The organism is Cupriavidus sp. GW822-FHT03E04 (assembly GCF_058801495.1).
This window is the reverse complement of sequence record NZ_JBXANI010000033.1, coordinates 1-57,671: the sequence shown is the minus strand read 5'-3', so window position 1 is coordinate 57,671 and position 57,671 is coordinate 1. Positions and strand designations below refer to the sequence as shown.

Annotated in this window: 47 protein-coding genes and 1 pseudogene (1 of these 48 running past the window's edge); 22 read left to right on the top strand and 26 right to left on the bottom strand. The window is 61.1% G+C overall.

All coding sequences use genetic code 11. From position 1 onward, the window contains the following. The 5 genes in view from cysD to AC1RQC_RS34565 are tightly spaced (at most 29 nt apart) and all read right to left on the bottom strand, a layout consistent with a single transcriptional unit that may run on beyond the window. Nucleotides 1-322, bottom strand: the 5' end (the start) of a protein-coding gene (gene cysD / locus AC1RQC_RS34585; protein WP_174427934.1) for a sulfate adenylyltransferase subunit CysD. Its footprint begins 641 nt before the window's first position; the window shows 322 of its 963 coding nt (coding positions 1-322); its start codon is at nucleotides 320-322; its stop codon lies off the left edge, out of view. An 11-nt stretch (nucleotides 323-333) separates the two neighbouring features. Then, the gene (locus AC1RQC_RS34580) at nucleotides 334-1,122 is read right to left on the bottom strand and encodes a phosphoadenylyl-sulfate reductase (RefSeq protein ID WP_492886025.1); all 789 of its coding nucleotides are present in this window, start codon (nucleotides 1,120-1,122) and stop codon (nucleotides 334-336) included. Further along, nucleotides 1,119-1,700: a DUF934 domain-containing protein gene (locus tag AC1RQC_RS34575; protein WP_492886023.1), complete on the bottom strand. Its 582-nt coding sequence runs from the start codon at nucleotides 1,698-1,700 to the stop codon at nucleotides 1,119-1,121. The genes AC1RQC_RS34580 and AC1RQC_RS34575 overlap by 4 nt, the downstream gene beginning before the upstream one ends. 17 nt (nucleotides 1,701-1,717) lie before the next feature. Then, complete coding sequence (locus tag AC1RQC_RS34570) at nucleotides 1,718-3,397, bottom strand: nitrite/sulfite reductase (RefSeq protein ID WP_309404690.1); 1,680 nt, start codon at nucleotides 3,395-3,397, stop codon at nucleotides 1,718-1,720. Nucleotides 3,398-3,426: 29 nt separating this feature from the next. Next, nucleotides 3,427-4,200: a sulfite exporter TauE/SafE family protein gene (locus AC1RQC_RS34565; protein ID WP_183036659.1), complete on the bottom strand. Its 774-nt coding sequence runs from the start codon at nucleotides 4,198-4,200 to the stop codon at nucleotides 3,427-3,429. A 156-nt stretch (nucleotides 4,201-4,356) separates the two neighbouring features. Here AC1RQC_RS34565 and AC1RQC_RS34560 point away from each other — a divergent pair, with 156 nt between their 5' ends. Next, complete coding sequence (locus tag AC1RQC_RS34560) at nucleotides 4,357-5,298, top strand: CysB family HTH-type transcriptional regulator (RefSeq protein ID WP_183036660.1); 942 nt, start codon at nucleotides 4,357-4,359, stop codon at nucleotides 5,296-5,298. Between the two features lie 193 nt (nucleotides 5,299-5,491). Further along, on the top strand, nucleotides 5,492-6,643 hold the full coding sequence (locus AC1RQC_RS34555; protein WP_183036661.1) for a 50S ribosomal protein L11 methyltransferase: 1,152 nt from the start codon (nucleotides 5,492-5,494) through the stop codon (nucleotides 6,641-6,643). A 484-nt stretch (nucleotides 6,644-7,127) separates the two neighbouring features. Here AC1RQC_RS34555 and AC1RQC_RS34550 read toward each other — a convergent pair whose 3' ends face one another. The 9 genes from AC1RQC_RS34550 to AC1RQC_RS34510 form a co-directional block, all read right to left on the bottom strand. After that, the gene (locus AC1RQC_RS34550; RefSeq protein WP_492886020.1) at nucleotides 7,128-7,970 is read right to left on the bottom strand and encodes a hypothetical protein; all 843 of its coding nucleotides are present in this window, start codon (nucleotides 7,968-7,970) and stop codon (nucleotides 7,128-7,130) included. Between the two features lie 61 nt (nucleotides 7,971-8,031). Further along, entirely contained in the window at nucleotides 8,032-8,313 is a 282-nt protein-coding gene (locus AC1RQC_RS34545; RefSeq protein WP_492886018.1) for a PAAR domain-containing protein, read from the bottom strand. 17 nt (nucleotides 8,314-8,330) lie between these two features. Continuing rightward, nucleotides 8,331-9,566: a type VI secretion system protein TssL, long form gene (gene tssL, locus AC1RQC_RS34540; RefSeq protein WP_492886016.1), complete on the bottom strand. Its 1,236-nt coding sequence runs from the start codon at nucleotides 9,564-9,566 to the stop codon at nucleotides 8,331-8,333. Between the two features lie 5 nt (nucleotides 9,567-9,571). After that, nucleotides 9,572-10,666, bottom strand: coding sequence for a hypothetical protein (locus AC1RQC_RS34535; protein WP_492886014.1), 1,095 nt, complete (start codon nucleotides 10,664-10,666; stop codon nucleotides 9,572-9,574). A 5-nt stretch (nucleotides 10,667-10,671) separates the two neighbouring features. Next, a complete protein-coding gene (locus tag AC1RQC_RS34530) occupies nucleotides 10,672-11,646 on the bottom strand; it encodes a HEAT repeat domain-containing protein (RefSeq protein WP_492886012.1) in 975 nt (324 codons plus the stop codon). Further along, complete coding sequence (locus AC1RQC_RS34525; protein WP_492886010.1) at nucleotides 11,601-13,607, bottom strand: zinc-dependent metalloprotease family protein; 2,007 nt, start codon at nucleotides 13,605-13,607, stop codon at nucleotides 11,601-11,603. The genes AC1RQC_RS34530 and AC1RQC_RS34525 overlap by 46 nt, the downstream gene beginning before the upstream one ends. A gap of 8 nt (nucleotides 13,608-13,615) precedes the next feature. Beyond that, nucleotides 13,616-16,195 (bottom strand): type VI secretion system Vgr family protein, encoded by a 2,580-nt coding sequence (locus tag AC1RQC_RS34520; protein ID WP_492886008.1) that lies wholly within the window; start codon nucleotides 16,193-16,195, stop codon nucleotides 13,616-13,618. 407 nt (nucleotides 16,196-16,602) lie between these two features. Continuing rightward, on the bottom strand, nucleotides 16,603-16,968 hold the full coding sequence (locus tag AC1RQC_RS34515; protein ID WP_492886006.1) for a hypothetical protein: 366 nt from the start codon (nucleotides 16,966-16,968) through the stop codon (nucleotides 16,603-16,605). A 1,124-nt stretch (nucleotides 16,969-18,092) separates the two neighbouring features. Then, a complete protein-coding gene (locus AC1RQC_RS34510) occupies nucleotides 18,093-18,461 on the bottom strand; it encodes a DUF1484 family protein (protein ID WP_492886004.1) in 369 nt (122 codons plus the stop codon). Nucleotides 18,462-18,989: 528 nt separating this feature from the next. Here AC1RQC_RS34510 and AC1RQC_RS34505 point away from each other — a divergent pair. From AC1RQC_RS34505 to AC1RQC_RS34480, 6 genes and pseudogenes are all read left to right on the top strand, one after another. Next, nucleotides 18,990-20,126 carry a PIN domain-containing protein gene (locus AC1RQC_RS34505; RefSeq protein WP_492886002.1) on the top strand — a complete coding sequence of 379 codons (1,137 nt, stop codon included), beginning with the start codon at nucleotides 18,990-18,992 and terminating at the stop codon, nucleotides 20,124-20,126. 387 nt (nucleotides 20,127-20,513) lie between these two features. Then, nucleotides 20,514-20,885: a hypothetical protein gene (locus AC1RQC_RS34500; RefSeq protein WP_492886000.1), complete on the top strand. Its 372-nt coding sequence runs from the start codon at nucleotides 20,514-20,516 to the stop codon at nucleotides 20,883-20,885. Between the two features lies 1 nt (nucleotide 20,886). Next, nucleotides 20,887-21,606: a hypothetical protein gene (locus AC1RQC_RS34495; RefSeq protein ID WP_492885999.1), complete on the top strand. Its 720-nt coding sequence runs from the start codon at nucleotides 20,887-20,889 to the stop codon at nucleotides 21,604-21,606. A gap of 1,096 nt (nucleotides 21,607-22,702) precedes the next feature. Further along, nucleotides 22,703-23,015, top strand: a pseudogene (locus AC1RQC_RS34490) (SgcJ/EcaC family oxidoreductase). A gap of 137 nt (nucleotides 23,016-23,152) precedes the next feature. Next, on the top strand, nucleotides 23,153-25,201 hold the full coding sequence (gene fusA / locus AC1RQC_RS34485) for an elongation factor G (RefSeq protein ID WP_492885997.1): 2,049 nt from the start codon (nucleotides 23,153-23,155) through the stop codon (nucleotides 25,199-25,201). A gap of 40 nt (nucleotides 25,202-25,241) precedes the next feature. Continuing rightward, a complete protein-coding gene (locus AC1RQC_RS34480) occupies nucleotides 25,242-26,033 on the top strand; it encodes an alpha/beta hydrolase (RefSeq protein WP_492886037.1) in 792 nt (263 codons plus the stop codon). On the opposite strand, the gene AC1RQC_RS34475 is transcribed toward AC1RQC_RS34480, so the two are convergent. The 3 genes from AC1RQC_RS34475 to AC1RQC_RS34465 all read right to left on the bottom strand — a co-directional run bounded on the left by AC1RQC_RS34475 (nucleotide 26,030) and on the right by AC1RQC_RS34465 (nucleotide 31,578). Beyond that, nucleotides 26,030-28,948: a bifunctional diguanylate cyclase/phosphodiesterase gene (locus tag AC1RQC_RS34475; protein ID WP_492885995.1), complete on the bottom strand. Its 2,919-nt coding sequence runs from the start codon at nucleotides 28,946-28,948 to the stop codon at nucleotides 26,030-26,032. The two genes, AC1RQC_RS34480 and AC1RQC_RS34475, sit on opposite strands and share 4 nt — an antisense overlap. Next, nucleotides 28,945-30,180, bottom strand: a complete 1,236-nt coding sequence (locus tag AC1RQC_RS34470; RefSeq protein WP_492373868.1) for an ABC transporter substrate-binding protein — start codon at nucleotides 30,178-30,180, stop codon at nucleotides 28,945-28,947. Before AC1RQC_RS34470 ends, AC1RQC_RS34475 begins: the two co-directional genes overlap by 4 nt. A gap of 477 nt (nucleotides 30,181-30,657) precedes the next feature. Further along, nucleotides 30,658-31,578 (bottom strand): LysR family transcriptional regulator, encoded by a 921-nt coding sequence (locus tag AC1RQC_RS34465; protein ID WP_492885993.1) that lies wholly within the window; start codon nucleotides 31,576-31,578, stop codon nucleotides 30,658-30,660. A 121-nt stretch (nucleotides 31,579-31,699) separates the two neighbouring features. Here AC1RQC_RS34465 and AC1RQC_RS34460 point away from each other — a divergent pair, with 121 nt between their 5' ends. After that, nucleotides 31,700-32,935: an MFS transporter gene (locus AC1RQC_RS34460; RefSeq protein ID WP_492885991.1), complete on the top strand. Its 1,236-nt coding sequence runs from the start codon at nucleotides 31,700-31,702 to the stop codon at nucleotides 32,933-32,935. Nucleotides 32,936-33,131: 196 nt separating this feature from the next. After that, nucleotides 33,132-33,515, top strand: a complete 384-nt coding sequence (locus AC1RQC_RS34455; RefSeq protein ID WP_492885989.1) for an META domain-containing protein — start codon at nucleotides 33,132-33,134, stop codon at nucleotides 33,513-33,515. A gap of 61 nt (nucleotides 33,516-33,576) precedes the next feature. Here AC1RQC_RS34455 and gcvA read toward each other — a convergent pair whose 3' ends face one another. Beyond that, nucleotides 33,577-34,539, bottom strand: coding sequence for a transcriptional regulator GcvA (gene gcvA / locus AC1RQC_RS34450; protein ID WP_492885987.1), 963 nt, complete (start codon nucleotides 34,537-34,539; stop codon nucleotides 33,577-33,579). A 152-nt stretch (nucleotides 34,540-34,691) separates the two neighbouring features. Between gcvA and AC1RQC_RS34445 the strand changes: the two genes are divergently transcribed. Continuing rightward, the gene (locus AC1RQC_RS34445) at nucleotides 34,692-35,513 is read left to right on the top strand and encodes an aminotransferase class IV family protein (RefSeq protein ID WP_492373812.1); all 822 of its coding nucleotides are present in this window, start codon (nucleotides 34,692-34,694) and stop codon (nucleotides 35,511-35,513) included. Nucleotides 35,514-35,624: 111 nt separating this feature from the next. Next, complete coding sequence (locus tag AC1RQC_RS34440) at nucleotides 35,625-36,317, top strand: cytochrome b/b6 domain-containing protein (protein WP_492373813.1); 693 nt, start codon at nucleotides 35,625-35,627, stop codon at nucleotides 36,315-36,317. 29 nt (nucleotides 36,318-36,346) lie between these two features. Here the strand turns inward: AC1RQC_RS34440 and AC1RQC_RS34435 are convergent, their stop codons facing one another. From AC1RQC_RS34435 to AC1RQC_RS34420, 4 genes are all read right to left on the bottom strand, one after another. Then, a complete protein-coding gene (locus tag AC1RQC_RS34435; RefSeq protein ID WP_492885985.1) occupies nucleotides 36,347-36,805 on the bottom strand; it encodes a CHRD domain-containing protein in 459 nt (152 codons plus the stop codon). Nucleotides 36,806-37,093: 288 nt separating this feature from the next. Then, a complete protein-coding gene (locus tag AC1RQC_RS34430; protein WP_492830579.1) occupies nucleotides 37,094-38,116 on the bottom strand; it encodes a class I fructose-bisphosphate aldolase in 1,023 nt (340 codons plus the stop codon). Nucleotides 38,117-38,271: 155 nt separating this feature from the next. Continuing rightward, nucleotides 38,272-39,969, bottom strand: coding sequence for an adenylate/guanylate cyclase domain-containing protein (locus tag AC1RQC_RS34425; protein WP_492885983.1), 1,698 nt, complete (start codon nucleotides 39,967-39,969; stop codon nucleotides 38,272-38,274). Nucleotides 39,970-40,289: 320 nt separating this feature from the next. Beyond that, a complete protein-coding gene (locus AC1RQC_RS34420) occupies nucleotides 40,290-40,508 on the bottom strand; it encodes a hypothetical protein (protein ID WP_492885981.1) in 219 nt (72 codons plus the stop codon). A 376-nt stretch (nucleotides 40,509-40,884) separates the two neighbouring features. Between AC1RQC_RS34420 and AC1RQC_RS34415 the strand changes: the two genes are divergently transcribed. The 6 genes from AC1RQC_RS34415 (at nucleotide 40,885) to AC1RQC_RS34390 (ending at nucleotide 47,006) form a co-directional block, all read left to right on the top strand. Next, nucleotides 40,885-41,229 carry a DUF4148 domain-containing protein gene (locus AC1RQC_RS34415; protein ID WP_492373818.1) on the top strand — a complete coding sequence of 115 codons (345 nt, stop codon included), beginning with the start codon at nucleotides 40,885-40,887 and terminating at the stop codon, nucleotides 41,227-41,229. A 550-nt stretch (nucleotides 41,230-41,779) separates the two neighbouring features. Beyond that, the gene (locus tag AC1RQC_RS34410; RefSeq protein WP_492373819.1) at nucleotides 41,780-42,319 is read left to right on the top strand and encodes a sigma-70 family RNA polymerase sigma factor; all 540 of its coding nucleotides are present in this window, start codon (nucleotides 41,780-41,782) and stop codon (nucleotides 42,317-42,319) included. Then, on the top strand, nucleotides 42,319-43,104 hold the full coding sequence (locus AC1RQC_RS34405) for an anti-sigma factor family protein (protein WP_492812772.1): 786 nt from the start codon (nucleotides 42,319-42,321) through the stop codon (nucleotides 43,102-43,104). Before AC1RQC_RS34410 ends, AC1RQC_RS34405 begins: the two co-directional genes overlap by 1 nt. Before the next feature lie 126 nt (nucleotides 43,105-43,230). Next, nucleotides 43,231-44,175 carry a metallophosphoesterase family protein gene (locus tag AC1RQC_RS34400; protein ID WP_492812774.1) on the top strand — a complete coding sequence of 315 codons (945 nt, stop codon included), beginning with the start codon at nucleotides 43,231-43,233 and terminating at the stop codon, nucleotides 44,173-44,175. Nucleotides 44,176-44,211: 36 nt separating this feature from the next. Then, the gene (locus tag AC1RQC_RS34395) at nucleotides 44,212-44,559 is read left to right on the top strand and encodes a cupredoxin domain-containing protein (protein WP_492373822.1); all 348 of its coding nucleotides are present in this window, start codon (nucleotides 44,212-44,214) and stop codon (nucleotides 44,557-44,559) included. Nucleotides 44,560-44,795: 236 nt separating this feature from the next. Then, nucleotides 44,796-47,006 (top strand): penicillin-binding protein 1A, encoded by a 2,211-nt coding sequence (locus AC1RQC_RS34390; protein WP_492885979.1) that lies wholly within the window; start codon nucleotides 44,796-44,798, stop codon nucleotides 47,004-47,006. 129 nt (nucleotides 47,007-47,135) lie between these two features. Here the strand turns inward: AC1RQC_RS34390 and AC1RQC_RS34385 are convergent, their stop codons facing one another. Continuing rightward, nucleotides 47,136-47,600, bottom strand: a complete 465-nt coding sequence (locus AC1RQC_RS34385) for an aminoacyl-tRNA deacylase (RefSeq protein WP_492812778.1) — start codon at nucleotides 47,598-47,600, stop codon at nucleotides 47,136-47,138. Nucleotides 47,601-47,883: 283 nt separating this feature from the next. Between AC1RQC_RS34385 and katG the strand changes: the two genes are divergently transcribed. Both katG and AC1RQC_RS34375 read left to right on the top strand, forming a co-directional pair. Beyond that, entirely contained in the window at nucleotides 47,884-50,139 is a 2,256-nt protein-coding gene (katG, locus tag AC1RQC_RS34380) for a catalase/peroxidase HPI (protein ID WP_492812779.1), read from the top strand. A 177-nt stretch (nucleotides 50,140-50,316) separates the two neighbouring features. Next, nucleotides 50,317-50,919 carry a cysteine hydrolase family protein gene (locus tag AC1RQC_RS34375; RefSeq protein WP_492373825.1) on the top strand — a complete coding sequence of 201 codons (603 nt, stop codon included), beginning with the start codon at nucleotides 50,317-50,319 and terminating at the stop codon, nucleotides 50,917-50,919. 278 nt (nucleotides 50,920-51,197) lie between these two features. Here AC1RQC_RS34375 and AC1RQC_RS34370 read toward each other — a convergent pair whose 3' ends face one another. After that, on the bottom strand, nucleotides 51,198-52,172 hold the full coding sequence (locus AC1RQC_RS34370) for an alpha/beta fold hydrolase (protein WP_492373826.1): 975 nt from the start codon (nucleotides 52,170-52,172) through the stop codon (nucleotides 51,198-51,200). Nucleotides 52,173-52,254: 82 nt separating this feature from the next. On the opposite strand from AC1RQC_RS34370, the gene AC1RQC_RS34365 reads away from it, so the two are divergent. Both AC1RQC_RS34365 and AC1RQC_RS34360 read left to right on the top strand, forming a co-directional pair. Next, nucleotides 52,255-52,692, top strand: a complete 438-nt coding sequence (locus AC1RQC_RS34365) for an Rrf2 family transcriptional regulator (protein ID WP_492812815.1) — start codon at nucleotides 52,255-52,257, stop codon at nucleotides 52,690-52,692. Between the two features lie 281 nt (nucleotides 52,693-52,973). Then, complete coding sequence (locus AC1RQC_RS34360; protein ID WP_492373827.1) at nucleotides 52,974-53,372, top strand: VOC family protein; 399 nt, start codon at nucleotides 52,974-52,976, stop codon at nucleotides 53,370-53,372. Nucleotides 53,373-53,647: 275 nt separating this feature from the next. Here AC1RQC_RS34360 and AC1RQC_RS34355 read toward each other — a convergent pair whose 3' ends face one another. Both AC1RQC_RS34355 and AC1RQC_RS34350 read right to left on the bottom strand, forming a co-directional pair. Further along, a complete protein-coding gene (locus tag AC1RQC_RS34355) occupies nucleotides 53,648-55,312 on the bottom strand; it encodes an ABC-F family ATP-binding cassette domain-containing protein (protein ID WP_492885977.1) in 1,665 nt (554 codons plus the stop codon). 272 nt (nucleotides 55,313-55,584) lie between these two features. Then, nucleotides 55,585-57,165, bottom strand: a complete 1,581-nt coding sequence (locus AC1RQC_RS34350) for an isocitrate lyase (protein WP_043354195.1) — start codon at nucleotides 57,163-57,165, stop codon at nucleotides 55,585-55,587. Nucleotides 57,166-57,671 lie beyond the last annotated feature (506 nt).

The following is a 57,671-nucleotide window of genomic DNA, read 5'->3' as shown; positions in this document are numbered from 1 at the left end:
CCACCAGGCGCGCGCCAAGCTCGGCCACGCGCTGGTCACGGAAGCGGATCACTTCCGGGTAGTTGTGGCCGGTGTCGATATGCACCAGCGGGAACGGCAGTTCGGTCTTGCGGTCGCCCAGGCGGAAGGCCTTGAGCGCCAGGTGCAGCATGACGATGGAGTCCTTGCCGCCCGAGAACAGCAGCGCCGGGTTGCGGCACTCCGCCACCACCTCGCGGATGATGTAGATGGATTCCGCCTCGAGCTTGTCGAGGTGATCGTTTTGCACTTGCAGCAGGTGCGCCACTTCCGGCGCGCCGGTCAGTTCGTTCATGATGCCCATTTCGTCTGGCCTCAATGCTTGATGTTCTGTTCGTGAAGCCCGCACTCTTTCGAGTCCTTGCTCTCCCACCACCACCGCCCGGCGCGTACATCCTCGCCAGCGCGCACGGCGCGCGTACAAGGCTCGCAGCCGATGCTGGGGTAACCCTTGGCATGCAGCGCGTTGACCGGCACGTTGTGGCGCTTCAGGTAAGCCCACACCTCGGACTCGCTCCAGTCGGCGAGCGGGTTGAACTTGGGAATGCCGCGTGCCTCGTCCATTTCCTCGAACGGCAGCTCCGAGCGCGTCACCGCTTGCTCGCGGCGCTGGCCGGTCAGCCAGGCGTCCGCGTGGGACAACGCGCGGTTCAGCGGCTCCACCTTGCGGATGCCGCAGCAGTTCTTGCGCAGGTCCACGCTGTCGTAGAACGCGTTCAGGCCGTGGTTCTTCAGGTAGTTCTCCACCGCCTCGGGATCCGGCGTGAAGCGCTCGATGTCGTAGCCGTAATGCGCCTTGACCTCATCGAGCACCTCCAGCGTCTCGGCATGCAGGCGCCCGGTTTGCAGCGTGAACACGCGGATGCCGGCGCGCACGGCCTCGGTGCCGCGCAGGATGGCATCGGTCACCACCATGTCTTCGGCCGCCAGGCTGGACGCAAAGCGGGCGCGGAAAAAGCGGCCGGCGATCTGCGCCAGGCGCAGGCCCAGCGCACGCTCCTTGGCCTCCAGATCCGCCACGCTGCCGGTGTACGCCGGCGCGGTCCACAGCGCCGGCGGGCGCAGTGACGAGACGGCAGCCTCGACGATTGCAATCTCGCTCATGCCGTTTCCTTGCCCAGCGCTTCGGCGCGGTTGCGGCGAAACAGCGGCAGCGGCTCATCCACCGACGCCTGGTAGGCCACGGTGAACTCGGTGAAGCCCTTGATGGCGTCATCGATGTTCTTGTCCGCGCGCACCGCGAAAGCGTCAAAGCCGCAGCGCTTCATGAAGTTCAGCTGGTCGCGCAGCACGTCGCCAATGGCGCGCAGCTGGCCGGTCCAGTTGTAGCGGGTGCGCAGCAGGTAGGCGGTGGAAAAACCACGGCCATCGCGGAACACGGGGAAATCCACCGCCACCACGGCCACGCTGGCAAACGCGGCCTGCGCGTCGGCCGGCTCGTCTTCCGGCGCCAGCCAGATGCCGGTGATGTCGGCGGCGCGGCCAGCCAGCACGCCGTCCTTGTGCGCCAGCCATGCGGTCAGCGGGAACAGCACAGCGTCCTTGCCTTGCGCGGCGGCGACGATCTGCTCTTCCGTCAGGGCCGCGCCCTCGGCACCGCGCAGCACCGTCCATGCGTCGTCGATGATGACCGGAACCGGGTTGGCGCCTTCGCTGCGTTGCAGTTGAATAATCTTTGCCATGTCGTTATCTCCGGTGCTCAGGCTTCGGCGCGTTCGCGTTGTTTGTCGGCGTAGACGCGTTCCTTGAACGGGGCGATGCCGATACGGCCCAGCACGTCGATGAAGCGTTCGTCTTCATGGCGGTTGGCCACATAGGTGTCGATGATGTGCGACACCACGTCCGGCATTTCCTCAGCCTTGAACGACGGGCCGATCACCTTGCCGATGGCGCTCTTGTTGCCTTGCGCGCCGCCCAGCGTGACCTGGTACCACTCCTCGCCGTCCTTATCCACGCCCAGCACGCCGATGTTGCCAACGTGGTGGTGGCCGCAAGCGTTGATGCAACCCGAGATATTGAGCGAGATCTCGCCCAGGTCGTGCACGTAGTCCAGGTTGTCGAAACGCTCCTGGATGGCCAGCGCGATGGGGATCGACTTGGCATTGGCCAGCGAGCAGAAATCGCCGCCCGGGCAGGCGATGATGTCGGTTAGCAGGCCGATGTTGGCGGTAGCCAGGCCGCCCTTCTTGGCCTCTTGCCACAGCGCGTACAGGTCGCGCTTCTTCACGTCCGGCAGCACCAGGTTCTGCTCGTGCGCCACGCGCAGCTCGCCGTAGCCGTAGCGGTCAGCCAGGTCAGCCACCAGGTCGATCTGCGCATCGGTGGCATCTCCCGGGGGCGATGCCGGGCCGGGCTTGGTCGACAGCGTGATCGCCGCGTAGCCCGGCACCTTGTGCGCATGCACGCTGCGGCTCACCCAGCGGGCGAAAGCCTTGTCTTCCAGCAGGTGCTTTTCATACGAAGCGTCGGTGTCCGGCAGCTTGTCGTAAGCCGGGGGCGCGAAATACTGCGCCACGCGGTCGAACTCGGCCTGCGTGATGGTGGCGGGACCATCCTTGCTGTGCTGCCATTCTTCCTCGACTTCCTGCGCGAACTTCTCCGCGCCGATGGCCTTCACCAGGATCTTGATACGCGCCTTGTACTTGTTGTCGCGCCGTCCATAGCGGTTGTACACGCGAATGGCCGATTCCACGTACGACAGCAGGTGCTGCCAAGGCAGGTCGTCCTTGATCACCGAACCCAGGATCGGGGTGCGGCCCAGGCCGCCGCCGGCCAGGATGCGCAGGCGCGTTTCGCCCTCGGCATTGCGGTAAGCGTAGATGCCGATATCGTGCATCTGCACCACGGCGCGGTCATCGGCCGAAGCGGAGATGGCGATCTTGAACTTACGCGGCAGGAACGCAAATTCCGGCTGGAACGTGCTCCACTGGCGCAGCAGCTCAGCCAGCACGCGCGGGTCCACGGACTCATCGGGCGCAACGCCAGCGAAGTGGTCGGTGGTGATGTTGCGCACGCAGTTGCCGGAGGTCTGGATGCCGTGCATCTCGACGCTGGCGAGTTCGGCCAGCACGTCGGGCACGCGCTCCAGCTCCATCCAGTTGTACTGGATGTTCTGGCGGGTGGAGAAGTGGCCATAGCCGCGGTCATACTCGCGCGCGATATGGCCCAGCATGCGCATCTGCTTGCTAGACAGCAAGCCGTACGGAATCGCCACGCGCAGCATGTAGGCATGGCGCTGCATGTACAGGCCGTTTTGCAGGCGCAGCGGCAGGAATTCTTCCTCGGACAGCTCGTCGGACAGGCGGCGGCGCACCTGGTCACGGAACTGGGCTACGCGTTCGTTGACGATGCGCTGGTCGTATTGGTCGTACTGATACATGGTGTGGGTCCGTTCAGTATTCGTTAAATTCAGGAGACGAGCTTGATGGCCACCAGCGTCAGCGTGGTAGCCAGCGCGGCACGCACCAGCCGCTCGGGCAACGCCCGCGACAGTTGCGCGCCCAGCCAGATGCCGGGGATCGAGCCCACCAGCAAGGCCAGCAAAAGGGTCCAGTTCACCGTGCCCAGCCACACATGGCCCAGGCCGGCAAGCGCCGTCAGCGGGACGGCGTAGGCGATATCGGTGCCCGCCACTTCGGCAGGCTTCATGCGGGGATAGAGCAGCAGGATCAAGGTGGCGCCAACCGCACCGGCGCCGATCGAGGACACCGTCACCAGCACGCCGATCACGGCACCCACCACGATGGTGGCAATGGTCTGGGCACGGCCTTCCAGCTGGAACTGGGGGTTGCGGGACAGCCACGCCAGCAGCTGCCTGCGGAACAACAGCGACAATACCGTCAGGATCACCGACACGCCGATGGTCATGCGGATGGCGTGCAGCCACTGCGCGTTGAGTTCACCGGCGCTCTTGAGCACCAGGATGGCCACCACCGCGGCCGGCAGGCTGCCGATGCACAGGCGGCGCACCACCTGCCACTGCACATGGCCGTGGGCGCGGTGCGCCAGCGTGCCGAAACCCTTGGTGATGGCGGCGAAAGCCAGGTCCGTGCCAACCGCCGTGGCCGGCGAAAAGCCGAACAGCAGCGTCAGCAGCGGCGTCATGAGCGAACCCCCGCCTACCCCGGTCAGACCGACGAGGACGCCTACTAGCAGACCGGAAACGGTATAGGCAAGAGACATTGGGGTTCACCGGGCCGGTAAGCGCCCGTTGCTGCCTAAAAGTGAGGCAAGCACACGGAGGTTCCGACCGTTCATTAACAAAGTTCGAGAATCGTAATAAACTGCCCTCATATCTCAAACTAATAAGAAGTTGTTTGTTTATACGAACACAGTTATATGAACCTGCATCAGTTCCGCTTTGTGCGCGAAGCCGTACGTCAGAACTACAACCTGACCGAAGCCGCTAAAGCGCTCTACACGTCACAACCCGGTGTCTCCAAGGCCATCATCGAGCTGGAAGAAGAGCTCGGCGTGGACATCTTTACCCGCCACGGCAAGCGCATCCGCAGCCTGACGGAGCCCGGCCGCCGCATCCTGGAGTCGGTAGAAAAGATCCTGCAAGAAGTGGAAAGCCTGAAACGCGTAGGCAAGGACTACGCCGCCCAGGACCAGGGCAACTTCACTATCGCCACCACCCACACGCAGGCGCGCTACGCCCTGCCCCGGGTGATCGCGGAGTTTACCAAGCGCTACCCCAAGGTGCGCCTGTCCATACAACAGGGCAATCCCGCCCAGATCGCCGACATGGTGCTGCACGACCACGCCGACATCGGCATCGCCACCGAAGGCATCTCGGCCGACAAAAACCTCATCTCCCTGCCCGGCTACCAATGGCAGCACGTGGTCGTCATGCCCCCCGACCACCCCCTGCTAGAAAAGAAGCACCTGGCGCTGGAAGACCTGATGGGTTACCCACTCATCACTTATGATCCCAACTTCGCCGGCCGCCCCAAGATCGACAAAGCCTTCGAGCTGCGCCACCTCAAGCCCGACATCATCCTGGAAGCCATCGACGCCGACGTCATCAAGACCTATGTGGAGATCGGCCTGGGCGTGGGCATCGTCGCCGGCGTCGCCTTTGACGCCGAGCGCGACCGCAACCTGCGCGGCATCCCCGCCGGGCACCTGTTCGGCACCAATGTGACGCACCTGGCGGTGAAGCAAGGCGCCTACCTGCGCAGCTTTGTGTATACCTTTATTGAGCTGTTCTCCCCAACGCTCAACCGCAAGCTGGTAGAACAAGCCATGTCGGGCGACCACGAAGCCTACGAACTCTGACGCACCCCATCCAGCGCGGCTGACCAAATATGGATAGCCATCAGCCGCGCCATGCCAGCCCCGCCACGGCGCCCCGGATGCAACCGGCGCGCGGCAGGGACGGATCACCTTGAATGGCCAACCCCGGTTGGCCAGACTTATCAGCACAACGCAGCACAACCCATTGGCCGCCCCAGGCAGCCAGAAAGACCCTATGACAGAGCAAGCCACCATCCACTGGACCGAAAACGGCGAAGAACGCAGCGCAAACTGGCAATCCGAAGCCGGCACGCCCCCGCCCAAGCGCGTCGTCATCGCTGACGACACCACCACCGGCGACACCGCCTACCGCCTCGCCTGCGAAGGCACCGCCATGCTCTGGCGCGGCGACTTCCAAAACGCCCGCCAGCTGCTCCAGGCCCTGGCCCGCCGCGCCGACAAGCCCAAGAAAGCCGCCAAGGCGTCCAAGGTGCCCAAGGCCAAGCCCACCCCCACCGAAGCCTTCCACCTGCACCGCCAGGCCCAGTCCCAGCGCGCCCGCACGCTCTCCATGCTGCTGCTGCCCTTTGACGCCGACCACCTCGTGCCCCTGCGCCGCTCGCCGGATGTGCGCGAAGCCTGCCTCGAAGCCTACGGCGAGGTCGACGCCCCCTACGTGGCATCCATGCGCGAACTCCTCGGCCTGATCGGCGCCCACGAGTGGCGTAAAAAAGGCGTGGAAATCCCCGCCCTGGCCGAACGCATCCACCCCTACTACGGCGTGTTCTCCCCCGTGCGCGGCGAATACATCGATCTGGTGGCCAAGGCCCAGCTACCCGCCGGCGCCCTCAACCTCGCCTTCGACATCGGCACCGGCACCGGCGTGCTGGCCGCCCTGCTAGCCCAGCGCGGCGTCAAGCGCGTGATCGCCACCGACATGGACCCGCGCGCACTCGCCTGCGCCAGCGACAACATCCACCGCCTGAAGGCCGCCGCCCAGGTCGAAGTGGTGGAAGCCGACCTCTTCCCCGAAGGCCGCGCCCCGCTGGTGGTGTGCAACCCGCCGTGGGTACCGGCACGCCCCAACTCGCCGATTGAACGCGCCGTGTATGACCCGGACTGCCAGATGCTGAAGGGCTTTATCGCCGGGCTGGCGGATCACCTGGAGCCCAAGGGCGAAGGCTGGCTGCTGCTGTCGGACCTGGCCGAACACCTGGGCCTGCGCACGCGGGACCAGTTGCTAGGCTGGATCGATGCAGCCGGGCTGAAGGTGCTGGGGCGGCTGGAGGTGAAGCCGAACCACCCGAAGGCTGCGGACATGACCGACCCGCTGCACGCCGCGCGCGCGGCTGAGGTGACTTCGTTGTGGCGCTTGGGTATCAAGTAAGCTGCAGCCGATAAACCGGGCGACGCTCGTCGCCTAGGTCTGAAGACAACCAGAGCCTTTAATGTTGCGCTCTGTTGTCTCCCCTCTCCCGCCTGCGGGAGAGGGGCGGGGGAGAGGGCGGGAGCCCGCAAGAGCGACACGCGCCCAACCCGCAAAAGCCCCCTCCCCGGCCCCTCCACACGGCGCACGCACTCAAAACGCGATAGGCGGATCAAAGGCATCGATCTCCGTCGCCCAGCCCTCCCTCTCCCCACATCGGACGCGTGAAGCCGGTATCGCCTTCGCAGCCTGCTGGACAAGCACGCACCTTTCCCCCGGCAGAAGGTATCCGATGGATGGTCGCTCCGGAAGCATCATGTCCTCCATTGCGCCCTAGAGTTGCGCGTAGATGTAGATCATCCCCTTATCACCTCGCTGATACCCGGCGCGCTCGCCTAAAAAAGTCTCTGAGGTGTATAAATCGACCGGCACTATCATGCCTGCCTCAAAATGTTTCGCCATTCAGCCTGATGCCTAGTACACAGGATGACGCTTGTTCGACTAGATACCTGCCGTCGATCCGATGCACAACATGAACGGTCGCAGGGGCACGCCTACGGTAGTGCAGAATCGTCAGTATCAGACCCGCCAACACGACGAATTCCAAGGAAAACAAGACCGCCGCATCGCGGTGAATCGTTGGGCTCGGTAACCCAGGGGCTAGCAGCCTTAGCTGAAATAGCATCCACACGAGGGGCAATGCAATGGCGTTGCAGACGCCAAGTGCTACAGGCAGGCTGCGAGGAATGCGCCAGGCGAATCCTGCCGCGCCCAACGCCAACCCGATGATTAGCAGGCACCCCAAGGCAAAGGGCTTCGACACAGCCAGCCACGCCGGCAGAAACCAGCCTAGCAGCAGGCCGAGCGCCAGCATGCCCCCGGCAAGCAAAGCAAGGCGCAAGGTCTTGCGTTCATCGAGACGTGCGCGCAGCTTGGCCGCCCAGGATTGCACGGGTGTCGATATCAGCTTTACGTGGTTGTCTGCGCTGATCTCCAGTGCGATCCATTTTGCTGCGAACGCCACGACTTTCCCATGCGCATTGACGGCGTATTGGGCACGGCTGCCATCGTGAAAGTGAATGTCATGCGAAACCATGCCGGCCACACCCGTCATGTCGTGTTCAATGACCTGGGCCGGGTCACCGATGTCCATGCTCGCCACGCGGTCCAAACGCAGCGCCACCGGCTCGGTAGGATAGGCAACCCCCATCACGCCGGCACTCACGATGCCATAAAGACCGCCGTCTGCACGCAACATGACTCGCTTCGCAACCTTGGCGGCGATCATTCCCGTCTCCATATCAGCCAGTTCAGGGGACCAGGACAGGCAGGAAAAATCGCGCATCTGACTATGCCCCCGCACTCGTGTCGGTGTTCGCAATCAACTGGCAGCCACACTCTGTGCGGTCCCCCTCGCATGCCACAACGCCGCCTTCGACCGTTAGCCCGGAGCTCGCCTCCACGATCTTGTTAGTGCCGTGCGGCCGGCCATCCGGGTAGCTCAGCGGGCAACTGACGAGGTCCCCCAGGCGCGCCATTGGCTGGCCGTCCAGTAAATCGCTGGCGGACCCACTGATGACTTCGCCGCCATGCGTGGTCTTATCGCCTTTCTTGATGCGCTTCTTTGGCATTTGGATTGGCTTTGCGACTATTGGGTTACCACCACTTCGACACGCCGGTTTGCAGCGCGACCAGCGATGGTCTTGTTATCGCCAACGGGTTCGCTATCGCCCTTGCCAATCGCTTCGAGTCGGCCCTTGGCGACCCCTTGACTTGCAAGACACTCGCTGACGACGGCGGCGCGTTCTTCGGATAACACCTGATTGGACGGAAAGCGCACGCTCTTGATGGGCTGGTTGTCGCTGTGGCCGATCACTTGCACCTTACCTTGCACCTTGTTGATTTCGCTGGCCACTTTGTTGAGCGTTGGCAACAGTCGCTTGTTCACATCAGCCTGGCCGGCACGGAACATGTCATCGCCCCGGAATACCACGGTCGTACCTTGGTCGTTGTCATGGACCGCTACCACGCCACGTGCGATCTCATCCTTGAGCAATTCGGCCAAATGCAGCACCTGGGGCGCCGGTGGCGGCGTCATCCTGCCAATGGCCTCAATCTGCTGCACCACATCATGCTGCCTGAGCAGCAAATCGTATTTCATCCAAGCGAACAACCCCAAGATAACGACGGCAAGCACTGAAGCCGTCGTCCACGGCGACACACTGTACAGACGGCGAAAGCGCCCCGGCGGCGCGGGTTCAATGTGCGGCGACAGTTCGTTGGGGACGGGGCCGTAGTGCTTCAGCAGCAAGTCGTACAAGCGTTGCCGAATCGTGTAATGCTGCCGGTCTCCGTCGGTCATCCTGCGATAACGCCCCATGAATCCCAGGGACATCAAATGGTAGATCAGTTCGATGACCGCAATATGCTCGTGGGGCGATTCCACCAGACGGCCCAGCACTTGATATACCTTCTCGCCGCCCTGATTGTCCTGGTGGTGTTGAACCAGCAGACTGTGGTTGGCCCACCAGCCCTGTCCCCATTCGTGCTGCAAGGCTACGTCGTCCAGCGCCGTGCAGATGGCATAGTGCGAGGCAATGACATGTTCGCGCTTGACGTTGGCGCGCTCGACCAGTGCCTTGAACGTGTCGAGCTCTTCGTTGATCAGCTCGCGCAGACGTTCCGTTTCCGCCGGAGCCATGCGCTCCGGTAGGTCGCAGAGACAACGAACCAAGCGCCGTGCTGCCTCCAATATTAGATTCGGGGCACGCTGCACATCGGCGAGACGCTGCTCAAAAGTATGCGGCGGCTGCGAATCGCTACCGGCTGCTGGCTTGTTGTCCGGCTCGGGCGAGGGGATGCCTTGCGGGTCCATGTCGGCCATCTTGCTTAGACTCCGTTCGTGACCGGATGGGGCTCATCGGTCACCGTGTAGCCCAAGTCGCGCAGCTTCTGCTTGACCAGCTCGCGCTGCTCCTTGGAATAGGTCACGTCGTCCTCGATCTTGAACGGCATGTCGATGTTCAGCGTCTTGACAAGGATGTTCAGCGCGTAGTCGCGGGCGCGTAGATAGCGCAGTTCTTCCGGCGTCATGGCCGATTCGCTGCCATCCGCGTTATAGCGGCGCAGTCCGATATCCTTGATCGGCATGGGGTCGTTCAGCACGGGAATCAGCACCGGCACAAATTTCGGTGTGCGCCATGCGCGGAACTGGTAGAAGATCATGAGTGGGTCCCTTTTCCCGTCACGGTCATCCGCACTCAGCGCACGCGTCATCAGTTCCATACTGCCGGGGTCGTCCAGCAGCGCGAGGCCGAAGACCGCGCCGACGCACACCCCGTAGTTTTTTGCCGCTAGATAGGGCTTCAGATCGGCGATGCGCTGCTCCGGTGGCACGGGCATCTGCGCCATTGTGAGCAGAAGGTTCTTGTTTTCCTCCTCCTTTGGAGGTTGGAGCTTCGCTTTCAGAATCGGGTAGACCTCGGCACGGGGGTTCTCGATCAAGCCAAATACGCTGTTGTCTCTACCGCCCTCTCCCAGCCCGTGCGCCAACAAAAGAGCTGATTCCAGCGTAGGCACCTTTCGCAGAAAGCTATAGGCAATGTACCTCGTGGTGCTGCTTGTGTTTGGGTCATCCGCGATAGCGCGGACCTCCGGCACGATGGCATTCTGTTGCCGGCGAACATAAGCATAAGCTTCATCCCACTGCCGGTGGTTGATCATTTGTGCCAGGCTAGGCATATCCGGTTGCTCCTGTATGACTTGATCTTGCGCAGCACACACCTGTGGTACTGCTACGCTGCAGGTGAGCAGCAGACTCAGGCAAAAACGCCTTGCCCAGCGTTGTCGGACGGTGGTGCCCATACGCTGCTCAACAGTTCGCGGCGGCGGAATCCAGCGAGGGGGCGGCTGCGAATCGTTACCGGCTGCTGGTTTGTTGTCCGGTTCGGGCGAGGGGATGCCTTGCGGGTCCATGGCGGCCATCTTGCTTAGACTCCGTTCGTGACCGGATGGGGCTCATCGGTCACCGTGTAACCCAAGTCACGCAACTTCTGCTTGACCAGCTCGCGCTGCTCCTTGGAATAGGTCACGTCGTCCTCGATCTTGAACGGCATGTCGATGTTCAGCGTCTTGACAATGATGTTCAGCGCGTAGTCGCGGGCGCGTAGATAGCGCAGTTCTTCGGGTGTCATGGCCGATTCGCTGCCGTCCGCGTTATAGCGGCGCAGTCCGATATCCTTGATCGGCATGGGGTCGTTCAGCACGGGAATCAGCACCGGCACGAACTTCGGCGTGCGCCAGGCGCGGAACTGGTAGAAGATCATGAGTGGGTCCCTTTTCCCGTCACGGTCATCCGCACTCAGCGCACGCGTCATCAGTTCCATACTGCCGGGGTCGTCCAGCAGCGCGAGGCCGAAGACCGCGCCGACGCGCACCCCGTAGTTTTTTGCCGCTAGATAGGGCTTCAGATCGGCGATGCGCTGCTCCGGTGGCACGGGGATTTGCGCCATCGTGAGCAGGAGATCCCTGTCGCCTTCTTTTGCAGGTGGTCGCATCTGCCCCTTCAGAATAGGGTAAACCTCGGAACGAGGGTTCTCGATCAAGCCGAGTACGCTTGCTTGACCTCCTCCTTTACTAAAGCCTTGCGCCAGTAGCGTCGCCGATTCAAGCGTGGGAACTTTCCGCAGAAAGCCGTAGGCAATTTCCATCGCGGTACTGCTCGTCCTTGGATCGCTCACGATAACGCGGACTTCCGGCACGATGGCATTCTGTTGTCGGCGAACATAGGCATAAGCTTCATCCCACTGTTCGTGGTCGATCATTTGTGCCAGGCCAGGCATATTCGTTTGCTCCTGTATGACTTGATCTTGCGCAGCACACACCTGTGGTACTGCTACGCTGCAGGTGAGCAGCAGGCTCAGGCAAAAACGCCTTGCCCAGCGTTGTCGGACGGTGGTGACCATGCCGTTTTCTTCTCCGTTGACGATTCAGACTTGTTGAGTAGTGCGATCCCGCGTGCCGTAACAATCTCAGAATACTTCGAAGAGGACACAATCTTCGGCACCGTCTTGCAGCACAGCATCTTGCCGCCCACATGCCAGCCATTGCCAACATCCTGTTGCCGTCCTCGTTGCCGGGTATTGGCGTCCAGTGGACCAATGCCGTTCAAACCGGTATAGACATACATCAGCATCCGACGAGACCAGAAATCCTCCAGGTTGTGGCGTTCATCCCTGCCTTGAATTTGCACGTGAACATCGTCCCCCTCGGGGTTATGCGTTGCGGGGTGCCATAGTCCGAGAAAATGCCCGATCTCGTGGGCGAACGTCTGGATGAGCTGATCCTGACTGGAAGGCTGGCCGCCATGCATCTGCTCGGCGGCCACCAGGGCGGTATTGCAAAGCCCCCAGCCAATGCCACTACCGATTGTGGATTCCACCACATACATGTTCAGATGCCTCGCCTTGCGATTCAGACTGGTCACCGCCGGGAACTCGTTCACTGCAGGTTGCCCGTCTTTGGCAGGCTTGACGGTCATCGCCCCTGCCTGCGTCAAGTCGACGGTGTCATTCAGCCATTGCTTGACCTCAAAGCGAACCCCCGCTGCCCGCCAGATGTCATTGATCTTGTTGAAGATGGGTTCAAGCTTTGGACGCTGAAGGGACGGAGGAACCCGTGGAATCTCCGGCTTGCCGGCCTGCCCGATGGACACAAAATGCACAGCCACAGCGACGTTGACGGGGTCGTAGACCTGCACAGCCAGTGTGTGTAGTAGCGGCCCGCTGGGACTGCCATAGCGCACTTCAATTGCGGCGGTCGTTCCTTCCGCTTTGTTGCGCAGACCAGCGATTCCCGTCAACTCGATCAAGTCACCCGTCGCCTGACTGATCTTGACCGTGCTCTCATCCGTGCTGACGAAGCTCAGCGGCACGCTTGCCCCGACATGCAGGCGCAGCAGCAACAGGTCAATTCTCTGTCCAGCCATCAGGCTCACGATTGGCCCTTCATGCTCCCGGTAGCCGCGCTCGTCCAGTTCGGGCCTGCTCGGATGAAAGGTGGCCGATTCGTTGTACCGCGCGAAACGCACCGGTACAAACCGGTGTCCATCGTAGATTTCGCGTGCCAGCGGTTTTGGCGACGGTCCCGGCTTGGCAGATCCGACCGTGCCTTTGTCTTTCGGTCGTGGCGGGGGCGGGACGGTACATGGCTCCATGGTGCCCGGAGGGGCGCTGCCGCCGCCCGCTGCCAGCTTGGCGACGAAGTCGGGGTGAAACTGCTTGACGTTCGAGCCAGTGAGATCGCGGTGAAAGCCAAACGCCTGCGACGGATCGATCTTGCTGCCAGCGAGTTCGTGCCGCTCAATTTCGCCATTGGGCTCGAAGCCGCTGTCCACCTGAAAGCGCAGGATCGCGTCCTCGATTTCGATGTGGTCCAATTTGTCATCGGGCGTCTGCGACACAGCCACTTGCCCGGGACGTACGGACCGATAAGGCTTGTCGTAGTAACCCAGCACCATCAGGCGACGCTTGGCACCCTGGATGCCCATCGTCGTTGTGCCGTCGGTTTTCTCGTCATCGCTGTAGTCACGCGCGGTCAACTGGATCAGCGTGCCAAGAATTTCCAGTTCGCCTGTGATGCCGGGTTGCAGGCCCGGCAAGAGAATCTGGCCGTTGGCCCCAGTCGTGCCTTCGCTGTCCGTTTGTCCAGGGATGCGCAGTTTGTAGCTGAGGCCAGCCAACCCGCGCTCGGCCTCAGTGCGGGAGATACCCGGAAACAGTTGGAAATAGATGCGCAATGGGCGCAGCGGTAGCACCACCTTGCACACCGCGCCGCCCGGCTTGAGGGTCAACTCCGGATTCGGCGCGGGCCACGCGGGCGTTCTTGCAGGCGGCTTTTGCGAAGGATGTGTGGAATGGGTCGCCATAAGCCGTCTTATAGAATTTCAATCTTTACGGTTTCGCCGAACTCGGCTAGCTTGAGCGCAGTCTCCCCGTGCGCATTGGTCACGCCTTCGATGAGGCTGCCATCGGCGCGCGTAATGCGGTAAGCCTGGTACGGTGCAAGGTGGTCGGTGCCATCCCAATGCAGCTTGTAGAAGCCCCCGTAACCTTTGCCGAAGCTCGGCATCGGCACGCTGGCAGTCTTCGGGCCGGTCAATTGCTTGCTGCCCGCGTGAACCGTCCATGCGCCGCTGGTGCCGCTCTCGATGCCGCTGGGCGTCATGCGGTAGTAAGTGCCTCCAACGTTGAACACGATCTCCTTGGCGGCGGTGACTTCGATCCTGCCTTCGGTGCTGGTGACCTTCAGGGTGTCGCGCGCCACGACTTCCATTTCGTTGTCTTGCGCCTGCACCGCGACTTTGCCCTTGCGGGCGATCAGCTTCACGTCTTCGGTATGGCCGCACAGCGAGACACCTTTGGCCGCGCTGCCGACAATGCTGTGACCCGCAGACATAGACAAATGCTTGCCGGTGGTCAGCGCCGTATGGTCGCCGCTGTGCAGGTGTGTGGTCTTCGGTGTCGTACTGGCGATCCCGGCAGGACTCGCCATGACCATCATCGGCTGTGACAGTTCGCCCAGCGCTTCGCCCGTCCCTTTGATGGCGTCGTTCTGTTCGGCAATGGCCTGCGCCACATTCTTCTGTTCGTCGGTCTGCGCGAGTGCCGCCACGCTGGCATCCAGCACGTTGCGGGCTTCGGCCAGTGCCTGTTCCAGCCGCCGGATCGTTTCCCGCATTGCCAGCACATGGCCGTCTGCGTTACGTCGGGCCTCGGTGGTGATCAGCATCCCGTCTGCACGGATGGCCCCCTTGCCATCGGTGCGCAGCTCGAAGCCCTCGCCGCGCTTTTCCTCGCGCCCCTGCCAATCGTTCACGCGCACGTTGTGGCCGAGCGCCAGCAGGCTGTTCTGGTGGGCCGAGGCGAGCTGTACCTGCTGCTGGCCCTGCGTGTCGTCATAGAGCGTCTGGTTGCGGCCTTCGCCAAATAGCTCTTTACTCTGGTAGCCGGACAGCGCGTGCTGATCCGGCAGGTTCCACGTCGGCAGATTTTCCTGATTGTTCACCACCCCGACGATGATCGGCCGATCCGGATCGCCGCCCAGGTAGGCCACAACGACCTCCTGTCCGATGCGCGGCAGGTGCGTGTTGCCGAAGCGGCTTCCCGACGCAAAATTGGCGACGCGAATCCAGCAGGAACTGTTCTCGTCGTTGTTGCCGTAGCGGTCCCAGGCAAACTCGCAGCGCACGCGACCGAAACTGTCGGTCCAGATTTCCTGATTGGCCGGACCGGTGACCTTCGCGACATGCGTGCCGCCGATGTAGGGCTTCCTGACCCATTCGGGCCGGAACATCTCGCGGGTCGGCTGTGCCTCGAATTCCACCTCGCAGCGCCATTGCTGGCCGCTGCCCGAGAACTCGCCCACATCCTCGATCAGCAGGCGTGTATCGAAAACCAGGTACTCGCAGTTGGCCTTCCTGCGCAGGGAGCGCGCGAGCGTGAACGTATTGCCCGGTGCCATCGCGCGGACATTCCCCTTGCCGCGCACACGGTGTCCATGCTGCCGGATGGCTTCCATGCGGATGCGCGCCCGCATGTCCCCCTCGGCGCGGGCTTGCTTGCCGCCCATGGGCTCGGCGTGGTCACCCGGCCAGTCGAACCGCTCGTAGGTCGAATGACTGGTGTCGCGCGGTGCTTCGGCAGACACGTTGAGGTCAGCGCGCGGTTGCTTGAAATCGTAATCCCCATGCGTCCATTGGCCGGTGATCAGCCGGTCGCGCGCCTCAAACTGATAGAGGTGTTCTTCGTCGACCCGGTCAGAGGATGGATACCAGCTAATGATGTGATACGCGGCACTGGGAATGACCTTGAAAGCCCCGTTACCATCGGTCAGCACCAGACGGTGATGACCATCTGAATGCTCGAAGAAGAACGATATGCCCCATTCTGCGAGCAGGCGCCGCACGAATTGGTAATCGGTTTCACCGGCCTGCAATTGATATTCGCGCTGAGGATATTGGCTATCCAGCAGGCGACGCTCGACGGGGAAGGTGTAGTTGCTGAGTACCGCTTCGACGATTTCCAGTACGTTCATGTTCTGGAACCGCTTGTAGTTGCTCGTCAGTGTTGCCAGCCACAGCCACGGACGCAGGGTCAACCGGTACAGAATGCGCTCGTTGTCATAGAACGGCCCCCGAACTTCCGTGACGAGGCCGGTGATTTCCCGCGTGCCCTGACCCAGGCCGCCGGCTTGGCCGCTGCCAGATCCGTCCAGTTCAATACTGACGGTGAGTTCCTTACCCTGCATGGCCTCCATATCAAGGTCGCCTGCCGGGCCGTAAAGGGCATTGCGGTCGTCGGGGGTCTTTAACTCCAGTTCGTACTCGAAAAGGGCGTTAATGCCCTCAGTGCCGGATATGCGGGAAAACACCAGCAGCGGCTGTCCCATCAGTTCCGGCAACCCCTCACCGGACACGGTGACGGTACGAGAAGAGAGCAGCAAGCGGTTACCCATGCAAGTAAGCTCCGTGATGTCAGGCGCACTCCGAGCATTCCTGACGCGACGCGAAACAACCCAGGCCACCTTACGTGACTTGGGCTCCCGAAAAAATCCGCTACTCCGATGAATTCAGCTTCACAAGGCTATCGGCTTGGAAACGGGGGTGTCTATGAGACTATTCCGGAATTGAACCCAGACAATTCGTAGTCATGCGGAAATTACAGAGATCTTGGATGGCACTGCGAACAAGCATGCCGCCAATTCGGCCAGCCATCGCGTGCGACCGGATCGCGCTAAGCCACGTCCACCTCGCCACAAACCTCATCGACATGCCGCCTACAAGGCTTGCTGAGGCCTAACTTGGGTGGATTGAGGATGGGCCCCGCATCAAGGGCGCTAACCTCAGCGCACCAGGTGCAGCTCTACGGCAATTTCGCCCTTACGCGATCCAGCCAGGTCGGCGGTAGGTCCACGACGCCATTATTTTCGGTCGCCCCCAAATCGTATTGCACGAAAATTGGATTCCAAATCAAGCTATGCCGATCAGGGTCTAAATATGTGCGCTCGGCCAGTAACTCCCCAGTGCGGGTCTCATACAGACGAAATAGCGTGCCGTACTCGCGCGGAAGATAGCAAATTTCGCCTATGTATTGGCCTGTAGGAGAACGCTCTCGCTCGCATTGATACCGGGCTGATCGGCTCATTGCGTTGCAGCCATAAATCAGCGAGCTAACCAGAGCCACGAGAATGACCAGCAACTTAGCCAGAAATTTGACGAGGCGTGTCATAGCTCAAACTCCACTATGATCGGATTTAGAAGATGCAAGACCATCCGGTCTGAATATAGGATCTGGTCGCCCAAGGATTTCCGGCATGCCCGGACCCGCCACGCGAACGGTACGATTGGAAGCCGATGGCAAACGAATACCCATGCGAAAACGCTCCGCCGCAGGTGAAGTAGCAAGATCCGCAAGGCCATGAGGCTTGAACCTGATGTACCTTGCGCCAGTGCTGGCGCACCGATCCGCAAGTGATTTTCATAAACACCAGGACGGTATCGTGCAGCGAGAAACGCTATGCCGCAATCGGACAAGTACGAAATTCGATGAGAAATTTGGCGATGAGGGCGGCTATGAAACGATCAGAAAAGCGGCTACCGTTCGGTTCATTCAGCACCCCGTAGGTGCTCAGGCGCGAGCCGGCATGCTGCACCATCGAGGATGTGGAAGCGTTCTAACTTCCAACGGAACACCCTGCCACCCTCCTCCGCAACCGCCCCATCGCCACCCACACCGCCAAAACCGAAGGCGCCTGTGCACCCGCCGACATCGCGCATCGAAAGACGCTTCTGGCGTTTCGCTAATGGCTGAACGCGCCCGTCAAGATCCGCTTGTTGTGGCGTTCGATCCATGAAAATAGGCACCAAAATCAAAGCCGAACCTCGCAAAGCCGAACCTCGGCTACGTTCGGCGATTAGGCTGGTGGCGGTCGCCGCCGCTGCCGTAATTCTTGTTCTCTATGGCTTGGATGTTAGAGACAGATCCACTGCGCACGAATGCAAGCGGGAGAATTCTGGCGACTACATCGCTGAAACCTGCTATTTAGCGCGTGAGTACGGCACTTTGTTTCGCCTTTATGCTGCGCGTAGCGATGAATTACTCGCAGAACGCACGTACCTTGACCCCAACGCTCCGCGCCTACTTTGGTTTCACGACCACGTGCTGTATGACATCGGGGCGCGCGATGGCAAGGGCTATGTAACACTGCCCCCGACACGTTGGGACTGGCTACGGGCTAGACTCCCGTAGCGCACGAAGGCGCCTGCTTCCGTTCGTGGAATGACAGCCGTGAACCGACAGTTTGGGAGGGGGCACAGGCGCGACACGCGCCGAACCTATGCAGCCCCCCTACCTCAAAGCAACCCCTGCACCCGATTCAAAGCCGCATCCAACTGCTGCTTCAACGGCGTCAGCAAGCAATGCAGGCCGTGACTGTCTTCTACCTCGTCACTGTCGTAATCCAGCAATCTCAGAACAGAGCCAAGGCCCGCGCTAACGCGTAGCAAGTCGGCACAGCTTTCTTGCGCAATGCCTTGGGCGTCGTTGCGCAGGGCGTCTAGTTGATAGGCTAGTTCCTGGACGCTCAGCTTTGTGGGGGTGTCTGCTGGGAAGGTGATGCGGATCAGGTCGGCGAGCAGGTCGGATTGCCGGGAGAGGGTGAGCGTGCGCTCGGGTGGATTGACGTAGGTGGTTTGCTCGGAGCGAGCGAGGGTGTCAGACATAGCGGCTTCCTAGTTTGGGTTGGAAGACCCGCCGCTCATTTCCACGTGAGGGTGGCGGGCCCGCAGCGAGGGTGGAAATACCGGAACGTAGGAACCGGCCAGCCCGAAAGCTGCCCCGCTCGGCCCGCCGTAGACATACTACGCGCGCACGAACGCACGGACACAAAAAAGCCACAAATAGCGGCTGTCCGCCTACGTTTTCCGGGTTTCCACGCCCGATCACCTTTGTTTGAGGTGATCGGAGGATTGTCGAGGAGGTTTGGGGTGGGTGTCAATCAGGAGGGGCTTGCCTTGTGGACGGCGCCGGCTGCCCGGCTCCCCGTCAAGGCCTCTTCTGAATCGAGGGAAGCGAGACACCCATGTCCGAGTTCTGCCGGAAAGCCCCCCTCCCACGGTCGCATGACCGATCCCGGGAAATTGCAAGCACTATCGAGCAACGCGAACGGGCGCTCCCAAAAAAGCACGCTCATTTCCGCCGTTTCGACATTTTGACCAAGAAATCCGCCACGATGGCGAGGCGCAGATCGCATGGCCAATCACTATGTACTGGGCAGTCTTGATGCCGCTACAATCGCACCGATCGATCATTCGTGTAATGCGCACCGCGCCCCAGCCATGCCGAACTCGCCCCAAAATATTTTTCTCGACGCGAACGTCTTGATTCAGGAAGGTAAAGAAGGCAGTGCCATCATTGAGCGACTAGTTGACCTCGTCGACGCTGGGCTGGTATCAGTGCTGACGACAGATCTAACCATGACAGAGGTGTCGAAGAAGCACGCTGAGAATGACCTCGAAGTGGTAAAGGAATACGCTCGCCCCCATTTTCGGGCAATCTTGAACGATGCCCTAGGTGCAACGCTCCCATCGATCAGAAAAGCTGACCTCAAAGAAGCGTTGTTAAAAAAGTACAACAAGTCCACTGCGCGAATGTTCAAAGCGCTGGAAGCGACGGTTCTTTCCATCGATGATGTACGGCCATCTGAAGTATTGGATGCGTACTCCAAGCGCGAGGGATTTTTTAGCGGCGAGGGGAAAAAGGATCAATTTCCAGATGCCTTCATCTTCGCGTGTCTTCGCAAGATAGCCAACGGCGAATCACCAATCATTATCGTCTCTGCAGATGGGGATTTTGACGGACCGGTGAAGGCTGAGAAAGACATCAAGCATGTAAAATCATTTCCGGCCTTATTTGTGGCACTGGGGTTGGAAATCGAGGCTCCCCAGGTCGAGCAGTTCCTCGAAGATAACCACGATGAACTCGTTTCCCTTTTTGATGCGGAGGTATCTAACTGGGGTCTTCAAGCTTCGGATGTTGCGGACGCGGAAATCGATGAGACAACAGTGATCAATGTGAGGCTAGATCATTTAACTTCGTTCCGCTCGACATTGAACGGTGGAAGTATCCTCGTAGCAGGCTATGCGACCGTGACAGCCGATGTGTCCTATACACACCCCGACTGGGATACTGCGTCCTGGGATTCAGAGGACAAGGTCGCTACTCCATGGCGAGACGTTAGCGGCGAAACCGAGGTCGATTTTCAGGTCAGATTTTCGATGTCGGTTTCCGTGGACAAATTTGGCCAGCCTGTTGCGCTAGATAATTTGAGTTTTCTTGACGATTCTTTCGTCTACATCAATATAGCTCCATACGAGACTTACAAATAGACCCACAACTCCCGTGACGTGAGAAAACCGCCTCATCGGCCGAAGTCGTCTCGCTGACATGTCGAAACTGTAAATAATAAAATTCTCATCTTCATCTACGCCCCCATCGAACGACTTGGTTAGTCGAGTTTATGAGCACCCTATACTAGCAATCTTTCGCCGCTCTTATTCCACTACGACATTGCCTCGACCACTCGCGACCCCTGGTGAGCGGCCGCTAATTTTGGAATCGCGCACCAACACTGCAGTAAAATAGCGCAATTCCCCCATACACTCACCCTGAATTTTTTGCAATACTCATAGCACGCAACATCGACCCCATTCAAAAATTTACACGCACCAATGGAGAAGGGAGACTATAATAATGAGCAAAGGAGGTTAATATCAATGAAGCTCATAGAAATCGCTATGCCAATCATACTAATTGGCTTCGCATTCCTACTAAAATTACTAGTCGATAGAACGGTCACTGTGCCGGATACCATTTCGTCAATACTAGATCTTCCAGCCGATATAGCATTCTTCAGTCTTTCAGTAATCGTTAGTTTTACGCTTACCAAGACGGATAATCGAGATAATGGTTTGATGTATTTTACTGGGTTCATTGTTCTTTCACTACTCGTCGTCTTTCTTTGGCGTCGTTCGCTCTCGACATTTAGCGCCGGGAAAAGACTAATCCCTGCAATTGCGGGCGTTATAAATTACGCCATCACCCTCACGATGGCTGCCCATGCAGTTAATTTAGTGAAGGCTGGATGAAATGGAAATCAAAGACATCTACACAGTTGCAGCACTCACCTCCGCTATCGCACTCATATTTGCAGTCCTCATGCACTTGATGTCAAAGATGCGAAATGATAGATATGACTTAGAGCTAAAAAAAATGCAACTCGACGTCATGAGGCATTCGCTAGAACTCAAGTCTTATGAGGCAAACGAGGCCTTAATGGCAGATCCCTCAAGGTGGAGAAGTGTCAATCATCTTATTCTAGAGTCATTGAGGTCTCAGGGAAATACCACCCCAGAAAATAAGAACGGATCAATCAATACTTCATTCTTCGATTCCTCAGGCGTTGACCTACGAAAGATTAGTGAGATAAAAAAGAGAGTCTTCGTTCTAACTCCATTTCACCCGAAGTACGAGAAAACTTATCAGATTATTAAATCAGTTTGCTCGAGACTAGGTCTTGACTGCATGCGCGGCGACGAGGAGTTCAAACCAGGTGCAGTTTTATCCCATATTCTTGAACTGATCGCACAAGCATCGATTGTAATCGTCAACATTGACGGCCGAAATCCGAATGTTTATTACGAACTCGGAATTGCTCATGCAATGGGGAAAAGAACTATCTTGGTTGCTTCCGACATAGAATCCGTTCCATTCGATGTAATGACACAGAGAATTGTTTTGTATAAAACAAATGAGGAGCTTGAGCACAACCTCACATCATTCTTGGCACGGAGCTTCGTTGATGCATAGACCCTCATTTATGAGAACTACTTCTAGCAGATGACAGCGTCGAATTTCGTAGTCTGAGCGCGATTCGCTGCGCATCGCTTTGCCGTCGGAGCAGCAATGCTCTCCCGCCCCTCTTATTCATTGGTGCTTGGAACTGGAGAAGGTGCCATCCTTGGTGTTCGATCTTCTCCCATACCAGCACTTGCGGTTCGCTATTCTCGCGCCCTCGACTAGCCAGCCAAGCGTTGGCGCTGTGCCGTAAGCAGCGTCGCACCAGGTGGCGAGGATTGAGGCGCTGCTCCACGCGCTCAACAATCGTCTTGGTCGAATTGATCTCGTGCGTTCGATTGGCCGGTCTCGCCTCGACATCGAGGATGATTCGCCCCTGGGGGGGACGATCAGATAAATTGTTGAGTAGGCACCCAAATCAAGGCTTGGGGAACAGCGTCCCGAACACCGCCGCGGCGGAACCAACGGCGGGCCAAATTTAGGTGGGGAACCTCACGTAGTATGTACTCGGAGCGGATACCCAGGCAGTAGCTAACACAATCACCTCAGGTGGCGCAATGTGCGGCGGTACGGCTGTAGTAGAGTGCGAGGTGCCGGCGCAGTTCGCCAAGGTCGAAGAATCGATCAATGACACGCAGCGTGATTGCGCGGCACGTGATCGCCAAAGTTGAAGAAGTAAAACAGCCTTGCTTCGATTCATCGTGTCGCGCCATCGTGACCATATCCGGCTATTGGCCGCACGTATCTAGAATTGTCAGTCGATCCGCATATCAAGGGACCTCCGACACTATCGGACCACTGCCGTCATACGCGGCCCAATTCGAATGTGTCGGCAAGGAACGCCGGCAGCAGACATGCTGAAGTAGAAGTTAGTTCGCACTAGCCGAAAGTTGATCTGCCTCATCAATCATTTTTCTGGCGATCAAGCGTAGCAGTTGCCAGCGCTTCGCCTTGTCATTGCAGCACACTGAGCGGCAATGACCTGTACTGTGAGGCTTGCAAGCGGATCCAATTTACTCGCGGCTATGGCTGCAATAGTTGCGCCGTCTTTGCCGTCCGGCGCGAAATTGGTTTCAGGAAACAACCAACTGACACCGTCCTGGACCTGATGACGGACGACGTGATCTTCATGCTCGTCGGCCAGCCCCCTCTTCGGCAATAAGGAGTTCGCCGCAGCTTCGTAAGGCATGAAGAACGTCCAGATCGACGGTGCTTAAGATATCCAGAAGGTCCAGGTCCTTGGCGATTGGGCTTATCTGCGCAACCATATCCGGATAACCATCACCCCGCCTGGCGGCAGCCCTGCCATGCGCCATTCCGGCTATACGCTGAGCATCCTGCGCAAGGAAGCCGACGGGCGTTGGCGGCTTACGCGGGATGCGAATCTGCTGGCGGCGGAGGTCGCAACAACGCCATCATGATGGCGCCGCGCGGAGAACAGCAGGGACAAGATAGTCGTTGTGCATCGCATCATAAAAGCCCGGCTACTACCCCACATGGCGTTCCCACCCCATATCGCCAATAATGATCTCACTGCCATTGCCGGACGAGGGCGACCATGCTTTATAGTCCCGATGCAATTCGTACCGTCGCCCTGCTGGGGCACGCGGGGTGCGGCAAGACCTCCCTGGTGGAGGCGCTGCTGCACAAGGGAGGTGCGCTGCACATGCCTGGCAGCGTGGAGCGCGGCACCACGGTCTGCGATTTTGATCCGCTGGAGCGCAAGTACCACCACTCGCTCACCACCGCGGCGGCCCACCTCCACTATCGCGATACCCGCATCTACCTGCTGGACACGCCCGGCTATCCGGATTTCTCCGGGCTGTCGATGAGCGCCCTGGCGGCGGTGGAGACGGCTGCCATCGTCATCAACGCGCAGACGGGCATCGAGATGACGACGCGGCGCATGATGGCCTGGGCGCAGGCGCGCAAGTTGTGCCGGATGATCGTGGTCAACGGCATCGACAAGGAGAAGGTGGATCTGCCCAAGCTGCTGGCCGATATCCAGGAGGCGTTTGGCAAGGAGTGCTTGCCGATCAACCTGCCGGCGGGGCGCGGCGGCGAGGTGGTGGATTGTTTCTTTAACCCGGCTGGGGAGGCGGATTTCCTGTCGGTGGCGTCGGCGCATGAGGCGCTGGTGGATCAGGTGGTGGAGATCGATCCGAAGCTGATGGAGTTGTATCTGGAGCAGGGCGAGCAGATTGCGCCGGAGCAGTTGCATGCGCCGTTCGAGCGGGCGCTGCGCGAGGGCCATCTGGTGCCGATCTGCTTTACCTCGGCGGCCAGCGGGGCTGGTGTCACGGAGCTGCTGGATGTGTTTGTGCGGCTGCTGCCGAACCCGGCCGAGGGCAATCCGCCGTTGTTCTATCGTGATGCGGGCGAGCGCCGGGTGGCGATTCGCGCGGAGCCGGTGCCGGACAAGCATGTGCTGGCGCATGTCTTCAAGATCACGATGGACCCGTATCTGGGCAAGATGGCTGTGTTCCGCATCCACCAGGGCACGGTCACGCGTGACAGCCTGCTGTTTATCGGCGATGCGCGCCAGCCGTTCAAGGTGGCGCATCTGCTGATGCTGCAGGGCAAGGAGCGCGTTGAGGTGCCGCAGGCCGGGCCGGGCGATATCTGCGCCGTGGCCAAGATCGACGAGATCGCCTTTGATGCCGTGCTGCATGATGCCAGCGAGGACGGCAACATCCATCTGGCCCCGCTTGACTTCCCTACCCCGATCTACGGCCTGGCGATCGAGCCGGCGCGCCGCGGCAACGAGCAGCGCTTGTCGGAGGTCCTGCAGAAGCTCGGCGCGGAAGACCCTTGCCTGCGCATCGAGCATCCGGCGGGCACCAATGAGACGGTGATGCTTGGCCTGGGTGAGCTGCAACTGCGCTGCGCGCTGGAGCGCCTGACCGGCCAGTACAAGCTGGAGGTGGTGACGCGGCCGCCGAAGATCGCTTATCGCGAAACCATCGGCGGCAAGGCCGAGGGGCATCATCGCCACAAGAAGCAGACGGGCGGTGCCGGCCAGTTTGGCGAGGTGCAGCTGCGTGTGGAGCCGCTGCCACGCGGCGCGGGCTTCGAGTTTGTCGATGCGGTCAAGGGGGGTGCGATTCCGGGCCAGTTCATCCCCGCCGTGGAAAAGGGGATCCGCCAGGTGCTTGAGTGCGGGCCGCTGGCGGGCTTTCCGATGCAGGACGTGCGCGTTACCGTGTTCGATGGCAAGAGCCATTCGGTGGATTCGAAGGAGGTGGCGTTCGCGGCGGCGGGGCGCAAGGCCTTTATCGAGGCCGTGCTCAAGGCGCGGCCGAGCGTGCTGGAGCCGATCGTGGATATCGAGGTGACGATGCCCGAGGCGGCGATGGGCGACATCATCAGCGACCTCTCCGCCAAGCGTGGCCAGGTGCGTGGCACGCGCACCGCGGCGGGCAACAGCGTTCTGGTGGCGGGACAGGTGCCGTTGTCGGAGTTGAACGACTATCAGTCGCGCCTGAACAGCATCACAGGCGGCCACGGCAATTACACGATCCAGCTCAGTCACTACGAAGCCGTGCCACCCGCCCAGCAGCAGGTGATGGCGTCGCAGCATAAGGCGCATGGCAACGGGCCGGACTGATGGGATGCAGGCATACGGTGTTGCCGGGATGCGCATGGCGATGAAGGCCGCCGGGCTTGCGCTATGGCTCGGCTGTCTTCTGCCGTGCCCTGCCCTTGCGGCGCTGCAAGACCAGTTCCTGTATTTTCCGGCCAAGGCGGCGTTGCCGGAGTTGCTTGCTGGCGGGCTGAAGGCGTGGCCGTCTTCGCAAGACTTCAAGGGCTTGGTGGCCGAGCCCGCCGGGCCGGTACGTGCCACCGCGATTGTGTTCCATGGCAATGCCGGACATGCCGGCCACCGTCGAGCCTACGCCGCAGCGCTGGCGCCCCAGGGCGTGCGCGTGATTCTTGCCGAGTACCCGGGCTACGGACCGCGCCCGGGGCCGTTGGGCGAAGTCAGCCTGGTGGCCGATGCGGAGCAGATCATTGCGCAGGCCTATCGCCAATACGGCGCCCCGCTGCTGGTGATCGGCGAATCGCTGGGGGCTGGCGTTGCCGCCGCGGCCGCAGCGCACCAGCGGGACAAGACAGCAGGCCTGATGCTGATCACGCCGTGGGACACGCTGCAACATGTTGCCTGCTACCACTATCCCTGGCTGCCGGTGTCGTGGCTGCTGCGAGACCGCTATGACAGCGCGGCCAACCTGGCGCGGTTCGACCGGCCGGTTGTGGTGGTGGTTGCGGAGCGCGACAGCATCGTCCCGGCGCGCTTTGGCGTGGCATTGCACAAGGGGCTGATAGCGCCTCGGCTATTGTGCGTACTGCCTGATGCCGAGCACAACGATTGGTTTGGGCGGGTGGACGGTGGCTGGTGGCGCGATGCCGTTCGATTTTTGCTCGGGGGTTCGGATTAAATCGTTTCCTCGACATTCGGCCATACCCGCACCTCAAACCGATCGGGCGGAACCGGCTCCGAATACAAATAGCCTTGGGCAAAATCACAACCCACGGCGACGAGGAAATCGCGTTGCTCCGTCGTCTCCACGCCCTCGGCAATGACCTTCAATCCCAGCTTATGAGCCAGCATGACCATGGCCTCGCAAAGCGCCTGATTGTCGCCGTCGGAGCCGAGGTTCTGCACGAATGAGCGGTCGATCTTGAGGTAATCGATGTCGAAGCGCTTGAGATAGGCCAGGGACGAGTAACCGGTGCCGAAGTCGTCGATCGAGACGCCGATTCCCGCATCGCGGAAGGTCAGCAGCTTCTTGTTCAGTTCAGCGTCCAGCAGCAGGCCCTCCGTGATTTCAACCACCATGCTCTGCCCCGGCATCCCTTCCCGCATGAGATAGTCGGACCATTGCGCACAAACCTGGCTGTCTTGCCGAATCTGCATCGGCGACATGTTGACGCTGATCTGGAAAGACGGATGGAATCGGTTGCGCCATTGACGGGCCTGATGCACGGCCTGCTTGAACACCCAATCCCCGATCGGCACGATGAGCCCCGTGTCTTCGGCCAGCGCAATGAAATCCAGCGGACTGATCGTGCCGCGCTCAGGGTGCAACCAGCGGATCAGGGCCTCGGCTTTGCGGATTTCCCCTGTCGCCAGGTCAACGATGGGCTGGTAGTAGACCTGGAACTGCCCGCCAGGCAGGGCGGCGCGCAGATCGCTGGTGAGACGCAGGCGCTTTTCCGCCGCCACGCGCAAGTCGGGCGTGAAGTAGTTGAAACGATTGCGCCCGGCGTTCTTGGCCGCGTACATGGCCTGGTCGGCATTCTTGAACAGGACGTCCAGCTCGCTGGTGTCGTCGGGGTAAAGCGTGACGCCGACGCTGGCGGAAATGAAAGCCTCATCCGCGCCGAGCGCGAAGGGCTCGGCCAGCTTGTGGATGATGGCCTTTGCGATGCGTTCAATGCTTTCGGTATCGCCCGTGTTGGGCAGAATGACGGTGAACTCGTCACCGCCAAGGCGAGCGACGATGTCCGATTCGCGCACGCACGAAATGATGCGCCTGGCCGCCTCGATCAGCAGGATGTCTCCTGTGTCGTGTCCCAGGGAGTCATTGACCTCCTTGAAGCGATCCAGGTCAATCAGCATCAGGGCCATGCGCTGCTCGGAGCGATGCGCCAGGCTGGCTTCGTGCTCGAGCCGGCTGTGAAACATCTGGCGATTCGGAAGATGGGTCAGCGCATCGAAATTGGCCTGTTTCCAGATCGTCGCCTCGAATGCCATCCGGTCCGACAGATCACGCCCCACGGCCAGCACCGAGTTCACCTTGCCCGAGCGGTCGATCTCTGGCGTCAGGCGGATATGGGTGCAGTGTTCCTGTCCATCCCTGCTGACCCATCTCAGCTCCATTTGCCCACTTTTTCCGCTTGCAATGGTTTCGGCTATCTTCTGCTCGTAGATCAGCGCATTGGCGCCGCCGGGGACTTCCGATGGCCGCTTGCCGAGCGACTCGGCTAGGCTGCACCCTGCCGATTTACAGAAGGCGGGATTGGCGTAAGTGCGGCGGAGGTCTCGGTCGTAGCGGGTAATGGTGTCCGGCGAGTTCTCGATCAACGTTCGCGACTCCTGCTCCTTGGTGACGAGCTCCGCGGTTCGCTGGTCGACGGTCTGCTCCAGGGAGGCGTTGATCTCGTTGATCTTCTGGATCTTCTGCTTGATGGCCCCACTCATTCTTTCAAAACGCTGCGCGAGCCGGCCTAGTTCATCCCTGCCGCCAGCATCGGTGCGCGCTGGCGCCGGCGCCTCGGCGCCCGTATCGTTGCCGGTGTCGTGCATCTTTCGCACCAGCTCTCTGAGCGGTGCCGAAATGCTGTGGGAAATAAAGTAGGCCAGGAAGATGGAAAGCAGGAAACCCGAGATGCCAACCAGCACGATCTGATTGCGCACGGACTGTGCCTCCGCCGTCAGTTTCTTTTCCGGGATTGTGCTGACCACGATCCATGTCGTGCCGGGAATGCCTGTGTACGCGGCAAGGTAGCGCCCCTCGCGCTTGTCCTCGAAGTCGACGAAGCCACTGGACTCCCCGTTTAGCCCGTTGCTCGCGATCTTCCTGATCAGGTCGGGCTCGGCCGTCCCGTCGGTGTTCGTGGAGATGCCGTCGGTGCGGACAACCAGCTTGTTGCTGCGGGCATCGAGCACGTAGATCTCCGTTCCGCTCCCCAAGGCGACGTCATTGAAGATGGTCGAGAACTGTTCGGGGCGAATGACCAGGACCAGCGTGCCGATCCGCCGATTGTTGCTCTTGCCGATGATGGCACGCACCATCCCGAGGTTTTGTTGCCCAACACCGTTGTCGTAGCTGCCCCAGTAAGGCCGGCCATTCCGATCGGGCGCCTGCTTGACCAGACGCATCACGCCCCGCGTCAGTTGCGCGAACGCCTGGGTGTCCAGGATCCGGTTGTTCTTGTCGAGCAGGTACTTCTGGTTGATGAAGTCAACCGACCCGTAGTGCTGCAGGAGCAGCCGGGTCATATCCTGGCGTGCCTCGTTCTGCTCCTCTGCGCTGCCATTGACCACGTTTGTCAGCGCATTTTGAACGCGATCGGACAGGACAAGAAGGCTGCCCTCCGTCTCGACCTGCTCCATGCGCAGCGCGATGTTCTTGGAGACCTGCTTGACCATCTCCTTGGAGAATACCTCGGCCTTCTGCTTGATCGCGGCGGTCGACTCTACATACGATATGTAGCCCGAGATCAGTATCGGTATCAGCGACAGCAGGATGAACGCGGTCATCAGCCGGTAGCGAATCTCGACACGGCGCAGCAGGTCCAGCGAGAGATAGGCGAAGGCGCTTCGCAGCGAACCTAGGATTGAGCTCATTTGTAATGCATCTTTGCTTCATTCTTGACGGACGCGTCGAGAAGTTTGGCGGCCTGTCTGGGCGTGATCTTTCTGGTCAGCACTTCCTGCATCAAGTGATGAAGCTGCTCGATCGAGTTGGAGGGTAGAACCGAATAGTATGGGCTAGCGGTCACCGGATAGCGGCTGACCATGTTTGTGTAGTCGACCATCTTCTGATCGCTCACGAGCGTGCCCGCGGCTTGCTTGAATGGGGGGATGTTCTGGCGTTTTCTTTGGAGAATGGAGAAGCCTTTCCCGGCAATGAATTCGAGAAAACGCATGGCTGCGGCCTTGTTGGGCGTGTCACACACCGCAAACCCGGTTTCGCTGCCGATCACAGGCACCACACGCTTGCCGGGCGCGTTCCAGGGTGGAATAAACACGCCAACCTCGAAAGGGTTGCCGTGCAGCAAATGGCCAGCCGCCCAACTGCCGTGAAAAGCCATCGCGACCTTGCCCTCCTTGAACAACCGTATGCCCTCATCGTAATCCGTCGCCATGAAGGCGTCTTGCACGTAGCCGCGTTGCGGCATCAGCGCAATACTGGCAAAGATATCGGCTACCTGAGGCGTGTTCAGGTCCAGCGTGCCATCGCCGATTTTCTGCTTCCAGGCTGGCTCGCGCGCCACCACGTTGTTGGCAAAGCCAAAGCTGAAGGGGCCGTTGCCGAGCATGTTCGGGAAGCCGCCGCTCCACATGATGGGTGTGAAGCCCGCAAGCTTGAGCTGCTCGCAAACCATCAGGAACTCGTGGAAATTGGTTGGCAGTTCCTTGATCCCAGCTTTCGCGAACAGTGCCTTGTTGTAGTAGATCAGCGTTGTCGCCACGCCGCCGGATATGCCAAAGCGCTTGGATTGGCGACTGGTCCAGTCCCCCTTGAGCGGGCTGAGCATGTTGTTCCATGCCGATGTGGTGCTCACATCTGTCAGGATGCCTTGATCGGCCAATTCAGCCGCATAGGCGTTCGGGTTGACACTCACCAGATCCGGCAAGTTGCCAGAGGCGATCCGGGGCTTGATATTCTCCTCGACCGAATTGCCAATCATGAACTGCACATCCACGCGGACGTCTGGATTGAGCTTGCTGAATTCAGCCGCAATCTGGAGCATCTCCTCCGGCCAGTCTGGCGCCCATATCAACGCGGTAATGGCGGTCCTGGCGGGCACGGCCGCGCCTGGCGAAGCGTTGTCTTGCTGTTGGCAACCGGGCAAGAACAATAAAAGAAGGCTGACCAGGCCCGTTAGCAGGGCGGCAAACCCAATGCGTCGCGCTTGGTGATTCACTTTGCGGATTCGGGATGGATTAGCCGTGCTTCAGCAGGCACTTTTGACGCAGTGGAAAGCGAACCGCTGGAACTTGCATCGCGAAGGAACCGATGGCGAGGCATGGTGGCGTCCGGGCTGCGATGGCTTGCAACGACATCGACAAGCGTGAATGCGCAGCCAACCCACATCGGGAAACGCTTACGACGGCTGGGATGCGTATGTTTGACCATGACAGCAGATCGGGCGAATTGAGGGGGGCGGTGCCTACACTGCATATCGACAACGAGCGCGAATACTGTACCGGGACAAACCCGAATTTCCTCGCCATGACGCGTAGTTGCCGGTATCGCCAGAGCCAGCATCATAGCCGAATGAGCGCGCCTGACTGGGGATTCAACCGGCGGATTGCTGATTGCTGATTGCTCAATGCCTTGCCCCACTTGTCGCACCAGGGCCAACGATGCGCAGCGTTTGCACCACCAGCGAAAACGCCGGCGAGGGCTGGCGCCTGCTGGGGTAGTACAGGTGGTAGCCCTCGAATTTCGGGCACCAGTCCTCCAGCACGCGCACTAGCTGGCCTGCTTCGATATGCTGCATCAACTCATCTTCGGGCAGCAGGGTGATACCCAGCCCGGCCAGCGCCGCGTCCACCTGGGGCTGTGCGGTGTTGAAGATCAGCTGACCATCGACGCGTACGTTCACCCGGCGGCCTCGGCGCTCGAAATCCCAAACGTACAACCCGCCGGATGTGGCCATACGCTGATTGATGCAGCGGTGCGCCGTCAGGTCATTTGGCGTCCTGGGGATGGGGTGAGCAGCAAGATATTCCGGCGAAGCCACCACCGCCAGACGCAACGGTGGGCCGATAGGCACGGCAATCATGTCTTTGTCGATGGTGTTACCCAGGCGTACGCCGGCATCGAACCGGTCAGCCACGATGTCACGGAAGCCGTAATTCACGTCGAACTCCAGCTTGATGTCCGGATACTCGCGCAGCAGCGGCGTGAGCTTGGGCAGCAAAATGCTGTGTAGCACGTTGTCACCGCAGGTGATGCGCACGGTGCCGGCGGGCTTCTCGCGCAATTCGGTCAAGGCATCGAGCTCCGCCTCGATCTCGTCGAAGCGATGGCCGATGGCCTGCATCAGCCGTTCGCCCGCTACGGTTGGTGAAACGCTGCGCGTGGTGCGCGTAAGCAGCCGGATCTGCAATCGTTCCTCCAATCCGCGAATGGTCTGGCTCAGCGCCGATTGCGTCACACCCAGCGCAGCAGCGGCACGGGTGAAGCTGCCTTCGCGCGCGACGGTAACGAAAGCCAAGAGATCGTTGAGGTTGCGTCTGGCCACGGCGCGGTCTCCCAAGGCATATTCAGTAGCCTAGCTTATATCCCATTTAAGTATTCATTAGCTAGTCACGGTGGCTTGCGTTCGCGAAGATACAGGGCATGAGAAAGTCAATTTCAATGTCATGACAACGAACGTTTGTACCGCCCCTGCGGGCGACACCGCCACCCAGCGGGAGGCTGGAGAGCAGCCGGCGTTCTGGAGCGGCGTCTTTGCGATGACGCTGTGCGTCTTTGCGCTGATCGCCTCGGAATTCATGCCCGTCAGCCTGCTGACGCCCATGGCTGCGGATCTCCATGTCACCGAGGGGATGATGGGGCAAGGCATCGCGATCTCCGGCGCATTCGCTGTGGTGACGAGCCTGTTCATTTCCACGCTTGCCGGCAGCATGAATCGCAAGACACTGCTGCTGGGGCTGACGGGCGTCATGGCCCTGTCAGGCGCGGTCGTCGCGATGGCTTCGAGCTATTTCACCTACATGGCAGGCCGTGCGCTCATTGGCGTGGTCGTGGGCGGATTCTGGTCCATGTCGGCGGCGACAGCCATGCGGCTCGTTCCGGCCAGTCAAGTGCCGCGCGCCTTGGCCATCTTCAATGGCGGCAACGCACTGGCCACGGTGGTGGCCGCGCCGCTAGGCAGCTACCTGGGTGCGGTCATTGGATGGCGTGGCGCCTTCTTTTGCCTGGTGCCGGTGGCATTGATCGCGCTGGCGTGGCAATGGATCAGCCTGCCGTCCATGCGCGTGGAGCCGCGTAGCGCCGGCGCCGGCTCCAGCTCCGGCAACGTCTTCGCGCTATTTAGGAATCCGGTGGTGACCTTGGGGATGCTCGGTGCTGGCCTCTTCTTCATGGGGCAGTTCACGTTGTTCACCTACCTGCGGCCGTTCCTGGAAACGGTGACGCAGGTTGGCGTATCCGCGCTCTCGCTCATTCTGCTGCTGATCGGTGTGGCAGGCTTCATCGGCACCGCGCTCATCGGCACGGTACTCCAGCGGCGCTTCTACCAGACGCTGATTGCCATACCGATCTTGATGGCCGCCATCGCCGTGGCATTGATCGCTTTTGGAGGCTGGATGACTGCCGTCGTTGCACTCCTGGGTTTTTGGGGGCTGGTTGCCACCGCAGCGCCCGTAGGATGGTGGGGCTGGGTGGCCAGGACATTTCCGCAGAACGCCGAGGCCGGCGGCGGGCTGATGGTGGCCGTTGTCCAGCTTGCCATTGCCATAGGCTCTACCGTGGGGGGCTTGCTGTTCGACAGCAGCGGCTACCAAAGCACCTTCGAAGCGAGCGTAGCCCTGTTGCTGATCGCAGCCTACCTGACTTTTCTGACATCACGCGCGGAGGCGGCGCGGACCGGTTGATCGATGCACGGTATCAGCGTTGTCGCTGTGGCAACCCGTAGTGGGCGGGTGAACCCGCCGGGTGCCTCAGCGAAGCGCACGGCAAAGTCCTATCCTTTGTCAATGACGTGCCGGACGCATCGCGCGGCCAGGCTGGCATCATGGCCATCAGCACGTTCTGTTCTCAGTCACGGCCCAACAGTACGGCGGCGTCGGCATGAAGCGTGTGTATGCACTGATTGCGACTTGCATCCTGTTGGTTGCCTGTGTATCGACGGGCGTCGACGTGAAGCCGGAGCAATTGTCGAACTTCATTCCCGATTTCTCCACCCTTGACGACGTTACCGCGCAGCTTGGGGCTCCCACCTCCATGACGACACTGAGAGACGGGTCCACGATACTGATCTATTCCTTTGCGACCTCCAAGCCTCACCCGGAGAGCTTTATTCCATTCATTGGCCCGCTGTTTTCCGGCGGGGAGATCCGATCGTCGACGGTCCTTTTCGAGTTCGACGAGAACGGTGTCCTCAGGAGTCAACGCAGGACGACATCGAGTGGTGCTTCGGGGTGGAGCGTATTGCCTGCCGGTGCGCCGCCTTGAAGCACTTCGACAACCCGGTGGGCTGCGCATCCGCCTGCTGTTGCAATGTCTCCACCGCCGATCACAGGCGGACAGGAGACAACGACATGTGAGCCGTGTGCGCCGTGTGCGCCGTATGCGCCGTCTCATCGCGCATCCATTGGCTGAACGCAAGGATGCGAGGATCCTGGCTGCTGCGCGCCGGATAGACGAGATGATAGGCATACGCCGGCGCGATGCTCACGCTAATCTCGAATAGGCGCACCAGGCGGCCTTGGGCCAGGTCATTGGCGACCAAGGGCAGTTCCACGAGGCCAATGGCAGCGCCGTCGATCACGGCCTGCACGACATGGCTCGAATCGGAAAAGGCAACGCAGCGGCTGTCGTCGAAATCGTCGACGCCGGCCGCGGCCATCCACATGCGCCAGTCGGGCCAGGCCATGCCGTCGACCGGACAGTCGACATGGCACAGCGTGTGGCCAAGCAAGTCCCGCGGTGTTTGCAGCCGGGCACCGGCTTCGCGCAGTTTCGGGCTGCAGATCGGGACGACAACCGTGTCGAACAGCCGGTCTGAGCACGTGTCTTCGTAATGCCCGGCGCCAAAGCGGATCGCGATATCCACGTCGTCCGCGTCGAAGTCCCGTACCTGATCGGAAATATCGAATGTGAGTTCAAGCGCCGGGTTGGCGGCCCTGAACCGCGCAAGCCGGGGCAGCAGCCAGTTGGTGGCGAACATCGCGCCTAGCGAGATGCGCAGATGCGCCGGTCCCCGCGCCATTCTCCGGGCCCGGCTGGTGGCCCGCTGCAAGGTGTCGAGCGCGTCGGCGGCCGCCTCGAACAGGACGGCGCCGGCGGGCGTCAGCTGGATGCTGCGGCTGGTGCGCGCGAACAGCGTGATGCCTAGCTGGTCCTCGATCTCCTTGATCTGGTAGCTGACGGCCGCCGGCGTCAACCCCACCTCCTGCGCCGCGCGCGTGAAGTTCAAGTGCCGCCCGGCTGCCTCGAAGGTCCTCAGTGCTCGTGTGCCCGGCAGCATTCGCTTCATCGATCTTCAAGCCATTTTTAATGATCCGGCAAGAAATACTCGTTTCTCAAAGCGCGGTCAATAGCAGATAGTTGCGGCCAACCCTGCGCATGCAGGCGGCGCGCGACGTTCGCCAAGCCCATTGCACGCCACTACCGGAGTCACAGCAACCCATGCCAGCTAGTCAGTCTTCCTTTATCGTTCAACGCAACGGCCTGCCGGCAACGCTCGCCGAGTTGGCACCCCTCGCCTTTGCGGGCTACGCGCATTTCACCGCGATGCAGGTGCGCGGCGGCCGGGTCCGTGGGCTGGATCTCCATCTCGAGCGGCTCAGGGTTGCCTCGATGGCGTTGTTCGGCCGCGCCTTGCCCGACGATCAGGTGCGTGCCTATCTGCGCGCGGCGCTGGCATGCGCGCCGGCGGACGTCTCGCTGGTGGCCACCGTGTACCTACCGGCGGGTGAGTTCACCGTGGCCGGCGCGGCTGTCGAGCCTGAAGTGCTGGTGCGTACCGGGCCGCCCGCGTCCGGCCCACAGGCCCCGTTGGGGTTGGCCGCTGTCCCTCACGAGCGGGTGCTCCCCGCCCTGAAGCACGTTGGCGAAGTGGCCAAGACGTATTTCCTGCGCCAGTCCGTGGGCAAAGGCTTCGACGATGCCGCTTTCGTTGACGCCCAGGGGCGGCTTAGCGAGGGGAGCATCTGGAACCTGGTCTTTTGGGACGGAGAAGCTGAAACGGTGGTGTGGCCCGAGGCCGAGATGCTGGCAGGCACGACCATGGGTATCGTCCGCCGGCAACTGGATCGCCTCGGTGTGCGTCAGCGCGTCCAGCCCGTGACGCTTGCCGATCTGCCTGGCCTGGCTGGCGCGGCGGTGATGAACTCCTGGACACCGGGGGTGGCGGTGAGCCGGATCGGTTCCGCGCCCATGCCTGAGGCGCCTAGCTTCCTTGCGCTGCTTCATCGGGCTTATCAGATGGAGGAACCTGTCTTGCCGTGAGCCCGTGCCAACGATTGCCCATTGTCGCGGATTGCGGTTGAATGGCTCCAGCTTGAATGGCGCCATTGTGGCCAGAGACCACCGTGGCAACATATGCGGGAGGGCTCAACGATGACACCTGACGGCCAGGTCAAATCTCCGGGGCAAAGTGATCGTCGCCCTGTGCTGGTCTGGGACGCGCCGACGCGGCTGTTCCACTGGCTGGCAGTGGTGCTGGTAGCGGGAGCCTATGCGACCTGGCGGCTGAACTGGATGGACTGGCATGTCCGGATTGGCGAAGCACTGCTCGCGCTGGTGCTTTTCCGGTTGCTTTGGGGCTGCTTCGGTAGCGAAACCGCACGCTTTCGCAGCTTTGTGGCCTCGCCCGCCGCTGCGTTCCGCCATCTGCGGCATATGTTGCGCCGCGAGGCCGACGTGCAAGTCGGCCACAACCCGGCGGGCGGGTGGATGGTGCTGCTGCTGCTTGCGTTGATGCTGGGCGAAACGCTCAGCGGGCTCTACATCAACAACGACATCGCGGACAAAGGGCCGCTCACCGAATGGGTGCCCGCATCGGTCGCCAATGCGATCACGGCGCTGCACACCATCCTGTGGGACGCGCTGCTGGCGGCGGTAGCGTTGCACGTGCTGGCCATCGCACTGTATGCACTGGCCAAGGGCCACAACCTGCTGCTTCCCATGCTGACCGGCCGCAAGCCATTGCCGGCGCGCATCGCCACGCCACGACTGGCATCCGCGCTGCTGGCGCTGCTTGTGCTGGGCGTTGGCGCCGCCGCGGCGGCGCTTCTCACGGCGTATCTCTGAGCTGCCCAGACCTGAGCGCAAGCGCCGCGTTAGTTGCTCTTAGGCGGCAGCACCTGGCCACGGATTTCGCCGGCGGGATGATCCTTTGTGTGCACGTTGATGTACATCTCGCCGGCAAGAAACTCTTGCGCGTCAGCCGGGGAGAGGGTGGTCTGGCCCTTGAGGGGACTGGTGACCGCAGCGCCCTTCCCGGACAGCCAGATTTTCACGCTCGCGTTCTTGCCGCTTGTGGCAGGCCCGTGGAAATGCGCCATGGTGGCCTCGCTGGGTAGGCCGCTCAGCGTGACTGCCCAGGTGACAACCCGTGTGCCAGGGTCGTAGGTGAGGTCGGCGGAACCGCTGCCGTTGGTCTCGACAGGAGGCACCTCCTGCGCGCCGCTGAGCGGCACGGTAAACGAGATTGGCGCCGCCTGCACCCAGGTCATTGACCCCGCCAAGGCGAGGCCGGAGAGCCACATGAGGGCCCGCCGCGATATTGAAACACGCATTTGATTGTCTCCTGTCCGGTATGGCACCGGTTGAACAGCGGCCGCCTGCTTTCACTGCGTGGCGGCGAGCGTACCCGATGCCGGCGCTTCCGGCGCCGGGTCAATCTTTCAGCCGACCGGTCGCTGGCATGAGTCCGAGAAAAGGATAGACCCGGCTGTCTGCCAAATCCAGAACCGTGGTTGGCAGCCAGGCCCGCATGGCGCCGCGCGTCCGAGCGCTACTCGACTTCCCGCTGGAGCGCTTTTTCAGAGTTTGAGCGCCCGATCCTGGCCGCGCCTGCCGAATGCTCAGCCCGCAGCGGTCTCCAGCGCCGCGTCATATTGTCCCAGGCTGGCCAGGCCATTCAGCCGTGAGCGCTGCAGCAGCGCCCGTTGCGCTTGCGCCGCGTTAGCGGCCTCGCCGCGCCAGGCCAGCAAGGGCGGCTCCTGCAAGGCGCGCCCGTAGGAGAAGGACAGCCGCCAGGGCAACTGGGCGAGCCGGTTCATGGCATCGAGATTGGCGGTGGCCTCGGTGGGCGTTTGGCCGCCGGACAGGAAGAAGATGCCCGGCACCGCCGCGGGCACCGTGCGCTTGAGCACCTGCACGGTCTGCATGGCAACCTCGGCCGGCGCCACGTGCCCGGCCTCCTTGCCGGGGAGCACCATGCTGGGTTTCAGGAGCATGTGTTCGAGCACTACCGCATGCTGGTGCAAGGCGTGAAAGACTTCATGCAGCACGGCCTCGGTGACCTCGGCGCAACGCGCCATGGCGTGCGCGCCATCCATCAGCACCTCGGGCTCGACGATCGGCACCACGCCCATCTCCTGGCAGATCGCGGCATAACGCGCCAGCGCCTGCGCATTGGCCTGGATGGCAAGCCGGCCGGGCAGTTTGTCAGACACGTTGTACACCGCGCGCCACTTGGCAAAGCGCGCGCCTTGCTGGCGATAGGCGGCAAGCCGCTTGGCCAGCCCGTCGAGGCCCTCGGTGATCTCGTCGCCGGGAGCGTGGGCGAGCGCGAGCTTGCCCTTGTCCACCTTGATGCCGGGCACGATGCCATGGCGCGCAGCCAGTTCTGGCAGCGGCGTGCCATCGTCGGCGCACTGGCCTAGCGTTTCCTCGTACAGGATCACGCCGCTGATGCATTCACCAAGACCTGGTGTCGACAGGAGCAGGCTGCGCCACGCCCGGCGGCTTTCCTCGCTCGATGCCACGCCGATGCGCTCGAACCGCTTGGCGATCGTCGCCCCGCTCTCGTCGGCGGCCAGCAGGCCTTTGCCCGGTTGAACCAGGGCATCCACGGTGGCTTGCAGTTCGCTTCGTGTGTCCATGATGCGGCTCCGTGAAGGTGACATGGGAACAAGCATTAGCGCATAAGGGCAATCGCGCAAGCGAGCCGGGGGACGTGGCCAGTGCTGATGGTGGCCGACCGAACACTTCGCGCAGCTTGCCCTTGTCCTGCTCGAGCGCGGCGCGCAGGGCGTAGTCAGGCCCGAGGCATCTGCGCCGCCTTGGACAGCACACAGACGGGCACCGGGTCATCGCGGCCTCGCAGGCGCGCGGCAAGCTGCGGCAGGCCCGCGGCCGAAACGCCGGCTTGCTGGAAGACCTGTTCCGAGACGATCGCCTCGCAAGCCATCTCCTTTGTCAACTGCTCGAGTCTCGAGGCCACATTCAACGGGTCACCAATTGCCGTGAACGTAACGTGGTCGCGGAAACCAATCTCGCCCATGATGGCCCGGCCGCAATGCAAGCCGATGCCAAAGCGGATTGGCGTCTGCAACTGCTGCTTGAGCGCAGCGTTGAGTTCCTCAATATTGGCTGCAACCAGCGGCACTGCGCTGAGCGCCTGGCGACAGGCCTCGGCTGGCTCGCAGCGCAAGCCAAAGATCGCGAGCACCGCGTCTCCCAGGAACTGGTTCGGCAGACCGCCTGCCTGAACCACCGCGGCACAGACCGCACTGAGGAAGCGGCTGACCATGAACAGGCTGTCGAACGGCAATTGTGCCGCCGCAAGCTTTGTGGAATCTCGCATGTCCACAAACATGAACGCCGCGAACCGCTCTTGCGGCATGACGTCCCGCTGGCGCCGCTGCAGGAAGGCCGCCGATGCGGCCGGCGGCACCAGCGGCCACACGGACAGATCATGGGTCGGCCGCAACTGGCAGGCGAGGCGCACTGTCCGCGAATCCGCTCCCAGCCGCTCCAGAACGCGCCGCTCGGCCTCCGCCGGCGCGGGCAGCGGCACAGCACTGAGCACACGCACCCGGCACAATGTGCATCGGGCACGGCCACCGCAGGTGCTGGCATGGGGCACGCCGGCCATGCGGCTAGCCTCCAGCACTGAGAATCCGAGCGGCGCGAATACCTTTCGCCCGTCCGGATACAGAACACAGAGCCGCCCGGCCCGGCGCTCCCGCGCCGTGCGCACCAGGCGCGCTGCAAGCACCAGCAGCAGCGCGCCACCATCGAAGAGCAAAAAGTCGTTGCGCAGCTCGGCGAGCCAGAGGTTTTGCAACCCCGTTCCGATGATCGTGGTCCGGGTCGCCGCGGCGCGCCAGACGAGATCCTGCGCGAGCGCGACCACTTCCCGTCCGCCCTGCAAGAAACCTAGCAGCGCGAGCACCGGGATCAGCACTGCGACGCTCAGCAGCACGCTGCGCCACGCCCCGAACCATGGTTTCAAGCGCAACCAGAACCAGATGCCGTAACACCCATGCAGCCAGGCGACCACCAATAGCATCAGCTGCACGCGGCCGAAGAACGGTGAATCGATCCAGAACGAGTACAGCAACTGCGCGTAGCCCTTGTTCAGGCCGAACTCGGCAAAGGCGACCCGCGTATTCACAACATGGTTGGCTAGCAGCGGCGGTATGCACAAGCCGAGGACGAGTTGCGCTACCTCACCCGGGGTCCAATGCAACGAGCGCCGTTCGTACAGAGCCCACAGACCCAGGACGAAATGCGTCACCAGCGCGCTGTACAGCACGGCCGTTCCAAGCCATCCCTGCCAGATGAACTTCTGCACGAGCAGACCACGCTCCAGCCAGGCGAGCGAGATATTCCCCAGCGAGTGGTTCAGCAGGTGCGTACCAACATAGGTAAACAGCACCAGTCCTGTGGTCAGACGGACCGATCGCACACCCGCCGGCCACCACCTTTGAAGATAGGGAACGTGTGACATGCTCTACTCTACCCTCCACGCCTGTCGATGCGCCAGCGCTTGCCACCAAGCGCCAGCACTGCCGAGCAGCACGCTAGGTTAGCATCACTTCCAATGGGTAGTGCAGGCGCCTGAGGCGCCTTGGATTCAGGTTCATCCGACGTTCGCGTGGGTCGATGCATCGCCGGGCTAAATCCAGCGCTGCCGTAGCTCCCTTCTCCCATTTCATGGGAGAGGGGAGCAAACCAGCGTTTTTCTTCCTGCCACTTGCACCCGCGTGCAGTACGCATACGACAGTCCGAAGAACCTCTATTTAAGCCGCCTGTGGATCTGGCGGCGTCTTAGCTGTGCGCGCCGTCGGTGAACGGATCGCGCCGATCCGTGATTTTTGCGCCGTCGGAATAGACGTCGAACTTGCCTGCTTTCGCGCCATCCGTGTAGGGATCGCGCGGCCCGACAGTATGGGTGCTGCTGTCAGAAGTTGGGGGGGTGCTGGACGACTGGGCCATGGCAGCGAAGGAAGTCAATGCCGCGACAGCGGCCAAAATCAGGGTTTTCATGACGAGCTCCAAATACAGTAGGGATAGCTTCCAAAGCGCATCTCCGTGAAGGCTACGCTTGGGCACGTAACTCGCTTCCGGTTTCCGGGGGTATCGATCCATCCCGAGAACTCGTTCGCCGTGCATTTGTAGAACCGCGCAGCCACCCGTTTTATTCCGGCACAAGCTATGGATGCGGCCAGCGGCCAAGGGAAATTCCTGTGCCTCGGTTCATGTTCCTTTGTCCTCTTATCCCTGATGCCGCGGATGCGTTTTTTCCGCGAAGGAAATTGGGGAATAAGCAGACCGGCTCCGCGGTTTACCCATGCAGAGCGTCCTGCTGCGCAGTCGGGTCGACCGCGGGCATCGCTCGCTCGGACAACCAAGGAGTACTGACATGAAATCGAACTCGCTGAATCGGCTTTTTGCGCTGCCCATGCGCGGCTCGCTCATCGTGAGCACTGCGTTGATGGCAACTTCCGTTTGTGTCTATGCGCAAACGCCGCCGGCACCCGCCACGCATCAAATCACTCGCGCGCAAGTGCGACATGAACTCGAGGAACTGGAGTCGGTCGGCTACAACCCATCCCAAGGCGACAATGGTGACTATCCCGCCGACATTCAAGCAGCTGAGCAAAGGCTGGAAGCCAAACATCAAGCGCAAAGGAATGCGCTGATGGGTGGAAACCAGGCAGCACAGGCCGGTGACAACCAGACCGCACAGACGAAGCCCGCGCCTTGATTGCGGGCGCAGGCCGCACACGGCATCTCGAAAAAGGATACGGCTGGCAGAGCAGTTGAACGACCTTTTTGTGGCGTACCAATCCAGATCGGATGGGATCATGAATCGCGACCAGTTCAAGTTTTGGAACGCCGTTGGGATCATTACCATCGGCCTTCTCTTTTACTACCTCTTGGTCAACTAGTGCCCGCTGAAGCTGGATTGAGGATCGTTCCGGGCGCGCTATGCCTGAGCCGCAGCGCCAGCGTGAAACCGCGCCCGGCAAGATCCAGCGACCAGATTCCGAGCGCATGATTGGCCAGGTGGAGAAAGAGGTAGATCAGCAGTCATCCGCTTGCGACGCATGGGAGGCTCGCCGGTGGTGCTGGTCTGGCAGCCCGAGACGTCGACGGCTGCAGGCGGCATACCGATCACATGATCGGCGCTTGCCATGCGGAATCAACACGGGATCCATTTCAGGTCGCGGTTCCGGGAATAAAAATGGCATACCGGCGGTCTTGCTGTTAACTCACTGCCGGTCACGGATTGCGGTTACAGCAGACACTTCAAAATGGCCGATCCAGACACCGCGCAGCGCTTCGAGACGCTTTTATTGCCGCATATGAACTCGGCCTTCAATGTTGCGCGATGGTTGACGCATAACGACCAGGATGCCCAGGACGTGGTGCAGGAGGCGTACCTGCGCGCATTCCGGTTCTTTGGCGGATTCCGCGGCGAGGATGCCCGTGCATGGCTATTGAGCATTGTGCGCAACACCTTCTACACCTGGCATCAGCAGAACCGGGGGCATGCAGCGCAGACCATGATGTTCGAAGAAGACATGCATAGCCTTGAGACGAGTGTCGCCGACCATGACGACAGTCCTGAAGCCATGCTCATACGCAGCCAGAGCCAGAAGCGGGTGCACAAGGCGTTGCTGGGCTTGCGGCTGGAATACCGGGAGGTTGTCGTGCTGCGGGAGCTGGAAGACTTGTCGTACAAGGAAATCGCCGCCATCGTGGGCATCCCGATCGGCACGGTGATGTCTCGCCTGGGCCGAGGCCGCCAGCAACTCGCGGCGCTGCTCGCCCCGACGGATCAGGAGGCGTGATGGATCACAAACAGGCGTTTGAATTACTGCCGGGCTATCTCGACCAGGAGTTGAGCCTGTCCGAAGCGCTCGAATTCGAGCGTCATCTTGCTGACTGCGAGCAGTGCCAACAGGTCTATGCACAACACCGCCAGGTGAGTGCGCAGCTGCGGCAGGCGGAATTGCGCGTAGCGGCGCCGCAGGAACTGGTGAAACGCATCAAGGCTGCGCTGCCGGTGCGCCGCACGCTCTGGCAGCGGCTGGGTGAGCGATTCGGTCAGTGGAGCGGCGGTGGGTCGCTGGCCTGGGCGCCGGCTGGCGCGATGTTGATGAGTGTGGTCGCGTTGACCTGGAGCGTGGGGCTGTACCTCTCGGTGCCGTCGAGCGAGACGCGCCTGACCCAGGAACTCGTGGATAACCATATTCGCTCGCTGCAGGTCAGTCACCTCTCCGATGTGATTTCAACCGACCGGCATACGGTCAAGCCGTGGTTTGACGGCAAGCTGGACTTTGCGCCGCCTGTGGTCGATCTTGTGCAGCAGGGGTATCCGCTGGTCGGCGGGCGGCTGGATTACCTGAAGGGACGGGCGGTAGCCGTGATGGTCTATCGCTACAAGCTGCACCCGATCAATCTTTATGTGTGGCCGGGCAACGACGCGGGCGCCACGCCTCGCATCTACGCGCAGCAGGGCTATCACCTCGCCCACTGGAGTGCCGCGGGGATGAATTACTGGGCGATTACCGATGCCGGCGAAGCTGAGCTGAATGGCTTCATCACGGACCTGCGTGCGCATCCTGCTTCCTAGCCGCCGCAGCGCGGTACACATCGCGGAATAAAACGGATGGCACGGCGGTTTACCTGGAGAACCCAATCGGGAGGTCCGTCGGATGGTCCGGTGAGCCACCTCTCGAACTTTCCTTGCGAGGGCAATATGTCGTCAGATCTTCCGTCCAACCCGTCGCGCCGCGGCGCGTTGAAGTGTCTCGCTTTCGGTGGCGCGGGCACCGTCTTTGTCTTGGCAGGCGGCGTTCTCGCGCCCGTGGAACTGGGCCTTGCCGCCTCCGGGAAAGGCCCGTCATCTGCCGCGGGCATTCCTCTTTTCCTGCAGATCAGCGACACGCATATTGGCTTCAATAAGGAAGCCAATCCCGACGTCGCGGGCACGCTCAGGCAGACCATTGACTTCGTCAATGCCATGCCGGTCAAACCGGCGCTGACGATCCACACGGGCGACATTACGCATCTTTCAAAGGCAGAAGAGTTCGACCACGCGGCCCAATTGATGTCGGGGCTGAATATCACCGAGTTGCATACCGTGCCCGGCGAGCATGACGTGACCGATGGGCCTGGAACGGAATACTTCAAGCGTTTCGGTCAAGCCTCCGGCAACAAGGGCTACTACAGCTTCGACCACAGCGGCGTCCACTTTATCGGCCTGGTCAACGTGATGCATTTCAAGCCAAACGGTTTGGGGGGCTTGGGCGACGACCAACTCGCCTGGCTGAAAGCGGATCTGCGGGGCCGCTCGTCCAGCACGCCGATCGTCGTCTTTGCACACATGCCAATGTGGACGATCTACCAACCATGGGGTTGGGGCACCGGCGACGCCGGCGAGGCCATGAGCTATCTGACGCGCTTCGGTTCGGTCACGGTCTTGAACGGCCATATCCACCAGATCGTGTCGAAGGTGGAAGGCAATATCACCTTCCATACGGCGCGCTCGACGGCCTATCCGCAACCGACGGCAGGCAATGGGCCCGGTCCCATGCCGCTGACGGTACCGGGCGATCAGCTTCCCAGGATGCTTGGCGTGACCAGCATCAAGATCATGCGCCACCCGCTCGCAGCGACACTCGCCGACACCACGCTCGCCTGATTTTCCAGGCACTGCTCACCAACCAGGACCCAGATCATGCTAACAACCATCCTTCGCCGCGCCTTCGTCGTCCCCCTCGGGGTCGGGATACTCATGGCGGCATTGACTTGCGAGTTCTCCTTCGCGCAAGCGCAGGAGAACCATGTCGTCGTTGTGAAGAATTTCATGTTCTCGCCGATGTCGCTCACGATCAAAGCTGGCTCGACCGTGACCTGGAAGAACCTCGATGGCGAACCGCACACGGTTGTCAACGACGCCGGCCTGTTCCGCTCCAGCGCGCTCGATCAGAACGACACCTACAAGTTCAAGTTCGACAAGCCGGGGGTCTACAAGATCTTCTGCGGCATCCACCCGAACATGATGGCGACAATCACCGTCCAGTAGGGGCCGACGAGCCCGCCGTCCAGCCTCCGCTCGCCGAATGGCCCGTGAGCGGAGGCGGCCATCCAGCTCGTTGAGCTCGCGGTTGGCGATCGTCGCTTCAGTGGCCATCGCGAACGTTGTCCACACGAAACAAATGTAAGCTTCTGTAAATGCCATGCGCCGCGGCCCTGTTTTGATAACAGAAGCGCCCTTGCGCTTTGGTACGATCGCGCTCTTTCCGCCAGCGCCCCGCCACCGTGATTCGCCGATATGCATCGTTGTTTTGTGAGCATTGCGCACGGTGGCTCGCCCGTGTCCAACCGCTGGCCGCCGCCGGCAGCACGATCACCAGACTCGCGCTCAACGGCGCGCTGCGCCGCCTGCGCCACCCGACGCGACGCGGCGTCGCGCTGACGCTCGCTGCATTGCCGGCGCTCTTCCTGCTATACGTGCTTGCGCTCGTGCCGTTTACGCCGGGCATCGGCGACATCCGCAAAGCCCGCGTTGACCGGCCAGCGTTGATCGTGTCGGCCGACGGAAAACTGCTCGATGCGTTCAAACCGGTCAATCGCGAGTGGGTGTCGCTCAGGCAAGTCTCGCCGCACATGGTGGATGCATTGATCGCGACCGAGGACCGCCGCTTCTACGAGCATCATGGCATCGACTGGAAACGTACCGCGTCGGCCGCGCTGCATACGTTCTCCGGCGACCGGCAAGGTGGCTCGACGATCACGCAGCAGCTCGCGCGCAATCTGTATCCCGACGAGATCGGCAGCGCGCCGACCCTCACGCGCAAGCTCAGGGAAGCGATCACGGCATTCAAGATCGAAGCCGTGTACAGCAAGGATCAGATCCTGGAGACGTACCTGAACACGGTGCCATTCCTGTACAACGCCTACGGCGTGGAAATGGCCGCACGCACCTACTTCGGCAAATCGGCCAATCAGCTCGACATTCTTGAAAGCGCGACGCTCGTCGGCATGCTGAAGGCCAACAGCACCTACAACCCTGTGCTCAACCCCGAGCGCGCGTTGCAGCGGCGAAACACGGTGCTCGGGCAGATGAACAAATACGGGAAGCTCAAGCCCGATGCCTACACTGCATTGAAGCGGCAACCGCTCAACATCGATTTCGAGTTGCAGACCGCGCAACCGGGCGCCGCGCCGCATTTTTCGGCGCAATTGCGCAAGTGGCTGATCGCATGGGCCGATCGCAACGGCTACAACATCTATGCCGACGGGCTGGTCGTGCGCACGACCATCGATTCACGCCTGCAGGCCATGGCGACGCAGGCGTTGGACTGGCAGACGAACCAGTTGCAATGGATCGCGAACGGCGCATGGAACGAACACACAGGCTGCTGGCCGGGCAACGACCTGTTCCGGACGTTCATCCGGCAGTCGCCCGACTACCGCGCCGCACGCGATGCGGGTCAATCGGATGAGGCCGCGCTCAGGAAGCTCGCCACGAACCCCACGTTCGTGCGCGCGCTCTGCCGGAGCAAGACGCAGATCCAGGCGGGTTTTGTCGCGATCGACCCGCGCAACGGAGATATCAAGGCATGGGTTGGCAGCCGCGACTTCCGTGACGAGCCGTTCGATCACGTGCAGCAGGCCCGGCGTCAGCCGGGTTCGACGTTCAAGCCGTTCGTCTACGGCGCGGCCTTCGCGGACGGTGCGCGGCCGAGCGATACGATCGTGGACCGTAACGTCGCCATTGCGCTGACCGGGAATGCGATCTGGCGGCCTACCGACGCAGAGCCGCCCACCGGCCGGCCGATGACGCTGCGCGACGCGCTAGTGTATTCGCGCAACCGCGTCACCGCACAGCTCATGCAAAAGGAAGGCCCCGAGAAGGTCGCACGGCTCGCGCACGCAATGGGTGTGCGCGCGAGTCCGCTCGAAGCGGTGCCGTCGCTCGCGCTCGGCACAAGCCCGGTCACGCTCAGGGAAATGGTCTCGGCGTACAGCACGATCGCGAACCGTGGCGCCTATATCGAACCGCGCATGGTCACGCGCATCGAGGATCACGACGGCAAGGTGCTCGCCGAATTCGCGAGCGCATTGCCAGAGCAGGCACTGCCCGCCGGCGCGGCGCAAACGCTCGTCGACGTGATGCGCGACGTCGTTAGCCGGGGCACCGGCGCGGCGATCCGGGCGCGCTTCGGGATTCGCGCCGACGTGGCCGGCAAGACAGGCACGACACAGGACAACACGGATAGCTGGTTCATCCTGATGCATCCGCAACTGGTCGCGGGCGCGTGGGTGGGTTTCGACGATGGACGTGTGACGCTCGGCAACTACTGGGGCGAAGGCGCGCACAGCGCCCTACCGATGGTGGGCGCGTTCTACGACATGGCGCTGCGCGCGCGAGTGATCGATCCGGATGTGCGGCTCGGCCCCGAAACCCGGCCTCCGCGCACGGTCCATGAGCGGCGGCATCGACACTTCCTCTTCTGGACGTTCTGACGTCGTCGCTGGCGCACGCGTCATTCGCCGCCTCCGCCGACTACCCGCTCGGCAACCCGATCGCGGTGAGGGGCTTCACGAGCGGGAAGCGGTGCATGCGCACTAGCCGCGCCAACCTTGCGCGGCGCCCTACATCATCCGGTGCGCGAAATGCCCGCGCCGAGCTTCGGTCATGAGGGCGGCGAACTGCTCGGTGCTCATATGCACCAGTTCCTCATGGTCGCCCGCCTCGAAGTAGACGTCGGGATGCGTCAGCAGGCTGTCGTCGAGCCAGGTCAGCGTGCCGTACGCCATGCCGACCGGCGGGAGCGCGCCGATTTCGCAGTCCCTGAACACTTCGCGCACGCCATCCCCATGCGCCAGCGACAGCTTGCGGCCGGTTTGTTCGCAGATATCCAACAGTTTCAGCTGGTGGGTGGAAGGGATCACCGCTGCGAGATAGCCTCGGTTGTCCTCCAGCAGGACAGTTCGGGCGAGCCGGTCTCCGGGGACATACGCAGTCTGCGCCGTTGCCAGGCCACTTGGGCGAGGAACGGTTTCAAACCGGCTCTGCTTCTTGCTCAGGCATCTTGCCAGCGTGGTAGCCATGGTCATGATTGCAACCTCCGAGCGCTGATCGCTGCAGTTGCTTACGTATCGGAACTATAGGTCAAGCACCGGGCGACAATCGGTGGGGCTAACCCCAGCACGGTTGCGGGTGACCAATAGCGATGCGCTATTGAGGCAATTGCAAACCTCTCATTTGGTTGCCGAGCGCTTTCAACTATATTTTGTGTGCGGCAGGCCTGCCGACGCAGGTCCCGAGTGGAAGCATTGACGCGGAAATACTAGAACTCACACTAGAACTCACGTTTGGTACGCCTCCGAAGGAGAGAGCATGTCTAACGAAAAGTGCCCCTTCAACCACGCCGCCGGTGACGGCACCACCAACCGGGACTGGTGGCCGAAACAGTTGCGGCTCGAGTTGCTCAGCCAGCACTCCGACAAGTCCAATCCATTGGACAAGAGCTTTAACTATGCCGAGGCGTTCAAGAGCCTCGACCTCGCCGCAGTCAAGAAAGACCTCGCGGCGCTGATGACTGACTCGCAGGACTGGTGGCCGGCGGACTTCGGCCATTACGGTGGTTTGTTTATCCGTATGGCCTGGCACAGCGCCGGCACATACCGCATCGGTGACGGCCGTGGCGGTGGTGGCCGGGGCCAGCAGCGTTTCGCACCGCTCAACAGCTGGCCGGACAATGTCAGCCTGGACAAGGCTCGCCGGCTGCTCTGGCCCATCAAGCAGAAATATGGCCAGAAGATTTCCTGGGGCGACCTGATGATCCTCGCCGGTAACGTTGCCCTTGAAACCATGGGCTTCAAGACATTCGGCTTTGCTGGCGGCCGTGAAGACACCTGGGAACCGGACCAGGACGTGTATTGGGGGAATGAGAAGACCTGGCTGGGCGGCGACGTACGCTACGGCAAGGGCGCCGCCGGCAAGGACGGCAACGAAGGTGTGATTGTGGCCGACGAGGAATTGCACGGTGGTGAAGTCAGCCGTACCGACCCCGGCCGCAACCTCGAGAATCCCCTGGGTGCCGTGCAGATGGGCCTGATCTACGTGAATCCGGAAGGCCCCGATGGCAATCCGGACCCGCTCGCCGCGGCGTACGACATCCGGGATACGTTCGGCCGCATGGCCATGGACGATGAGGAGACCGTCGCGCTGATTGCCGGCGGCCACACCTTCGGCAAGACGCACGGTGCCGGTCCCGCTGATCACGTAGGCCCCGCGCCCGAAGCCGCCGACCTTGAAAACCAGGGTCTGGGATGGAAGAGCAGCTTCGGCACAGGCAAGGGTGCGGATTCGATCACCAGCGGCCTGGAAGTCACCTGGACGACCGCGCCGACGAAGTGGGACAGTGGCTTCTTCGAAAACCTGTTCGGCTATGAATACGAGCTGACCAAGAGCCCTGCCGGAGCCAACCAGTGGGTGGCCAAGAATGCCGGCGAAACGGTTCCGCACGCTCACGATCCGTCGAAGAAGCTCAAGCCGACCATGCTGACCACGGACCTGTCGCTGCGCTTTGACCCCATCTACGAGAAAATCTCGCGGCGCTTCATGGCGAACCCTGAGGAATTTGCTGATGCCTTCGCCCGTGCCTGGTTCAAACTAACCCACCGGGACATGGGACCGCGCGCCCGCTACCTCGGCCCGGAAGTCCCGGCCGAAGAGTTGCTCTGGCAAGATCCCATTCCGGCGCCGGACCATCCGCTGGTCAATGACCAGGACGTGGCGGCGCTCAAGCAGAGGATCCTGGCATCGGGGCTGTCGGTCTCGGAACTGGTGAAGACTGCCTGGGCATCGGCATCGACGTTTCGCGGTTCGGACAAGCGCGGCGGCGCCAACGGCGCGCGCATTCGCCTGGCTCCGCAGAAGGACTGGGCGGCCAATGAGCCGGATCAGCTGGGCAAGCTACTGAAGACCCTCGAAGGTATCCAGAGCGAGTTCAACGGTGCCCAGTCCGGTGGCAAGAAGATCTCGATGGCCGATCTGATCGTGCTGGCGGGCGGCGCCGGTATCGAGAAGGCAGCGGAGAAGGCTGGGCAGAGGCTGACCGTACCATTCTCGCCGGGCCGCATGGACGCTTCGCAGGAAAAGACCGACGTGCAATCGGTTGGCGCCCTCGAACCCACGGCCGATGCCTTCCGCAACTACCTCAACCCGAGCGTTCGTGTTCCGGCAGAAGCGATGATGCTGGACAAGGCGCAGTTGCTGACTCTGACCGCGCCCGAAATGACGGTGTTGATCGGCGGCCTGCGTGTGCTGAATGTCCATACAGGGAACGATGCGCACGGCGTCTTCACCGACCGCCCGGAAACGCTGACCAACGACTTCTTTCGCAACCTGCTCGACATGGGCGTGGAATGGAAGGCGCTCACCCGGGATGTGTTCGAGGGACGTGACCGTAAGACGGGGCAGGTCAAGTGGACCGGATCGCGAGTGGATCTGGTGTTCGGCTCACACTCTCAACTCCGGGCCCTGAGCGAAGTCTACGCAAGCGAGGACGGGGCGGATAAGTTCGTCAAGGACTTCGTCGCTGCCTGGGTCAAGGTGATGAACCTCGACCGCTTCGATCTGCGTACATAGCGTTAAGTCAGGGGCAAATAAGGGGCAAACAAGGGGCAAACAAGGGCGCCGGACCACGTTCGGCGCCCGTCCGGGCCGATTGATCGTGGTAGAGTCGATCATCACTCTCTATCGCGTAGCCTTATGTCGCCACCCGTTGAACGTGGATCCGCCGATTCGTCAGACCATCAACAGGGCATGGAAAGCGCCGCTGATGCGCACAGTGTGACCATGCGGATTCCGGCAATTGTTCCAGCGCAAACCGCGCTGGTGGTCATGCATTATCAGACCGACATCCTGGCGTTGTTTCCATCGGTCGCGCCCACCTTGCTCTCCAATACGCGCAAGCTGTGTGACGCCGCGCGAGCCAAGGGCGTCAGCATCTATTTCGCCAAGATCCACTTTGGTCCAGGCTATCCGGAAGTCAGTCCGTTGAACAGGAACGGACAGGGAATCAAGCAACTTGGTCTATTCGTCGACGACCAGATCTCACCGGAACTCGGCCAACAGGCCACGGAACCGCTCATCATCGCGCATCGTGCCAGCGTGTTCTTTGGTACCGACCTGCAGGTGCGGCTTTCCGCCCAGGGCATCGACACCCTGCTCATGGTGGGCATTGCGTCGACCGGTGTGGTGCTGTCGTCGGTCGCGTACGCGAGCGATGCGGACTTCCGTTTATTCACGGTCAAGGATTGCTGCTACGACCCGGATCAGGTCGTGCACGATCATCTTTTTTCAACGGCGTTCGATTCGCGCACAACGGTGCTCTCGCTCGCTGATGCCTTGCTGCTGCTTGCCTAGCTTTTGCCGGGATTTCTGTCGCTTCGACTTGAATACCGCGTAGTGGGCGCGACAAGCGCTGCGTTTGCGGGCTATCCCGCCAGGACAATTCTCGCCAATACAAGTCGTCTTATGACGTCCTTGCGTCGGTCGTAGTGGAAACGCCGCAACCCAAAACCGTGCTCGATCGACCCGACTCAGCTCCGAACTTCCGTGGTCGAACCCGTCTCCGACATTCCTCATTGAGCGCGGAATGTCCGCTATCCGCAGTTGAACCGTCGGATCACGCCGGGGAAAACTCAAAGATCGCGAAAAAACTCAATCAATGCGGAGTTGACCAAATCCGGTGCCTCTTGTTGTAGCCAGTGCCCTGCTCGCGGAATCACTTGGGAGAGGCGTAGGTTTGGCACGAGCTGGGGCATGGCGCCGATGACCTCGTGCATGCCTGGAATTGCCAGACCTGTGTCGCGCTCGCCGACAAGGTAAAGCGCCGGGACCTCGACGCGCAGGCCCTCGAAAGCGGCTTGCACTTCCCAGTTGCGGTCGAGGTTGCGATAGTAGTTCAATCCGCCGCGAAAGCCAGAAACGCTGAATGCCTGAACAAATTTGTCCAGGTCGGCGGGGGCGAGCCACGCGGGCAACGAGGACGGATCATTCAGAGAGTCAAGGAGCCCGCCACTCCGTAACAGAAGTCCAAAGGGATTAGGTGTATTCGCGTCGCGGACACCTACATCGCCCGATGCAGAGAAATAGATCTTGCGCAATGTGGCCGCAACGTCATGCTCAAGTTCTGTTTCGGCCAACCCTGGTTGGGAAAAGTAATGTGTGTAGAACCACGCCTGGTCGGTCTGTGGAAAAAGCCGACTCGGCGCCATCGGCGCGCGGCCCATCATTGGCACCCCGAGCGCAGCGACCGCGCGAAATCGGTCGGGCCGAAGCATCGCGGCATACCAGGCAATGGTTGCGCCCCAATCATTTCCCACGATAACTGCGTCGCGTTCTCCAAGCACATCAACGAGCGCAACCAGGTCAGCGACAACGTCCAAGGTTGTGTACTGTCCGATCATCGCTGGACATTCGCTTGATCCGTAGCCACGCAAATCTGGGGCAACTGCGTGGAAGCCGGCGCGCGCAAGTGCCCCCAACTGGTGGCGCCAGGCATGCGAGGTCTCGGGAAAGCCGTGACAAAGCAACACTAACGGACCATCGCCCTGCTCAGCGACGTGCAGGCGGATGCCGTTGGTTTCAATATAGGTTTGACGGTATGCACTCATGCTTGCTCGAAGAGACAGTTTTACACAAGAAGCTCGGTATATCGTAACATCTAAAGTTACTCATTTCCACATTTTCAAAGTTATGCAACGTGATACCCGGCTGGCTCGACTTCTGCACGTACTCATCCACATGCATCTTCGCGGCGGCGCGACCACTTCGGAGACGATCGCGCAGATGCTGCATACGAACCCCGTTGTTGTTCGCCGCACAATGGCTGCGCTACGCGAAGCTGGATATGCAAGGTCTACAGGCGGTCCAGGCGGAGGTTGGGCACTCGCATGTGACCTCAACGCTCTTACGGTGAGAGACGTTTACGTGGCCATCGCGCACACCGCATTGTTCGCGGTCGGCCCGGCTGACGACAATCGCGATTGCCCGGTAGAGGCGGCGGTAAATCGGCACATCAATGAGGCCTTGCGTTCAGCAGAAAATGCGTTGCTTCAACTGTTTGGCGAAAAGCGACTCTCACAGATCGCGCACGACGTGACCTCGTCAAAGTCGGGCAAGACGGTCACCTAATTCGGGGACCATGGAATGGGTATTAATGGAGGCAAGTCGCGCGGGCTTGCTTGACAACGACTTCTCGGACGAACGAGTGTCAGCTTCCATACTGCAAGCAGCCGTTGATTTGAGCGCTGTCAATGCCCCTTCCTGGCCGGGAAGGGACCTCGGTCTCTTCCCGACCCGATTCGCCCCCCGGCTTGCCGAAAGCGGCCGTTCGAATCCGAAGCGGCGGATTGGGTTATCAGAGCTTGTGGCGGTGATAATGTTGGTCGGCACCGTCTCCTGAGAGACTCAATGTGATCTCGCACACTTTTCTCGGCATTAACGACTTCGATCGCGCGTTCGAGTTTTATTCGGCTTTGATGCAGGAACTGGGACATCGCCTCAAATTCTGCGAACGCGACAGGCCATGGGCAGGATGGATGGCAACGGACGCACCGCGGCCGCTGTTCCTTATTGGCAAGCCATATGACGGCAATGCCGCGCGAGGTGGAAATGGCCAGATGGTGGCGCTGCTTGCGCGTGACCGGCAGACGGTTGATCGGGCATACGCCTGCGCGCTCGCAAACGGAGCGCATTGCGAAGGGCCTCCTGGCCTGAGAGTCCAGTATCACCCTCACTACTACGGCGCATACTTCCGGGATGCCGACGCAAACAAGCTCTGCGTATGCTGTCACGACCCGGTATCGGATTAGCGTTGTCGATTTAGCACTGCGGCCTGCCTCCGGGCCATGGGGGACGTCTCTTGATGGCCGGCTCCAGTCCACGGAGGGGGCGGAACGGCGGTCGTTTCCTACCTACCCATCTCTGCCGTTCGATCCAGCGAAACAAAGCGGCTAAAAAGGTGAGTCCGGGAACGATCTCGACGCCGAAGTTCGTATCAGTCTCGAGGCGCTCGATGGCAACCTTCACGCTGAATCCTGCGAAGCTCACCCCTGCCCTTTGTCTCACCATTGCAGGCGATGACCTTCTACTGCGCGGCAGGCTGCTCCCGCATACGACGGGCTTCGTCGCGCAGGAACTGCTGGTAATCGTCCAGATCCCCGTCGAAGGGCTCGACGCCGCCCTTGGTGACCAGCCAGAACTCGTCGCATACGGCGCGCAGCAGGGCCCGGTCGTGACTGACCAGCATCACCGTGCCTTCGAATTCGTTGAGCGCCATGGCTAGCGCTTCGCGTGTGGCCAGGTCGAGGTGGTTGGTAGGCTCGTCGAGCAGCAGCAGGTTGGGACGCTGCCACACGATCATGCACAACACGAGCCGCGCCTTTTCGCCGCCGCTCATCGTGCCAACCGCCTGATGGACCATGTCGCCGCTGAAGCTGAATGTGCCGAGGAAGGTGCGAAGCGATTGTTCGGTGCCACTCTGGCCAGGGGCGCGCATGTGCGCCGGCGTGTCCTTGGCAAGGCGGATCATGTGTTCCAGCGGCGTGTCGAGCGGGCGCAGCACGTCGAGTTCCTGCTGTGCGAAGTAGCCGATGTTCAGGCCTTTGCCTTCGCTGATTTCGCCGGAAATCGGCGCCAGCGCGTGCGCCACCGTCTTCACCAGCGTGGACTTGCCTTGGCCGTTGGCACCGAGAATGCCGATGCGCTGCCCGGCCAGCACGGAACGGTTGATGCCCCGCACGATGACCGTGGGCGGCGTGCCCGGCAGTGCGCCGGCCGGCGCGGGGTAGCCGAAGCTCGCGTCCAGCATGGACAACAGCGGGTTCGGGACGTTGAGGGGCTCCTTGAACTCGAAGTTGAACTCAGCATCGGCAAGCACCGGTGCGATCTTCTCCATGCGTTCAAGCGCCTTGACCCGGCTCTGCGCCTGCTTCGCCTTCGAGGCCTTGGCCTTGAAACGGTCGATGAACTTCTGCAGGTGGGCGATCTTTTCCACCTGCTTGGCCATCGCGGCCTGCTGCAACACGAGCTGCTCAGCGCGCATGTCTTCGAACTTGCTGTAGTTGCCGCCATAGCGCACGAGCTTGGCGTTGTCGACGTGCACCGTCACCTGCGTCACCGCGTCGAGGAATTCGCGGTCGTGGCTGATCATTACCAGGGTTCCTGGATAGCGCTTGAGCCAGGCTTCCAGCCAGACCAGCGCGTCGAGGTCGAGGTGATTGGTCGGCTCGTCGAGCAGCAGTAGGTCGGACGGGCACATGAGCGCGCGCGCCAGCTGCAGTCGCATGCGCCAGCCGCCGGAGAAGCTGTTGACCGGCTGGCTAAGCTGCTCAGCACTGAAGCCAAGGCCCAGGATCAGCGCTTGGGCACGTGCGGGGGCATCGTGTGCACCGGCGTCGTGCAGGGCCATATAGGCGTGCGCCATGCGCATGCCGTCGTCGCTGGCCTCGGCGGCGGCTACTTCGGCCTGCGCGGCCAACAGCACGGTGTCACCCTCGACGACAAAGTCCGTCGCGCTCTGCTCGGTCTCCGGCATATCCTGCGCAACCTGGCCCATCTTCCATGCAGCGGGAATCGAGAACTCGCCGCTGTCTTCGTGCAGCGTGCCGTTGAGAAGGCCGAAGAAGGATGACTTGCCGGCGCCATTGCGGCCGACAAGACCAATCTTTTCTCCGGGGGTGAAAGTGACGGACGCGCGGTCGAGTACGACATTGACGCCGCGGCGCAGCGTGACATTACGGACGGAAATCATAAGGAGCCACTTCGGAGAGGATCAGCATGATAGCCGACCGGACGCGCAGGGCTGTCGCTTTTCTGGCAGCACGCGTGAACATAGCGGTGAATGACGGCTCCTGGCCACCTGCGAATCCGCCGCTCGTCGTTCTCTACCGAGCCACACATAAAACCTTTGCAGGTGAGCGCACTAGAAAACGTTCGATGAGCCCCCTCCCCGCGCTATGTCGCCGGATAAAAAAACGCCAACCCGTTTTGGGTTGGCGCTATGTTTTGGGCGTACTACTGGTATCAGAACTGGTTCATGGTGTTGTCTTTACCAGCCGCTTTCAGGGCTGCTTCGCCGCTGAAATACTCCTTGTGGTCGTCGCCGATGTCCGAGCCGGACATGTTCTGGTGCTTGACGCAGGCGATGCCCTGACGGATTTCCTTGCGCTGCACGCCAGCCACATAACCCAGCATGCCCTGGTCGCCGAAGTATTCCTTGGCCAGGTTGTCGGTCGACAGTGCGGCGGTGTGGTAGGTCGGCAGCGTAATCAGATGGTGGAAGATACCGGCTTCGCGCGACGAGTCGGCCTGGAAGGTCCGGATCTTTTCGTCGGCGAGCTTCGCCAGTTCGGTCTGATCGTATTCCACGTTCATCAGCTGGGTGCGCTCGTATGCCGATACATCCTTGCCCGCGGCCTTCATCGCGTCATACACCTGCTGGCGGAAATTCAGGGTCCAGTTGAACGATGGGCTGTTGTTGTACACCAGCTTGGCGTTCGGGATGACTTTGCGAATCTCGCTGACCATGCCGCCGATCTGGGCGATATGCGGCTTTTCGGTCTCGATCCACAGCAGGTCAGCGCCGTTTTGCAGTGCGGTGACGCAATCCAGGACGCAGCGCGCTTCGCCCGTGCCGGCGCGGAACTGGAACAGGTTGCTAGGCAGGCGCTTAGGGCGCAGCAGCTTGCCGTCGCGCTTGATGATGACGTCACCATTGCCCAGTTCGTCGGCCGACAATTCTTCGCAATCGAGGAAGGAATTGTATTGATCGCCCAGGTCACCCGTCGTGTTGGTCACGGCGATCTGCTTGGTCAGGCCAGCGCCCAGCGAGTCGGTACGGGCCACGATGACGCCATCGTCCACGCCCAGTTCCAGGAAGGCGTAGCGGATGGCGCGGATCTTGGCCAGGAAGTCCTCGTGCGGCACGGTGACCTTGCCATCCTGGTGACCGCACTGCTTCTCGTCGGACACCTGGTTTTCGATCTGAATGCAGCATGCGCCCGCTTCGATGAACTGCTTGGCCAGCAGGTACGTTGCTTCGGCGTTGCCGAAACCCGCGTCGATGTCCGCGATGATGGGCACAACGTGGGTGACGTGGTTGTCGATTTTTTCCTGGATGGCGGCCTTGGCAGGTCCTTGGGCAGCATCCAGTTCGCGGAACAGGCCGCCCAGTTCACGGGCGTCGGCCTGGCGCAGGAAGGTGTACAGCTCGCGGATCAGCGCACTGACGGAGGTTTTCTCGTGCATCGACTGGTCCGGCAGCGGGCCGAACTCGGAGCGCAGCGCGGCCACCATCCAGCCGGACAGGTAAAGGTAGCGGCGCTCGGTACTGTTGAAGTGCTTCTTGATGGAGATCATTTTCTGCTGGCCGATGAAGCCGTGCCAGCAACCCAACGACTGAGTGTACTTGGACGAGTCGGCATCATAGGCGGCCATGTCGGCGCGCATGATCTTGGCGGTGTACTTGGCAATGTCCAGGCCCGTCTTGAACTTGTTCTGGGCACGCATGCGGGCAGCATACTCGGGGTTGATGGCATTCCATGCGCTGCCGTGGTTCTCTTTCAAACCGGCAACTGCCTTGATGTCGTCTTGATACTGGGCCATGTCAAATTCCTAAGCGTGTTTGAAGAAAGGGGGGCGTGTGCCGCTACGGATCTATGAATGTCGAAGCAGGCAGCGTGGAATCATTGTATGGCGCTTCTGGTGCACTGCGGTGAAGTCTTATATAAGACATAAGAGTTGGTTTATCCTTATTTTTCAATGAGATAGGCCTTGAATTTCGCGATGCGGAATGCGTTTTCGAGGAACGAAAACAAAACACTGCGGAAACTCGGCGTGAATTCCGCAATGTGAAAAGCGCTTTCAGTGGCTAGAAGTGAAGGCAAGCCCAGATGGCTTGAGCAACGATTGTTGGGGTGATTTTGTAGACGCCTGTCGAACGAACAGGGTCATGAGGCGGTGCGCAAACGTGTGGCTGTCTTCGTGCCCGCTGCGGTCATTCGATCTCGGACGAGGATCGTCGCAAACTGGCCGAAGGACTAAACCGCTCGCGCGGTAACCCTCCGGCCCAGCGCAAAGTGACTCAACCGCCAGCGCTGTTTCCTATGTTG

Coding starts and splice junctions, on each gene's coding strand:
- AC1RQC_RS34580 (WP_492886025.1), bottom strand. CDS start 1,122: ATGAGCGAGATTGCAATCGTCGAGGCTGCCGTCTCGTCACTGCGCCCG.
- AC1RQC_RS34575 (WP_492886023.1), bottom strand. CDS start 1,700: ATGGCAAAGATTATTCAACTGCAACGCAGCGAAGGCGCCAACCCGGTT.
- AC1RQC_RS34570 (WP_309404690.1), bottom strand. CDS start 3,397: ATGTATCAGTACGACCAATACGACCAGCGCATCGTCAACGAACGCGTA.
- AC1RQC_RS34565 (WP_183036659.1), bottom strand. CDS start 4,200: ATGTCTCTTGCCTATACCGTTTCCGGTCTGCTAGTAGGCGTCCTCGTC.
- AC1RQC_RS34560 (WP_183036660.1), top strand. CDS start 4,357: ATGAACCTGCATCAGTTCCGCTTTGTGCGCGAAGCCGTACGTCAGAAC.
- AC1RQC_RS34555 (WP_183036661.1), top strand. CDS start 5,492: ATGACAGAGCAAGCCACCATCCACTGGACCGAAAACGGCGAAGAACGC.
- AC1RQC_RS34550 (WP_492886020.1), bottom strand. CDS start 7,970: ATGATCGCCGCCAAGGTTGCGAAGCGAGTCATGTTGCGTGCAGACGGC.
- AC1RQC_RS34545 (WP_492886018.1), bottom strand. CDS start 8,313: ATGCCAAAGAAGCGCATCAAGAAAGGCGATAAGACCACGCATGGCGGC.
- tssL (WP_492886016.1), bottom strand. CDS start 9,566: ATGGCCGACATGGACCCGCAAGGCATCCCCTCGCCCGAGCCGGACAAC.
- AC1RQC_RS34535 (WP_492886014.1), bottom strand. CDS start 10,666: ATGGCCGCCATGGACCCGCAAGGCATCCCCTCGCCCGAACCGGACAAC.
- AC1RQC_RS34530 (WP_492886012.1), bottom strand. CDS start 11,646: ATGGTCACCACCGTCCGACAACGCTGGGCAAGGCGTTTTTGCCTGAGC.
- AC1RQC_RS34525 (WP_492886010.1), bottom strand. CDS start 13,607: ATGGCGACCCATTCCACACATCCTTCGCAAAAGCCGCCTGCAAGAACG.
- AC1RQC_RS34520 (WP_492886008.1), bottom strand. CDS start 16,195: ATGGGTAACCGCTTGCTGCTCTCTTCTCGTACCGTCACCGTGTCCGGT.
- AC1RQC_RS34515 (WP_492886006.1), bottom strand. CDS start 16,968: ATGACACGCCTCGTCAAATTTCTGGCTAAGTTGCTGGTCATTCTCGTG.
- AC1RQC_RS34510 (WP_492886004.1), bottom strand. CDS start 18,461: ATGTCTGACACCCTCGCTCGCTCCGAGCAAACCACCTACGTCAATCCA.
- AC1RQC_RS34505 (WP_492886002.1), top strand. CDS start 18,990: ATGGCCAATCACTATGTACTGGGCAGTCTTGATGCCGCTACAATCGCA.
- AC1RQC_RS34500 (WP_492886000.1), top strand. CDS start 20,514: ATGAAGCTCATAGAAATCGCTATGCCAATCATACTAATTGGCTTCGCA.
- AC1RQC_RS34495 (WP_492885999.1), top strand. CDS start 20,887: ATGGAAATCAAAGACATCTACACAGTTGCAGCACTCACCTCCGCTATC.
- fusA (WP_492885997.1), top strand. CDS start 23,153: ATGCTTTATAGTCCCGATGCAATTCGTACCGTCGCCCTGCTGGGGCAC.
- AC1RQC_RS34480 (WP_492886037.1), top strand. CDS start 25,242: ATGAAGGCCGCCGGGCTTGCGCTATGGCTCGGCTGTCTTCTGCCGTGC.
- AC1RQC_RS34475 (WP_492885995.1), bottom strand. CDS start 28,948: ATGAGCTCAATCCTAGGTTCGCTGCGAAGCGCCTTCGCCTATCTCTCG.
- AC1RQC_RS34460 (WP_492885991.1), top strand. CDS start 31,700: ATGACAACGAACGTTTGTACCGCCCCTGCGGGCGACACCGCCACCCAG.
- AC1RQC_RS34455 (WP_492885989.1), top strand. CDS start 33,132: ATGAAGCGTGTGTATGCACTGATTGCGACTTGCATCCTGTTGGTTGCC.
- gcvA (WP_492885987.1), bottom strand. CDS start 34,539: ATGAAGCGAATGCTGCCGGGCACACGAGCACTGAGGACCTTCGAGGCA.
- AC1RQC_RS34445 (WP_492373812.1), top strand. CDS start 34,692: ATGCCAGCTAGTCAGTCTTCCTTTATCGTTCAACGCAACGGCCTGCCG.
- AC1RQC_RS34440 (WP_492373813.1), top strand. CDS start 35,625: ATGACACCTGACGGCCAGGTCAAATCTCCGGGGCAAAGTGATCGTCGC.
- AC1RQC_RS34435 (WP_492885985.1), bottom strand. CDS start 36,805: ATGCGTGTTTCAATATCGCGGCGGGCCCTCATGTGGCTCTCCGGCCTC.
- AC1RQC_RS34430 (WP_492830579.1), bottom strand. CDS start 38,116: ATGGACACACGAAGCGAACTGCAAGCCACCGTGGATGCCCTGGTTCAA.
- AC1RQC_RS34425 (WP_492885983.1), bottom strand. CDS start 39,969: ATGTCACACGTTCCCTATCTTCAAAGGTGGTGGCCGGCGGGTGTGCGA.
- AC1RQC_RS34420 (WP_492885981.1), bottom strand. CDS start 40,508: ATGAAAACCCTGATTTTGGCCGCTGTCGCGGCATTGACTTCCTTCGCT.
- AC1RQC_RS34415 (WP_492373818.1), top strand. CDS start 40,885: ATGAAATCGAACTCGCTGAATCGGCTTTTTGCGCTGCCCATGCGCGGC.
- AC1RQC_RS34410 (WP_492373819.1), top strand. CDS start 41,780: ATGGCCGATCCAGACACCGCGCAGCGCTTCGAGACGCTTTTATTGCCG.
- AC1RQC_RS34405 (WP_492812772.1), top strand. CDS start 42,319: ATGGATCACAAACAGGCGTTTGAATTACTGCCGGGCTATCTCGACCAG.
- AC1RQC_RS34400 (WP_492812774.1), top strand. CDS start 43,231: ATGTCGTCAGATCTTCCGTCCAACCCGTCGCGCCGCGGCGCGTTGAAG.
- AC1RQC_RS34395 (WP_492373822.1), top strand. CDS start 44,212: ATGCTAACAACCATCCTTCGCCGCGCCTTCGTCGTCCCCCTCGGGGTC.
- AC1RQC_RS34385 (WP_492812778.1), bottom strand. CDS start 47,600: ATGACCATGGCTACCACGCTGGCAAGATGCCTGAGCAAGAAGCAGAGC.
- katG (WP_492812779.1), top strand. CDS start 47,884: ATGTCTAACGAAAAGTGCCCCTTCAACCACGCCGCCGGTGACGGCACC.
- AC1RQC_RS34375 (WP_492373825.1), top strand. CDS start 50,317: ATGGAAAGCGCCGCTGATGCGCACAGTGTGACCATGCGGATTCCGGCA.
- AC1RQC_RS34370 (WP_492373826.1), bottom strand. CDS start 52,172: ATGAGTGCATACCGTCAAACCTATATTGAAACCAACGGCATCCGCCTG.
- AC1RQC_RS34365 (WP_492812815.1), top strand. CDS start 52,255: ATGCAACGTGATACCCGGCTGGCTCGACTTCTGCACGTACTCATCCAC.
- AC1RQC_RS34355 (WP_492885977.1), bottom strand. CDS start 55,312: ATGATTTCCGTCCGTAATGTCACGCTGCGCCGCGGCGTCAATGTCGTA.
- AC1RQC_RS34350 (WP_043354195.1), bottom strand. CDS start 57,165: ATGGCCCAGTATCAAGACGACATCAAGGCAGTTGCCGGTTTGAAAGAG.